The sequence below is a fragment of the Flavobacterium piscis genome (assembly GCF_031457575.1).
In the GTDB taxonomy this organism is placed as follows: domain Bacteria; phylum Bacteroidota; class Bacteroidia; order Flavobacteriales; family Flavobacteriaceae; genus Flavobacterium; species Flavobacterium piscis_A.
This window is the reverse complement of the sequence record NZ_JAVDWQ010000010.1, coordinates 1-57671: the sequence shown is the minus strand read 5'-3', so window position 1 is coordinate 57671 and position 57671 is coordinate 1. Positions and strand designations below refer to the sequence as shown.

The 57671-nt window shown below is 34.8% G+C and carries 41 protein-coding genes and 2 pseudogenes (1 of these 43 running past the window's edge); 26 read left to right on the top strand and 17 right to left on the bottom strand.

Going from position 1 to position 57671, the window contains the following annotated elements; genetic code table 11:
* The 6 genes from J2W48_RS14725 to J2W48_RS14700 all read right to left on the bottom strand — a co-directional run.
* Nucleotides 1-1033: the 5' portion of a type III polyketide synthase gene (locus J2W48_RS14725; protein ID WP_310282401.1), read on the bottom strand. The gene continues 20 nt to the left of window position 1, outside the view; 1033 of the gene's 1053 nt are visible here — the first part of the coding sequence; it begins with the start codon at nt 1031-1033; the stop codon falls past the left edge of the window.
* On the bottom strand, nt 1033-1743 hold the full coding sequence (locus J2W48_RS14720; protein WP_310282400.1) for a methyltransferase domain-containing protein: 711 nt from the start codon (nt 1741-1743) through the stop codon (nt 1033-1035). Before J2W48_RS14720 ends, J2W48_RS14725 begins: the two co-directional genes overlap by 1 nt.
* The gene (locus J2W48_RS14715; protein WP_310282399.1) at nt 1744-2868 is read right to left on the bottom strand and encodes an NAD(P)/FAD-dependent oxidoreductase; all 1125 of its coding nucleotides are present in this window, start codon (nt 2866-2868) and stop codon (nt 1744-1746) included.
* Nucleotides 2869-3217: 349 nt separating this feature from the next.
* Nucleotides 3218-3550, bottom strand: a complete 333-nt coding sequence (locus tag J2W48_RS14710; protein WP_310282398.1) for a hypothetical protein — start codon at nt 3548-3550, stop codon at nt 3218-3220.
* A 237-nt stretch (nt 3551-3787) separates the two neighbouring features.
* Nucleotides 3788-4039: a DUF7218 family protein gene (locus tag J2W48_RS14705; RefSeq protein WP_310282397.1), complete on the bottom strand. Its 252-nt coding sequence runs from the start codon at nt 4037-4039 to the stop codon at nt 3788-3790.
* Nucleotides 4040-4205: 166 nt separating this feature from the next.
* Entirely contained in the window at nt 4206-4400 is a 195-nt protein-coding gene (locus J2W48_RS14700; RefSeq protein WP_310282396.1) for a hypothetical protein, read from the bottom strand.
* A gap of 466 nt (nt 4401-4866) precedes the next feature.
* Between J2W48_RS14700 and J2W48_RS14695 the strand changes: the two genes are divergently transcribed.
* Nucleotides 4867-5304 carry a hypothetical protein gene (locus J2W48_RS14695; RefSeq protein WP_310282395.1) on the top strand — a complete coding sequence of 146 codons (438 nt, stop codon included), beginning with the start codon at nt 4867-4869 and terminating at the stop codon, nt 5302-5304.
* Nucleotides 5305-5466: 162 nt separating this feature from the next.
* Nucleotides 5467-5645 (top strand): annotated as a pseudogene (locus J2W48_RS14690) (IS1595 family transposase); the annotation flags it as partial.
* 110 nt (nt 5646-5755) lie between these two features.
* Here J2W48_RS14690 and J2W48_RS14685 read toward each other — a convergent pair.
* The 4 genes from J2W48_RS14685 to J2W48_RS14670 form a co-directional block, all read right to left on the bottom strand.
* Nucleotides 5756-6706 (bottom strand): hypothetical protein, encoded by a 951-nt coding sequence (locus J2W48_RS14685; RefSeq protein WP_310282394.1) that lies wholly within the window; start codon nt 6704-6706, stop codon nt 5756-5758.
* Nucleotides 6707-6811: 105 nt separating this feature from the next.
* Complete coding sequence (locus J2W48_RS14680; protein WP_310282393.1) at nt 6812-7603, bottom strand: DUF2243 domain-containing protein; 792 nt, start codon at nt 7601-7603, stop codon at nt 6812-6814.
* Between the two features lie 54 nt (nt 7604-7657).
* Nucleotides 7658-8014 carry an SPW repeat domain-containing protein gene (locus J2W48_RS14675; protein WP_310282392.1) on the bottom strand — a complete coding sequence of 119 codons (357 nt, stop codon included), beginning with the start codon at nt 8012-8014 and terminating at the stop codon, nt 7658-7660.
* Nucleotides 8015-8097: 83 nt separating this feature from the next.
* On the bottom strand, nt 8098-8472 hold the full coding sequence (locus J2W48_RS14670) for a response regulator (RefSeq protein ID WP_310282391.1): 375 nt from the start codon (nt 8470-8472) through the stop codon (nt 8098-8100).
* A gap of 798 nt (nt 8473-9270) precedes the next feature.
* Here J2W48_RS14670 and J2W48_RS14665 point away from each other — a divergent pair.
* Both J2W48_RS14665 and J2W48_RS14660 read left to right on the top strand, forming a co-directional pair.
* Nucleotides 9271-10410, top strand: coding sequence for a Gfo/Idh/MocA family protein (locus J2W48_RS14665; protein WP_310282390.1), 1140 nt, complete (start codon nt 9271-9273; stop codon nt 10408-10410).
* 165 nt (nt 10411-10575) lie between these two features.
* Nucleotides 10576-10815 carry a winged helix-turn-helix transcriptional regulator gene (locus tag J2W48_RS14660; RefSeq protein ID WP_310282389.1) on the top strand — a complete coding sequence of 80 codons (240 nt, stop codon included), beginning with the start codon at nt 10576-10578 and terminating at the stop codon, nt 10813-10815.
* Here the strand turns inward: J2W48_RS14660 and J2W48_RS14655 are convergent.
* On the bottom strand, nt 10741-11622 hold the full coding sequence (locus J2W48_RS14655) for a helix-turn-helix domain-containing protein (RefSeq protein ID WP_310282388.1): 882 nt from the start codon (nt 11620-11622) through the stop codon (nt 10741-10743). The two genes, J2W48_RS14660 and J2W48_RS14655, sit on opposite strands and share 75 nt — an antisense overlap.
* A 248-nt stretch (nt 11623-11870) precedes the next feature.
* Between J2W48_RS14655 and J2W48_RS14650 the strand changes: the two genes are divergently transcribed.
* The 4 genes from J2W48_RS14650 to J2W48_RS14640 all read left to right on the top strand — a co-directional run bounded on the left by J2W48_RS14650 (nt 11871) and on the right by J2W48_RS14640 (nt 19106).
* Entirely contained in the window at nt 11871-13517 is a 1647-nt protein-coding gene (locus J2W48_RS14650; protein ID WP_310282387.1) for an alpha-L-fucosidase, read from the top strand.
* Nucleotides 13518-13968: 451 nt separating this feature from the next.
* Nucleotides 13969-14055 (top strand): hypothetical protein, encoded by an 87-nt coding sequence (locus tag J2W48_RS23125; protein WP_409025181.1) that lies wholly within the window; start codon nt 13969-13971, stop codon nt 14053-14055.
* 432 nt (nt 14056-14487) lie between these two features.
* Nucleotides 14488-17487 carry a SusC/RagA family TonB-linked outer membrane protein gene (locus tag J2W48_RS14645; RefSeq protein WP_310282386.1) on the top strand — a complete coding sequence of 1000 codons (3000 nt, stop codon included), beginning with the start codon at nt 14488-14490 and terminating at the stop codon, nt 17485-17487.
* An 11-nt stretch (nt 17488-17498) separates the two neighbouring features.
* Nucleotides 17499-19106 carry a RagB/SusD family nutrient uptake outer membrane protein gene (locus J2W48_RS14640; RefSeq protein ID WP_310282385.1) on the top strand — a complete coding sequence of 536 codons (1608 nt, stop codon included), beginning with the start codon at nt 17499-17501 and terminating at the stop codon, nt 19104-19106.
* A 361-nt stretch (nt 19107-19467) separates the two neighbouring features.
* Here J2W48_RS14640 and J2W48_RS14635 read toward each other — a convergent pair whose 3' ends face one another.
* Nucleotides 19468-20310 carry an AraC family transcriptional regulator gene (locus J2W48_RS14635; protein WP_310282384.1) on the bottom strand — a complete coding sequence of 281 codons (843 nt, stop codon included), beginning with the start codon at nt 20308-20310 and terminating at the stop codon, nt 19468-19470.
* A gap of 138 nt (nt 20311-20448) precedes the next feature.
* On the opposite strand from J2W48_RS14635, the gene J2W48_RS14630 reads away from it, so the two are divergent.
* The 5 genes from J2W48_RS14630 (at nt 20449) to J2W48_RS14610 (ending at nt 27239) form a co-directional block, all read left to right on the top strand.
* The gene (locus J2W48_RS14630; protein WP_310282383.1) at nt 20449-21363 is read left to right on the top strand and encodes a dihydrodipicolinate synthase family protein; all 915 of its coding nucleotides are present in this window, start codon (nt 20449-20451) and stop codon (nt 21361-21363) included.
* A gap of 20 nt (nt 21364-21383) precedes the next feature.
* Complete coding sequence (locus tag J2W48_RS14625) at nt 21384-22952, top strand: aldehyde dehydrogenase (NADP(+)) (protein WP_310282382.1); 1569 nt, start codon at nt 21384-21386, stop codon at nt 22950-22952.
* Between the two features lie 3 nt (nt 22953-22955).
* Nucleotides 22956-23966: a 4-hydroxyproline epimerase gene (locus J2W48_RS14620; RefSeq protein ID WP_310282381.1), complete on the top strand. Its 1011-nt coding sequence runs from the start codon at nt 22956-22958 to the stop codon at nt 23964-23966.
* Nucleotides 23967-24245: 279 nt separating this feature from the next.
* Nucleotides 24246-25481, top strand: a complete 1236-nt coding sequence (locus J2W48_RS14615; protein WP_310282380.1) for an NAD(P)/FAD-dependent oxidoreductase — start codon at nt 24246-24248, stop codon at nt 25479-25481.
* Between the two features lie 342 nt (nt 25482-25823).
* The gene (locus J2W48_RS14610; protein ID WP_310282379.1) at nt 25824-27239 is read left to right on the top strand and encodes an APC family permease; all 1416 of its coding nucleotides are present in this window, start codon (nt 25824-25826) and stop codon (nt 27237-27239) included.
* 79 nt (nt 27240-27318) lie between these two features.
* On the opposite strand, the gene J2W48_RS14605 is transcribed toward J2W48_RS14610, so the two are convergent.
* The 3 genes from J2W48_RS14605 to J2W48_RS14595 all read right to left on the bottom strand — a co-directional run bounded on the left by J2W48_RS14605 (nt 27319) and on the right by J2W48_RS14595 (nt 28147).
* Entirely contained in the window at nt 27319-27501 is a 183-nt protein-coding gene (locus J2W48_RS14605) for a ribosomal L7Ae/L30e/S12e/Gadd45 family protein (RefSeq protein ID WP_310282378.1), read from the bottom strand.
* 50 nt (nt 27502-27551) lie between these two features.
* Entirely contained in the window at nt 27552-27860 is a 309-nt protein-coding gene (locus J2W48_RS14600) for a Fic family protein (RefSeq protein WP_310282377.1), read from the bottom strand.
* Between the two features lie 77 nt (nt 27861-27937).
* On the bottom strand, nt 27938-28147 hold the full coding sequence (locus J2W48_RS14595; protein WP_310282376.1) for a hypothetical protein: 210 nt from the start codon (nt 28145-28147) through the stop codon (nt 27938-27940).
* A 139-nt stretch (nt 28148-28286) separates the two neighbouring features.
* Here J2W48_RS14595 and J2W48_RS14590 point away from each other — a divergent pair, with 139 nt between their 5' ends.
* From J2W48_RS14590 to J2W48_RS14545, 10 genes are all read left to right on the top strand, one after another.
* Nucleotides 28287-30539: a S9 family peptidase gene (locus J2W48_RS14590; RefSeq protein ID WP_310282375.1), complete on the top strand. Its 2253-nt coding sequence runs from the start codon at nt 28287-28289 to the stop codon at nt 30537-30539.
* Between the two features lie 62 nt (nt 30540-30601).
* Nucleotides 30602-33661, top strand: a complete 3060-nt coding sequence (locus J2W48_RS14585) for a beta-L-arabinofuranosidase domain-containing protein (protein WP_310282374.1) — start codon at nt 30602-30604, stop codon at nt 33659-33661.
* 152 nt (nt 33662-33813) lie between these two features.
* The gene (locus J2W48_RS14580) at nt 33814-35505 is read left to right on the top strand and encodes a DUF885 family protein (RefSeq protein WP_310282373.1); all 1692 of its coding nucleotides are present in this window, start codon (nt 33814-33816) and stop codon (nt 35503-35505) included.
* Between the two features lie 103 nt (nt 35506-35608).
* On the top strand, nt 35609-36124 hold the full coding sequence (locus J2W48_RS14575) for a hypothetical protein (protein WP_310282372.1): 516 nt from the start codon (nt 35609-35611) through the stop codon (nt 36122-36124).
* Between the two features lie 15 nt (nt 36125-36139).
* Complete coding sequence (locus tag J2W48_RS14570) at nt 36140-38830, top strand: DUF5695 domain-containing protein (protein WP_310282371.1); 2691 nt, start codon at nt 36140-36142, stop codon at nt 38828-38830.
* Nucleotides 38831-38837: 7 nt separating this feature from the next.
* On the top strand, nt 38838-40937 hold the full coding sequence (locus tag J2W48_RS14565) for a beta-galactosidase (protein WP_310282370.1): 2100 nt from the start codon (nt 38838-38840) through the stop codon (nt 40935-40937).
* Between the two features lie 227 nt (nt 40938-41164).
* Nucleotides 41165-43297: a family 43 glycosylhydrolase gene (locus J2W48_RS14560; RefSeq protein WP_310282369.1), complete on the top strand. Its 2133-nt coding sequence runs from the start codon at nt 41165-41167 to the stop codon at nt 43295-43297.
* Nucleotides 43298-43345: 48 nt separating this feature from the next.
* Nucleotides 43346-44557 carry a M24 family metallopeptidase gene (locus J2W48_RS14555; protein WP_310282368.1) on the top strand — a complete coding sequence of 404 codons (1212 nt, stop codon included), beginning with the start codon at nt 43346-43348 and terminating at the stop codon, nt 44555-44557.
* A 24-nt stretch (nt 44558-44581) separates the two neighbouring features.
* On the top strand, nt 44582-46792 hold the full coding sequence (locus J2W48_RS14550; protein ID WP_310282367.1) for an alpha-galactosidase: 2211 nt from the start codon (nt 44582-44584) through the stop codon (nt 46790-46792).
* Nucleotides 46793-46992: 200 nt separating this feature from the next.
* Entirely contained in the window at nt 46993-49227 is a 2235-nt protein-coding gene (locus tag J2W48_RS14545) for a DUF6055 domain-containing protein (protein WP_310282366.1), read from the top strand.
* 330 nt (nt 49228-49557) lie between these two features.
* Here J2W48_RS14545 and J2W48_RS14540 read toward each other — a convergent pair whose 3' ends face one another.
* Both J2W48_RS14540 and J2W48_RS14535 read right to left on the bottom strand, forming a co-directional pair.
* On the bottom strand, nt 49558-49824 hold the full coding sequence (locus J2W48_RS14540; protein ID WP_310282365.1) for a helix-turn-helix domain-containing protein: 267 nt from the start codon (nt 49822-49824) through the stop codon (nt 49558-49560).
* Nucleotides 49825-50322: 498 nt separating this feature from the next.
* On the bottom strand, nt 50323-51873 hold the full coding sequence (locus tag J2W48_RS14535) for a helix-turn-helix domain-containing protein (protein WP_310282364.1): 1551 nt from the start codon (nt 51871-51873) through the stop codon (nt 50323-50325).
* Between the two features lie 983 nt (nt 51874-52856).
* On the opposite strand from J2W48_RS14535, the gene J2W48_RS14530 reads away from it, so the two are divergent.
* The 3 genes and pseudogenes from J2W48_RS14530 to J2W48_RS14520 all read left to right on the top strand — a co-directional run.
* Complete coding sequence (locus J2W48_RS14530; RefSeq protein WP_310282363.1) at nt 52857-54608, top strand: ATP-binding protein; 1752 nt, start codon at nt 52857-52859, stop codon at nt 54606-54608.
* Nucleotides 54609-54698: 90 nt separating this feature from the next.
* Complete coding sequence (locus J2W48_RS14525) at nt 54699-55343, top strand: response regulator (RefSeq protein ID WP_310282362.1); 645 nt, start codon at nt 54699-54701, stop codon at nt 55341-55343.
* A gap of 189 nt (nt 55344-55532) precedes the next feature.
* Nucleotides 55533-57671: pseudogene (locus tag J2W48_RS14520) on the top strand (DUF11 domain-containing protein); the annotation flags it as partial.

Below are 57671 nucleotides of genomic sequence, written 5' to 3'. Positions count from 1 at the left end.
GTTGTGCCGAAAATCCAGGACCAAAACTTAACATAAGTCCTTTCTCTCCGGATTTCGGATTATTGTTCATAATGCGTTCTAAAACATATAAAACTGTTGCGCTTGACATATTACCATACTGTTTGAGTACTTCTTTGGTATCCTCAATGTTTTTGCCTAATCCTGAGAATAAAGCTTCAACAGTTGTGACAATTTTTTTACCGCCGGGATGAAATATCATATGGTCCACATCCTTAATTTCTAAATTGTTTTTCTTTAAAAAAGGATGGATAATGTCGCCAAAATGTTCTGAAATTGTATTCGGAACTTCAATATCCAAAACCATTTGCAATCCGTTGTTTGTCACTTTGAACCCCATCATATGTTCTGCATTATAAAAATGATACATTTGTTCATCGATGATTTCAGGGCCATTATCTTCTTCATACGATGATAAAAGGCAGCAGGCGACACCATCACCAAAAATGGCTGCACTTACAATATTTGGCATCGAAAAATCATTAAGCTGAAAAGTGGCTGTGGGCGATTCTACCGCTATTACCGCAGCACGTTTTCCGGGATTGGCCTTAAGAAAATTTTTCGCATATATAATGCCTGATATTCCTGCAGCACATCCCATTTCGGTTACGGGCAGACGTACTATGTCCTGCCTTAGTTTCATTTTATTGATAAGATAAGCGTCTAATGAAGGAATCATGATCCCTGTACAGCTTACTGTAATAATATAATCCAGTGTCTGCGGTTCCCAGTTTGCTTTGTTGAGTGCTTTTTCGAGAACCTGTTCTCCTAAAATAATAACTTCACGGCAGTAAATATCATTTTTTTCTTCAAAAGAGGTTGCGGTAAAAACCTCACTGGGATCCATTATAGAGTACCGTTTGTCTACGGCTGCGCTTTCAAATATCTTTTTTACTTTTTTTATAAAACGCTCTTCATGTCCAGACAGCCAGCCATCCAGAAAAGGAAGTATCGCTTCTGTTGTGCGGGAATACCGGGGTAGCTGCTTTGCAACTGTTGTTATTTTTACACTCATTATTTAGCAATTATCCATTGGTAGCGAAATGCCCATTTCCAGTTAATTATATAATTTTTTAAATCTAATTTTTTGGAGAATTCCTCCAGTTCCTTTCTTTTAAAACCTCTTAAAATGGATACTTGTCCATCTTCCCGCGACATTTTGTTCAGATTAAAAACAAAGCAGATCAATTCAAAAAGGCGGTACGACAGCTTACTGCGATGCAGGTCATTTATTACAATGCCAATTGTTGCATTTTTATTAAAAATACTAATTATATTCGTGATCTGCTCATTGGTAAAGTGATGCAGGGTTAGCGTACATAAAACAATGTCGTATTGAAGGGTTTTAAATTCCTCACTAAAAATATCAACACATATATATTCAATAACAGGAAAACTGACAGACAATGATTTGGCGTAATCTATAGTAAAAGCATTAGCATCGATACCTATGAGTTTAAAATTCATATTATTCTCAGAACCGTAATTCGCCAGCATTCTCAGCATATCGCCATTGCCGCAGCCTATATCAGCTATTGTTATTGGTTCTGAAGTATTGATTTTCTTTAATAATTCTTTTGTTCCATTAAGAGTAAGTTTGTTACCGCCAAGTAATCTGTTAATGCGGGCAATTTGATCCAGTGCAGATTGCAATTCCTCACCGGTAAGTGTAAAATCATCCATTATCTCGGTTTCCTGAGTTCTGTATTGCGTGTTTATTGCCATTTAATTGATTACTATTGGTTTGCCGTGCGTTTGTTTAATGATTAATGAAAGCACGTCAGGAAATGATACTGCTATCGAAACAAGAATATTTGTTATTTTTTTTTGCATCAGGATTTTTGCCAGAATGCGGCCCATAAGCAATCTTCTCCCAAAATGTGACTGCCATTTTTTTTGATATTTTTTTTCTAAAAGATCTCGCGAAATGATTCCGCTTTGGAAATCCAATACTAACTCTGATGCTATTTTAGAACTGTGCAATGCCATTGCCATACCATTGCCGCATAAAGGATGAATAAGACCTGCGGTATCTCCAATCATGATGATATGATTTTCGACAGGTTGTTTTTTGTCAAATGATATTTGACTTATGGTGATTGGTTTTTCAAAAAGCAGATTACTATTTTCAAAAATCGATTTAAGCTGCTTGTTTTTATACAAGACATTCTGTTGATAATCTTCTATATTTTTATACTGCTTAAAAGTTGCGTAGTCCGCCAGATAACAAATATTGATATTATTATCTTCTACTTTTGAAACGCCGCAATAGCCGCCATTAAAGTTGTGTAAGGCTACAAGATCATCAGGAAAATCACCGGAGTAATGCCCTTTAACAGCGAGCCACGATGATTTTTTGTGAATAAATTCTCTTGATAAGACCTGATCGATATTGGAGCGTTTACCATATGCACCCAATACAATTTTACTGGATAATACCTGATTTGGAGTTGTAACCTGAAATAAATCTTTTTGGAACGTTATATCGGTAACGTTTTCCAAAATTATTCTGCATCCATTTGCAAGGGCTTTTTCATATAAAAAATGATCCAGTTTATACCTGCTGATACTGAAGCCGCCTAATGGAAGTTTTGCTTTTGCGCTTTTTCCTTTTTGCGTTGTAAACTCAAATTGAGAAACAGGTACAGGATTTAATTTTGAGACATCTGCACCCAGCCATAATAGGTAGGGTAAAATTTCATTAGAAATATATTCGCCGCAAACTTTATGTCTTGGGTAGGAAGATTTCTCTATAAGAGTTACCTGCATTCCTTTTCTGGATAAATGAATTGCACTTGCCAGACCTGCAAGTCCGCCTCCAATGATAAGTACGTCGGTATTTATTTCCATATACACAAGTTAGCTATAAAAAAACAAAATTGATAAGAAGGCTGTAATTTTTCTTTTTAAACTCATTTTTTAAAAAAATTAAAGTTAAATTCTAAACGCTCAATCTCGTTATATTATTTCTATTTTATATTATAATATTTCTTCTAACATCAAGAGCCAAAATTCAATTGAAATTACAGGAAAATATTAAAATTGAAAAGAAAACCGCTGAAGTATTCCAGCGGTTCTAATAGGAAGATTTATATCTTTTCAAGAATCTAAAGGATCTTGTTCATTAATATTTGAATTGATGCCTTCCTCTAAATAAGATTCATGAATCTCAATCATTTTCTTCTCCAAAATTGTCATTTTACAGATCAGATTTGTCTTTTTGGTCAAAATCGAGGTCTGAATCTTCGTCATCATTAGCGCTTTTTAAATCTTCATCAAGATCCTGGGCAATATCTGCATTTTTTTGAAAAAAAGGATCTTTAAGATCGTTATCATCCTGACTTTCCTCTTCCGAAGAATTTTTAACAGGTAAACCGGTATCACTGTTATTAGAGTGATTAACGTTGTCAGAGCTATCATGCTGGTTAATTGCAGGATCTTCATTTTCTATGGTTTCAGAATTAATTATCTGACTTTCTGATTGAGAATGACGATTATCTCGTCCATAATTCCCGTTGGGTTCTATTGCCATAATAAATAGTTTTAAATTAATTTATTGTTGTCTGCTAATTTTATAGTTAGGGTTTTTTATTATTTAGTGAAGAAGTAATTGAGGGCAAAGCTGCTTAAGGACTTATAATTTGACAAATCTAAAGTCTGTGAAAAACAAAAAAATATAAGATTTTTATTTGTAATTATCTTTTTTATCAGTTAATTAAAGAAAGTTAAGCCTTAATGAATTAGCTTTATAAATCTATTTGATAAGTGATTAATTGCTCCGTAATGCTTCCATCAATTCTTTCTTCGTCATCTTGGATCTTCCTTTAATACTGGCTTTTTTAGCCTCTGCATAAAGATCTTCTTTTGTTCGTTCCGAATATTCTTTACTTGAGCCGCCTCTTTTTTCGGCTCCCTTACTATTGGAAATTCGCGCTGATTTTTGTTTGCTATACCCTTTATCGCGCAATGCTTCATATTGGTCCTTATCTTTAATTTGGGGACCTGGATTTTTTCCTGGCATAATAATATAATTTATAGTTTATAACTTGTCTTTCTAATCGAACATTAGAAAGTTTGAAAGTGAAATTAAAGAAGATTCTCGTTGTTACGATTTAAATTCTCGTTTTCTAAATCATCATCATTGGGTTCGTCTTTGTTTGCAGTAACTTATCTAAAGTTCGTCTGTTCTAGATCATTATCGGAATCAACTTCGTTAGAATCACGATAAAAGCTATTTTCCAAACTTCTGTTTTATTTTCCTCGTCCGGAATATTTTCGTTTTGTGAAGGCTGTGGATGAAATCCTTCGCTATCCGTACACTCGCTGTCCTTTTTTGGAATAAAAATCACGATTTTCCTGATCGAAATTTTCGTTATTATCATTTGTCATAATTTTAAAATTTAGAATTAATAATTATTTTTTGAAGGTGTTGATTTATTTTTTATCCTTTTCATAGAGAATTGATTTTTGCTTCAATTTTTTTATGGACTGTCTTTTTATAACGCTCTTAATTATTTCATGATTTTTTAGAATTATAAAATTTTAATATAAACAAGGCAGTTAGGTAAAGCTAACGTCTTTGTTAAAGAAAAAATTACAGTATTTTAAGTGGTAATTATATTTTTATCAGTTTAATGATTGATATCAAAGATTATAATTAGTCTCTGCAATTAAATCTCAATTTTAAATTTGGTTTTACTTAAAAAACGCTTGCTATAAGTTGCTATGGTTATTTTATAATTTTATTAGAAAATAGTAGAAAGCAATATGCTTTATCTTTTATTAATTTTCGAATTATACACGTTTCAAAAATATCGGTTCTTTCTAATAATTTTAAAACTAATCATTATGAAAATACCTAAGGAAATAGTTAACGGCTTTTTTATTTTTCTGGCAATTGCAGTTTTTTTTCTGCTAATGGAAGTTCTAAATCTTTCCCACTTATTTTACCTGCGTATATTAAATGTTTTATTTATTCTTTACGGTGTAAACAGAACGTTGAAAATGAATCTTGCGGAAGGTAAAAATAGTTTCGTTCCAAATGCTGTATCAGCTATGGTAACTTCTTTTACGGGCGTTGTTTTAAGTATTATAGCGCTATTAATTTACAGCTATGCAAAAGGCGGAGATGGATACGTGAAGTCTCTATCGCAGGCTTTTATGTTTGGAGGGGAACCTTCGGTACCGGCATATGCGCTTAGTCTGTTTTTTGAGGGATCTGCATCCTGCATTATTGTAACGCTCTTATTAATGCTGTATTGGAATAATAAGTACAAAGCTGATTAATGGTTTGATGAACTTATGTTTACTTTTTAAATTTGCAACTGTGTCTAAAGGTTTTTTTGAGGTTCAAAGGTTTAGGAGGTGCAAAACGACAAAGATTTTTCAGGAACAATATTGACAATTGCAGATATTCAGAAGTGTTATTATATAGGTGTTTCATACTGAATGATAATTCATTTTAAGCAGGAAAGAGATAAGATTGGTGTTGAGTGTAAATGCGGAAGCAAAGGACATTTTGGATAAAAAGCAGATGGAGTTATGAATGTAAGAGATGCAGAAGCAGAATCTTATTGCGCAGTGGTACCATTTTGCAAAGTTCTAATTTATCGTTTTTAATTTGGTATTTCCTGCTCCAAAGCATCTGGAGCAATAATGTCCGGATCTGATATGTTTGAAATATGAAATTGTTTGTCAAGGGTATATTTTTATTATTAAGCGTTGTTTTATAATGTAATCACTTGTCAATTTGTGCTTTAGCAGCAATAAGCCTGAACAACGGTTCATATTTTTTTATTTGAAATTCAAGATTTTTGCTGACTTCGACTGGTCCAATACTTCCTTGAAGACAGTATAATTTACGTTTCAGGACGAACATAAACTGCAGCATTCGTATTTTCATTTTATCATCAGCAGAGTCAATGGTTTCTTCAACTTCGACCATCATCCCGGGCCTGCCGTCAATTGTCAAAGCTGTGGTTCGAATAATTTTAGATTTGGGAGGTATCATTTCTGAAATTGAATTTTGGTCAAGAATAATGTCATATTCCTGAGGTAAATCATATACAACAATTAGGAATTTCTCATTGCCTGTTCCATAATAGCTGGTAAATTGTTGAATTGTTTCGGGCATTTCGGCTTCCTCAGCCAGCCAGCTTTTAGGCAGGGATAGTTTTAGGGAGGCTTGTTCTGCCTTATGATGACCTTTTGTGTTGAAAGTTTTAATATGACCGTCAGTGATTTCCTGATGAGGAGCGTCATGGTAGGCAAAAGACAAGATTCCTTTTAATAGCAATGTATCGATAATTAAATGCGGCCTGTCTTTGACTGTTACGAGGAAATCGAGTGCATATTTTTCTTTTTCAATTGGATTTTTGAATTGTTCTTTGAGCAGAGAATCAAGATCGTTTTGTAATTTATTGAACTCTGAATTCTCTAGCTCATCTTCCAAAAAGAGTTCTATATTTCGCTCTGCCCGCCCGAACAAAACTTTTGAGCTCTTTTCTGCTGCTGCAATATTTGGTTGAAGTGCGGGAAATTGGGAGGCAATCATTTGAAGTGCATAACTTTGACCTTTCAGGAAGGCGTATGTTTCAATGGCGAGACTAACTTTCGGAGTGTATTTCTGTACTTGCGGATAGAATATGGCAGGAAATACGCAATATATAAACAATACCAGTTTTTTCATTTTGTATCTATATGGATGATTCAAAAAGGCATTCTTTTAAGACCTTTGAAATTTAAATTATGATTGTCTATTGAAATTAATCCATAGTTGGAGGGCAAAATAGGCCTATTTAATTTCAACGTTATATCCGGAACTAAGGTATTCCTTACGGATGATTAGCCATCCGAAAAGCAGCAGCAGAATCCCGAAAAAAAGAAATCCGTAATTCCACAACTCTTTGTTAGTTGTGAGTTCTCTAACATTATGCATTTCAAGAGTCTGATGGTTAATAATTCCTTCCACTAAATTAAAAACTCCCCAACCAGCCAACATTCCTCCGGTAAGAAGATATCCGGAGGTATTGGTATTAATTTTTCGGAGCACTTTCCAAAGCACGTAAATTCCAACTATTGTGGAGAGTAAAGTAAAAAGATGAAAAATACCATCCCAAAACATATTCACGCTTTTTTGTAATACCGTATCGGGTGGAAATTTATTGGAAAGCATTTCATGCCATTGCAAAATCTGGTGCAGAACAATTCCGTCTGCAAATCCTCCAATACCAATTCCTACGACTATTGCTGCAGTAACAAGGGGTACAGAGGTAATTTTAGAAGCAGCTATATCTGAATTGGAATCTAAATTATAATTTCTGACGGAGAGATAAATTAAAGCTACAATTATAAGAGTCAAAACAATGAAGGCGGAGAACATTATAAAAATATTGGTAAAAAAACTGTCACTTATAGCCTGCTGCAGTTCTTTGTTGCAATTGATACAGCAATATCCATTAGAAGTGAATAGCAACAGACCGATAAACAATATTTTATTGAGGCGATTAGTAATCTTATAATTAAAGGGATTCATTACCAAAACGGATAGTTCTGCCAGGATTAAAAAAGATTTCTTTTTTTTCATAAGGTTCTTTTTATTTGCCACAGATTAAGATACTTTTTTAATCTGTGACATGTTTTAAAGACTTGGCTTTGGTTTTGAACTGGTCAATAAACCTGCTCCAATTTCAAATAGGCCTACTATTAAATGGGGGAGATAAACGCGATCTGAAAAGCCTAATAGCCACGGTGAAGCGGCAAGAATAATTCCGGACAGTACATCCAGAAGTAAATGGACTTTCATCGGAATTATTTTAAAAAGGCCTAACTCATAATTGGTTATCATACTATAAATAAGCAAACCTGCGCCAAGAATAAAAAAAATGAGTCCCTCAGGACTTCTGCGAGCCAAATGAAAAGTGAATGGGGCAACCAAAAGGAAGATTCCAACAATATAGTCCAGATAAGCATGGGTTTTAGGGGTAATTAATTTCATGGTTTTAATTTTAGTGTGAATGCCATGTTCAATTTTCTTTTCTAATTTTCTTACTTCTAAGAAGAAATAGACTCACTTAACTATTAAATGAGTGTATTTCTTATCAAATTTTTAAGTTCGTTGAAAGTATTGGGTTTAATAAGGTAATCTTTTGCACCTAATACTTTTTCGTAATTTTTGGAAAGAAGAGAAGAAGTTGACAGCATAATTACCGGAATATTTTTAGTGATTTCCCTTTTTTTAATTTCGGTTAATAATTCGGGACCAGACATGAGAGGCATATTGACGTCCATAAAAATGAGGTCAGGTTTTATCTCTTTGTTTATTAGTAATCTTAAAGCATCCAACGGATTATTCACAGCAGTGTAAGAAGCATTTGAAACTGTTTTTAATGCTTGTTCAAAAAATTCGCAGTCATCATAATCATCGTCAATTTGTAGAATATTTTTATACTTCATAAATAAGTCATTTAATGGATTAAATAATTGTTTGTATGTTTTGAAGCTTAAATCCTTTTGTCGATAAAAATAGGTTGTTTATCGATTAATATTTTGACATATTGATTAATTGTAATTTTTTTCTTTCTAAATAGCGATTTATTTTTCAAAAATAGAATTGTCAATAAAAATTAATTTATATAATTTATGATTTTTTTTATATAATTCCCATGTTAAAAATGAAATTAATATGACTGACTTAAAAGTATGCTATAAAATAAATCGGAATGATTCTAACAATTAAGTTTCATAATTATGTAAAAATAAATTGTAAATATATAAAAATCACTATGTTATTAGTTTTAAGTTTGACAATTACGTACTAATAGAGAATTTATGAAAATTTATCTAAAAGAAGATTTAAGAAGAAACACATTCAACATCGTTCGATTATTATTTACATAAATTATTTATTAACCAACTAAGAAATATGTTATGGTCTGAGAGCATTCGCAAAGGTAATTCCCAAAATTATCAGTACTATATCTTCTCCAAATTTAAACTTTTTCTTAAGGACCATGCTGTTGTTACGGATGAACAGGTTAAAAGGCTGGAAAGTTTTGAGCTTATTGATAGAAATGAGCTTATTGATAGAAATGCCAGAGGTAAAAAATGTGGCGTGATAGAAGTCCTTCTTACTCATTCATAATTCTTTTAAATTTTTTTGCCAGTATATTATTAAAAAATATAGATAATTTATTTTGAGTTTATGTAAACTAATTTGCTGTTATTTTTTAGCTGACTAAGAAATTAAACGATATGAAAAAATATAAAATAGGAATAATAGGCTATGGTGGATTTGGAAGATTTCTTCATCATTGGTGGTCCAAATTGGAAAATGTTGAAGTTGTAGCAATTGCAGATTCCGGTAAGCATCCACAAAATAACATTGAGAACTGCAAAACTTATCATAATTGGAATGACTTAATTAATGACTCAGAAATAGATATTATAAGTGTCGTTACACCGCCAAACCTGCATGCGGAAATGGCGTGTGCGGCAATGAAAGCCGGAAAGCATGTACTGCTCGAAAAGCCGGCAGCAATCAGCGAAAAAAGCGCCCGGCAAATTTTAAATACGCAAAAGGAAACCGGAATGATTATCACAGTTGATCATATGATACGCTACAATCCAATCATTCAAAAGTTCATGCAGTTGGGACAGAGTGGCGCGCTTGGCAAGTTGAGGCATGTGGTTGTAAACAATTATGCACAAGATGCGGCTTTGCCTTTCGATCACTGGTTTTGGAAAGAAGAGATGTCGGGCGGAATTCTTGTAGAGCACGGAGTACATTTTTTTGATATTGTTAATGCCTTAAGCGGTCAGAAATATACAGAAGTGTATGGAGTTTCCAATCAACGTAATGATTCACAGCGCGATAGGGTTTCCGCTATGGTTCTGTATAATGAAGGACTCATTGCCAGTTATTATCACGCTTTTTCAGGTCCGGGTTTTTTTGAGCAGACTACCATAAATTTAGCTTACGATCTTGCCAGGGTTGAAATCGAAGGCTGGATGCCATTAAAGGGAACTGTAAAAGCTTTGGTGAATGAAGCTGGCAAGGAACAGTTAAAAGACATTCCCGGCTGGACTATAACCAGAACTGAGGCACTTGATAATGTTAGGGACGTTTCCCGACCTGAGGGGTGGGGTGCCTCTGATCCGTCGATCGTATCTCCTAAAGAATTGACATACTGTGGAGGTATAGCGTATGATGTTGATGAAATGGTATTAGGGACCTTTGAACTTCCTCAAACTAAAGGTGAAGTATACGGTACATGTGTGCAATCAATTCTAAGTGACATGATTCAAAAGATAGAAAATAGAGACCACAAATTAACTATAACTATTGAGGATGCTTTTGAAGCATTGATGATTGCTATATTATCATCAAAGTAACATCAAAGTACCAATGATTTACTACAAGATACTAAATATAAACAACGAAGTGTAAACCCTTATTTTCCTTAAACCATAGGGATTAGCAGCAAATGCAATAGCAGCCGCTGTATTCCTTGGTGCCGCTTCTACAATGTTAATGGTATAAAAAGAGCATTAAACATTTTGAGCATTAAATGGACAATGATGATTTTGTATCAGATTAACACCAGAACGATTAGATATGGAGAACTTAAAAGAGCTTTAGGAGGTATATTTAGTAAAAAAATGCTGATACAGGAATTAAATTCTCTGGTTGAGTGTGTATTGAAAATGTATACACATAGAAAATTACATGGAAAGTTTACTATTCTGATGGCGATATTCTCCCGGAGTCAGGCTCACTATTTGTTTGAATATTTTTGAAAAGTGAGGCAGGTTCGAAAATCCGGTATCTAAAGCGATTTCCAAAAAAGTTTTATCACTGGTTGCAATGAGGTATTGTGCTCTTTCTATTTTTTTTTCATGGATATATTTCATGGGTCTTTGTCCTGTATGAGTCAGAAATTGTTTGGAAAAATAATCCTGATTCTGATTGACTCTTCGGGCTAATTGAGACACTGTAATATTTTTGTCCAAATGGAGCTGCACATAACTCATCGTATCTAATATTTTAGGAGATGTAACCTGTGGCTTGTGTGTACTAAAGTCTTTAGTGCTTAAAAATCTCGAAATTAATTGAAGAAGGATACCCTGATTTTCAAACTTAAGATGCGTTTTCATTGTATCATTCAGCGAGCGGTATTCTTTATAAAAAGCTTCTTTTTCATATACTTTCGGATTGTCTGATCTATTGATTCCTCTTCCAGGATTATTTTGCAGCATTTTTTTTATGAGGACTACATCAAGTTCTGTAGTAGCTAATCGTATTATTTTTCTATTATTATTGAACAAAGAAACTCCGTCAGGAGATTCTTCGAAAAACTGAATAAAATATTGACTCAAATAGACTTCACAGCTCAGATTGCAAATCGTAAAACTGGGAACAAGATACAGATAACCTGGCTCTAATGCCCAACGGTTTGAACTGTCAGAAATAAAACCATTTCCTTCATCTATATAATAAATTCGATAATAGGGACTAATCACACTATTATAATTCCAATCATGATTGAGTTTTACATAATCAATATGTAATAATGAAAAAGAATATTTAAAAGTATTGTTGGACATAATGAGATTATAATTATAAAATAACCGCTTTTGAATAATAAAAGGTCGTTTTTGGATAAAAAATATATATAATGAGTTAGTTATATTTGTTATTAATTGTTTTGAAATAAACAACAAAAAAAACTAATAACTAAATTTATATATTAAATATATGCCATAATATTAAATTACAAGCTTGTTTTAATGAGAAACAAAACAAAATTACATCGATAAAGTCGGAAATATATAAATTATTATATAATCATAAAATGATGAACAGACGAAATGCTTTAAAATTGGGTACTACAGCCCTGGCCGGACTCTACCTGTCACCTTTATTAGGACAAAACAATATTTTTAACAATTCTGTATCCAAAGGACCCTTCGAGCCTACCTGGGATTCGCTTGAAAAATACCAGGTCCCTGATTGGTTTCGTGATGCTAAATTTGGCATGTGGGCGCATTGGGGACCTCAATGCGAACCTGAGGCTGGTGATTGGTATGCAAGAGGAATGTATCAGGAAGATTCCTGGCAATATAAATATCATGTTGAAAAATACGGTCATCCTTCAAAATTTGGTTTTAAAGATGTGATCAATGTTTGGAAAGCTGACAACTGGAATCCAGAAGAGTTGGTTAATTTATATAAAGATTCCGGAGCGAAATATTTTATGGCAATGGCTAATCACCATGATAATTTGGATTTGTATGATAGTAAATATCAGCCACATTGGAATTCGACAAAAATGGGTCCAAAAAAAGACATAATAGCCGGATGGGAAAAAGCCGCTCGCAAAGCAGGTCTTCCTTTTGCCGTTAGTGTTCACGCAGCCCATGCCTGGAGTTGGTTTGAAACTGCCCAGCGTTCTGACAAAAATGGTCCTTTAGCTGGAGTTCCTTATGATGGGAAATTGACAAAAGCCGATGGAAAAGGAACTTGGTGGGAAGGTTTAGATCCTCAGGAATTATACGCCCAAAATCATCCATTAAGTGAAAGAAGTTCTGATAATGGTGCGATACACAGCCAATGGAACTGGGGAAATGGAGCAGCAAAACCATCCGAAGCCTATGTGGAAAATTTTCATGATAGAACCATTGATTTGATTGACAAATACAATCCTGATATGATTTATTTTGATGATACGGCATTACCGCTTTGGCCAATAAGCGATGCAGGTTTGCGTATTGCAGCACATATATATAATAAAAGTCTTCAAAAAAATAAAACTGTTCAAGCCGTAATAACCGGTAAAATTTTAGACGATCAGCAAAAAAAAGCTATGGTTTGGGATATCGAAAAAGGACAAGGAAATGCTATCGAACCTTTGCCCTGGCAAACAGATACGTGTCTTGGAAACTGGCATTATGACCGTGGGGTTTACGAAAAAAAACGCTACAAATCAGCTAAAACAGTTATCCATACCCTGATAGATGCAGTAAGTAAAAATGGGAATTTAATGCTTAATATTCCGGTAAGAGGAGATGGAAGTATCGATGAATTAGAACGACAAATTGTAAAAGAAATTGGCGTTTGGATGAAACTAAACAACAAAAGTATTTATGGTACGCGTCCCTGGAAAATATTTGGCGAAGGCCCTCAACTAGGGAGCGCCGGAGCCCTAACCGCTCAGGGTTTTAACGAAGGAAAAGGAAAACCCTTTACATCAGAAGATATTCGTTTTGTTCAAAAAGATAAAACACTTTATGCTACTGTAATGGCTTGGCCAGAAAACGGTACTGCAATTATTAAAAACTTAGGAAAATCTAGTCCACACCGTATAGAGGAAATAAGACAGATTAGATTAGTGAGTACGGGACAAAAACTGAAATTCAAACAGAATTCAAATGCTCTTGAAGTATATTTTCCAAATCACAAACCAGAAGCTTCTTATGCTAATGCTTTGGAAATAATTTAAATAAAAACGGCTGACTTCTGAATTTTGTAAGGAAATGACTTTCGGCATATTAGAACTCGATCTAAAATAATTTAAAAATGAAGCAAATAACGATTCTATTTGTCTTATTTATTCCGTCGTTTTGTATTGGACAAGTAGTTAGATCAGGTAGTTATAACTCTCGATAGAGGAGAACTGCATTTAAGTCCTCTAACCGAAAATACCGTAAGAGTTCAGTATGGTTTGGATATGAAAAGTCAAATACTGAATTAGTTTTTACTTCAAAAGTCAAGGTGCCTGATTTTAAGGTTTCGGAGTCCAACTCACTCATTGAAATTGCTATGTCAAAAATGACTGTTTTAGTAGATAAAAGCAGCGGAACGTTGTCTTATCGCAACCATGAGGGCAAAGTATTCCGTAGCGAAAAAACCAAATAGTCGCATTTTTAAACCAAGTGTAATACAAGGAGTATATGTTTGGGACAGCTTTTCTTGTTGCTCCTGTGGTTTCGGAAGGTGTGGAGTGGGATGTTTACTTACCGGAAAATCAATCAGGATAGTTTAATTTTTGGACAGGGAAACAGTATAATGGAGGACAAACGGTAAAAACAGATGCATCACTTTCAACCATTCCTCTGTATGTAAATCCGGATCTATAATTCCAATGATCAGATTTAGTATAAGAGCCCCCGATTTTCCCATCCCATGTTGTTAGCAGCAGATAATTTATTGACATGTATATACTTAAATGTACCAACAAAATTTAATTGATTTAAGTCCTGATTTACTATCAAATTAGCATTTTTTTAATTACCTATACAACAGTTTTAGAGTAAATTAGGTTGTTTTTTTGTAGTCGGCACATCAAAATATAGAATCATCAAAAAACGGATAATATAGTATTAGCATGTGGTAATATTAGCATTTTCGTTAACTCTAATTTAACATAATTTTACAAGTGTCAATAATACACTAACCAATATTGTTAAATTATGAAACCAACCACCCAAGCTTTTAAAAGTACTGCAGCATCCTGTTACAGAGGTAAGATGCTCTATACGATTTTATTTTTGTTTGTTGTTTTTAGTGTTTTTTCGCAGGAGAAAATCAGCGGTAAAATTACAGATGCAAATAATGTCCCGCTTCCCGGGGTATCAGTTTTAGAAAAAAACACGACCAATGGAGTTGCAAGTGATTTCGATGGAAACTTTGAAATAGTTACTAAAGGAAATAACGCGATATTAGTTTTTTCCTATTTAGGTTTAAAAACTAAAGAACTTAAAACTGATGGTAAAAAGGTTTTCAGTATAATTTTAGAATCAGATGTAAATGAATTAACCGAAGTTGTTTTAATTGGGTATGGCACCCAAAAAAGAGGAGAAGTAACCAGTGCTGTTGCCACGGTAAAAGCAAAAGATTTTACGCAGGGTGCTGTCCGTGATGCTTCGGAGTTAATAAAAGGAAAGGTTGCCGGTTTGAATATCTCAAATGGGTCTGGAGATCCCGGGGCAGGACCGTCAGTTTCTTTACGTGGAATCTCGTCTTTGCAAGGAGGAACAGCTCCTCTTGTTTTGATTAATGGAATTCCAGGGAGTTTAAACAGTGTGGCACCAGAAGAAATAGCATCGATCGATGTTCTTAAAGATGCATCAGCGGCAGCTATTTACGGAACCAGAGGAGCAAATGGGGTTATTTTAATTACAACAAAAACTGTCGATAAAGATATTGAGACAACGATGACTTTTACTCAATATACGGCATTATCAAATTTTAGCAGAAAAGCCGATTTTCTTGACGCAGGACAAATGCGGAAATTGCTTGCTGATGGTGTAAAAATGCCTTTTCAGGATGATGGTTATGATACCAATTGGTTAGACCAAATTTCCAGAACTGGTGTAACCCTAAATAATAATTTAGGTTTAAAAGGCGGAAATGCAAAGTCTAATTATGTTGCAAACGTAAATTATATTACACAAGAAGGAACTTTTAATAAGTCATATAATGATGAATTTAGGGTATCCTTTGATGGGAATCACTCGATGTTCGATAATTTATTAAAAATCAATTTGAATTTATTGAGCGGCAGGCAAAAAATGGGTGCTTTAGGTGATGGAAATTCTTTTAACAGTAACATTTACAGACAAGCATTAATAAGAAATCCTACAGATACCCCAAAGAATCCTGATGGAACCTGGAAAGAGACAGACAGATTTCAATATTCAAATCCAATAGCGATGATTGAGGAAGCGGACGGGATTATTAAAAATGACTGGACTCGATTAAGTTCCACAATTACTTTGAATCTTTTGCCTGGATGGGAAAACAAACTTTTATTGGCAACGCAAAGAAATACTAGTTTTAGTGGATATTCTGAAAGTAAGCAGAATTATTCTAATACAAAATTAGGCAGAAATGGATTTGCTTCTAAAGGCTCAGGTGAAAGTCAAACTGACAATTTAGAATTTACTTCGAGATATACGAAAACAGTAGGAAAACATAATTTTAGCATTTTAGGAGGTTATAGTTATCAGTATAATGAAAATGAGGGTGGATGGGCAAACAACTTTGATTTTCCGACAGATGCTTACTCGTATTACAATTTAGGAGCAGGTAAAGCACTAAAAGACGGACTTGCCGGAATGGGCAGTTTTAAAAACGACAATAAATTAGTGGGTTTCTTTGGAAGAGCCAGTTACGGTTATGATAACAAATATCACTTATTAGCCAGTATTAGAAGAGAGGGATCTTCAAAATTTGGAACGAACTATAAATGGGGAACATTCCCTTCAGTATCTGCAGGATGGACTATCAGTAATGAATCATTTTTAAAAGATGTTGCTGTTATCAATAATTTGAAATTTCGTGCAGGTTATGGGGAAACGGGCGTAATTCCGGGAAACTCCTACATGTCTCAGACATTATATAGATATGATGGATATTTTTATAATGACGGAGAATGGGTTCAGGGATTAGAGCCGGCAAGTAATCCAAACCCGGATTTACGTTGGGAGAAAACACAAGAGCTAAACTTAGGAGTTGATTTTGCATTTTTCAACAGTAGAATTAGCGGCACCGTAGATATTTACAACAAAAAAACAAAAGATATGTTGTGGAACTACAGCGTTCCAACTCCGCCATACTTATATCCAAGTATAACGGCCAATGTTGGAGAGATGGAAAACAAAGGAATTGAAGTTCTCTTAACTATTATACCGGTCAGAACCAAAGATTTTGAATGGACTTCTACCATGACATTTTCTCACAACAAAAATAAACTAACAAGCTTATCTAATGATTTATATGAAATTGAAGGAAACTTTATCAATGTTGGTGATGCCGGAGATCCTATTTCATTTTCAACACATCGATTAGAAGTAGGACAACCAATAGGTAATTTCTGGGGATTAAAATCTGTTGATATTACAGATGATGGTAAATGGATCATCGAAACTAAAGACGGAACAAGAAAAACCTTAACTCCGGATTTATATAATGATGAAAACAAACAATATCTGGGAAACGGTATTCCGGCTTATTACACGGGATGGACGAATACGTTTAAATACAAAAACTTTGATTTAGGAATTATTCTTAACGGAGCTTATGATTTTCAAATCCTGAATTTTCAGCGTATGTTTTATGAAAACCCAACAATCAACTACAATATGCTGACTTCTGCCCATGATAGAGTTTACGGAAAAACAGAGCTTAATTATTCTCAAACTTATGTAAGTTATTATATCGAAGATGGGGATTACGTTAAATTGGATAATGTTACTTTAGGATACAATCTGGACCTTAAAGGTTTAAAATTTATCAATTCGGCAAGAGTATATGCGTCAGGGTCAAACCTGGCAACTATTACAGGTTATAAAGGGATAGATCCTGAGATAATTAGAAATAATAATGAAATCTTGTCATCAGGAAATGACGGGCGTGACAAATATCCTTCAAGCCGCACATTTACGCTAGGAATTAACCTAACCTTTTAATTAGCAGTATTATGAAAAATTCAAACAAAAAATATAAAATAGTACTATTGTCTATATTCCTTTCATGTGCTGCATGTACTGATTTAGATGAAACCTTATACAGTGATATTTCGGCAGAAAAAACACAATTAACAGCAGAGGATTTAACCAATATTATTGGCCCCGCCTTTAGTAAATTCAGAGATGTTTACTGGGGATGGAATGGACTTTTTGATCTTTATGAAGAGTCTTCAGATTTAATTGTAACACCTTTTAGAAACGGAATTGGCTGGGGAGATTTATATATCACCATGCATCAGCACACCTGGGGGCCAACCTTAGGGCATATTGATGGTTTATGGTTTAATGCTTATGCAGGTATAAACAGTGCTAACAGAGCTATTTATCAAATTGAAAACTTAGAAGGAATCGAAGATAAAGAAATCTATATCAATGAGCTAAGGGCTTTGAGAGCCATATATTATTATCTTTTATATGATAATTTTAGAAGAGTTCCGTTAGTTACTACTTATGACCTCCCTAAAGGTTTTTTACCAGTTCAAAATACAGACAAAGAAGTATATGATTTTATAGAAAAAGAACTTCTTGAAACCATGCCAGCTTTAAGTGATTTGAATAATCAGGCAACTTATGGAAGAATTACAAAGTGGACCGCAAAAATGACACTTGCCAAACTTTATTTAAACTCTGAAGTATATACAGGAACTGAAAAATGGTCTCAGGCACTAACTCAGGTAAATGATATTATTGGAAGCGGTAAATTTAGTTTAGCAAGTAACTATTCTGATCCGTTTTTAATAAAAAATGAAGTATCTGTTGAAGAGATATTTTCGATTCCGTTTGATGATAAATTTGCCCGAGGATCTTATTATCCTTATAAAACTTTGTACGGCCCAAGTCAGGCAACATTTGATTTAGCAGGAGCTACATGGGGTGGAAGTGGAGGAATTCCTCAGTTTATTGATACTTATGATACCGATGATGAACGTCTTAAAGATTCTTGGTTAGGAGGTTTGCAATATACTAAATCCGGAGAACCTTTAATGCTGGAAGATAAGGTAACGCAATTAAATTATATCAATTATATGTCTAACGTAAATGGTACCGAATACAATGAAGGATATCGTTTTGTGAAATATGAAATTGGCGCAGGAACCGTTGGTGGTACTGCTAATGATGTACCTTTTTACAGATATTCTGATGCTTTGATGATAAAAGCAGAATGTTTGCTGAGAACAGGAAACCCGGGAGAAGCCGCAGCGATAGTTACAGAAATAAGACAACGCGCATTTAGAAGAACAGATCCTGCAAAAGCAACTGTTTCAGGAGCTAAGTTATTAGGAGGCAGCGTTTACAAATATGGAGAATATTCCAACGGAACAATTACAAAATTAGAAGGTGGAAGCGATATTCAATACGGTGGTTTCCTTGATGAATTAGCATGGGAATTTGTCGGTGAGCATCATCGAAAACAAGATTTGATCAGATTTGGTGTATATACTAAAAAATCATGGTTTTCCCATAAACCCAACGGCGAATTTAGAATTGTATTTCCAATACCTCAAAGTCAAATGGACTCCAACCATAATTTAACTCAAAATGATGGATATATTAATTAAGATTATCTTGATCAATAAGCGTTTTTTAAATAAGTTTTTTTAATAAAAAACATAAAAGTTTTACAAGTTGGTTGCTTGTAATTATTAGTGTGTGAAAAGCTGTTCCTATTCAGGAATGGCTTTTCATTTGAAAGTTATATCATTATGAAAGATAAAATGGGAATCATAAAAATTTGTTTTTGTCTGATCGTTTTTCAAACCGCAATTTATGGTCAGACAAGAAGTAAAACTGTCAATTCCGCCATAAAAATGAATTATCGGTTGCTTTTCAGGATCCGGAATCGCATTATCTTGAAGTGGTTTTAAATTTTGACCAGCTTCCGTCTTCACAAAATCTGCTGAATCTGCGTGCTAAAAAAAACTAAAATTGGGCACGATAATGCGAAGGCGAAATACCTTTTAATTCTTTAAACTTCCTGTTGAAATTGGCAATATCCTGAAATCCGCAAAGTTCAGAAATCGAGGCTATCGACAGGTCTTTTTTATGGTGCAGCAATTTGCAGGCATTTTCAATTCTGATTTCAATCAAAAACTGAAAAAAAGTCTTATTAGTACGTTTTTTAAAGTAGCGGCAAAAAGCGTTTTTACTCATATTGGCTTTCTCAGCCACTTCGTCAAGGGTAATATTCTGATGGTAATATTGGATTGCATATTCAAAAACGGCGCTCATTCGTCTTCCTTCATCATCCGTATATTTCTTTTTGTACACAAAAGAAGAAAGAGGTGTTTTCTCCGAAGATATAATGATGTTTATAATCTTTAAAAAAGAAGCAATTCGCTGTATTTTATTCTGCTTTTTGAGTTTGCTGAAATGGTGTATAATCTTTTTTTGATTCGATAATATTTTCATTCCATATTCAGATTCCTTAAAAAAATCATCTACAGTACTCATGTCATTTAGACTGAAAAAATCTTTTCCAAACGAGGTTTTGGTAAAAAACAACGTCAGCATTATGGATTCCGGACTAGCTTCAACATTACTTCTGAAAACGTGGGGCACATTTTCTCCAATCACTAAAATATCTTCTTCTTTATAATCGTTTATAGAATCTCCAACTATTAAAGTTCCGGAACCTTTTGCAATATAACTGATCTGAATCTCTTCATGCTGATGCAATTGATCATAAAAAACACGCTCAATATCTTCCTGATAAATAAGGGCCTCTCTTTCGGTTTTGGGTATTTTAAATGGCAAGATTTTCAACGGAATATTTTTTTAGTTATGTAAATATTAACAAAAAAATCAGATTATCCAATAGATAGGGTAATATAGTATTGATAACGGCTAATAATAACAAAGACACCCCTTTTTATAAGTTTTATTTTTGATAAAAATTATGATATGAAGATAAACTGGGAAGGCGTAATGCCAGCTGTAACAACAAAGTTTACAGAAGAAGGTCAATTAGACCTCGTAATGTTCGAAAAGAATATTAAAGCACAAATTGATGCTGGTGTTAATGGAATTATACTGGGAGGAACCCTTGGAGAAGCAAGTACATTGACCAAAGACGAAAAAGAAGTTTTAATAAATACGACATTACAAATAGTTGAAGGTAAAATTCCGGTTATCGTAAATATTGCCGAGCAGACTACCAGCGAAGCAATTGCTTTGGCAAAACGTGCCCAGGAATTAGGCGTAAATGGTTTGATGTTATTGCCTCCGATGAGGTACAAAGCCACAGATTATGAAACGGTTGTCTATTTTAAAGAAATTGCAAAAAGTACTTCGTTGCCTATTATGATTTACAACAATCCTGTTGATTATAAAATTGAGGTAACACTTGACATGTTTGAAGAGCTTTTAAAATTAGAGAACATTCAGGCAGTAAAAGAATCGACCAGGGATATTAGTAATGTAACAAGAATCAGAAATCGTTTTGGCGATCGGTTAAAAGTGCTTTGTGGAGTTGATACTCTGGCTCTGGAAAGTTTGGTGGCTGGTGCCGATGGATGGGTTGCAGGTTTGGTAGTGGCATATCCTGAAGAAACGGTTGCGATTTATAAATTGGTAAAAGCAGGAAAAATTGAAGAAGCTTTAGTAATTTACAGATGGTTTATGCCGTTGTTAGAGTTAGATATTTCGCCGCAATTGGTACAGAATATTAAATTAGCTGAAGTTGCTACCGGACTGGGAACAGAAAACGTAAGAGCACCCAGACTGCCGTTGCAGGGAACAGAGAGAGAACGTGTTTTGTCAATCATTGGTCATGCCATGAAGAACAGACCGGTTTTGCCTGCTTACAAAAACATATAATTTAAGAATCAAAGAAAGCTATGACAACAGGAAAAAATTATATTGGAGATCTGCTTTCCGCAAAAGGTAAAACGACATATAAAACAATAAATCCCGAATTAAATTTGGAGAATGAAACTGTTTTTTATGAGGCTTCCGAAGATGAAATTTCTCAGGCCGTAGCGTTGGCAGATGAAGCTTTTAAAATATACGGAACAATCGAAGACGTAAAAAAAGCGGAGTTTTTAGAGGCTATTGCTGAAGAAATAGAAGCTCTGGGCGAAGATCTATTAGCTGCTTATATTCAGGAATCAGGTCTTCCTGCCGGAAGGGCAAATGGAGAACGTGCCAGAACAACCGGACAATTAAGAGCATTTGCAGCAATGTTAAGAGAAGGCTCCTGGGTAGAAGCCATCATTAATAAAACAGAAGGAAAACCAGATATCCGAAGAATACAAATTCCAATTGGCCCTGTAGTAGTTTTTGGGGCAAGTAATTTTCCACTGGCTTTTTCTACTGCCGGTGGTGATACTGCAAGCGCGTTGGCAGCCGGTTGTCCTGTGGTTGTAAAATCGCATCCGCTTCATGCAGGAACAGGAGAACTGGTTGCTTCGGCAATAATTAAAGCGGCAAAAAGAACAGGCATGCCCAATGGCGTTTTTTCTAATATTAACAGTAGTGGTATAGCAGTTGGGACAGCTTTAGTCGAACATCCTTTAATTAAAGCGGTAGGATTTACAGGAAGTAGTAAAGGAGGTATGGCACTTTGTAAAATTGCTGCCAACAGACCAGTTCCGATTCCTGTTTATGCAGAGATGGGAAGTATAAATCCGGTGGTAGTCTTACCGTCTGCTTTAAAAACCGACAATGAAATTTGGGCTAAAAATTATGCTGCTTCAATTGTGGCAGGAACAGGTCAGTTTTGTACGAACCCGGGACTTATTCTAGGAATAAACAGCAAAGAATTAGATGCATTTATTGCTAATTTAGTTTTAGAGTTAGATAATTTAGAACCAACCTGTATGCTGCATCCTAATATTAAAACCCAATATGAAAATCTGAAATCAGAAGTTCTTGGACAAGAGGGATATACGCAGCAAACAAGTTTAAATAAAGAGGTAAAACCCAATTATGCATTGCAAAATGTAATAACTGTTGATGGTAATACCTTCTTAAAAAATAAAACATTTCACAAGGAAGTTTTTGGGCCATTCTCGGTTGTTGTTAAGTGTGATGATATTCAACAGCTGAATAAAATTATTCATGATTTAGAAGGACAGCTCACAGGTACAATTTTAAATTCTGATTTAGAAGAATTGGAAACATTTAAAGAAGTAATCGAAAATCTTAAAAATAAAGTGGGACGATTAGTGTATAATAACGTTCCGACAGGAGTTGAGGTTTGTTCCGGAATGACACATGGGGGGCCTTTTCCTGCCAGTTCCGACAGTAAATTTACCTCAGTAGGATTAACAGCCGTAAAAAGATGGGTTCGTCCTGTCACTTTTCAGGATTGGCCCGATCAATTATTGCCAGGCGGGTTACAGGATAAAAATCCTTTAAATATTAACAGAACCGTAAATGATATACTAACAAAGAATCCTATTTAGTTTATGCCTAGAAAAACATTTTTTTGTGTAGATGCACATACTTGTGGGAATCCGGTAAGAGTGGTTGCCGGGGGAGGTCCAAATTTGGTTGGAAACAACATGAGCGAAAAGCGGCAGCACTTTTTAAAAGAATACGACTGGATTCGTAAAGGACTTATGTTTGAACCACGGGGCCACGACATGATGAGCGGAAGTATATTGTATCCGCCCAGCAATCCGGAAAATGATTTTGGAATTTTATTTATCGAGACTTCAGGATGTCTGCCAATGTGTGGTCACGGAACCATCGGAACCATTACTATTGCGATCGAAGAAGGCTTGGTTATTCCGAAAATTCCGGGAAAAATAAAAATGGAAGCACCTGCAGGGCTGGTTCAGATTGAATACCAGCAAACAGGTAAAAAAGTAGATTGGGTACGTCTGACAAATGTAAAATCGTATTTAGCTGCAGAAGGCCTGACTGTTAATTGTCCCGAATTAGGTGAGATTGTTTTTGATGTGGCGTATGGCGGAAATTATTACGCCATTGTAGATCCGCAGCAGCATTTTTCAGGTATTCAGGACTTTACGGCAGGAAAAATTGTTCAGTACAGTCAGGAAGTCCGCAAACGCATCAACGAAAAATATCCAAATCTTTTTATTCATCCGGAAAATGATACCATTCGCGATGTGAGTCATATGTTATGGACAGGAGATCCAATCGATCCAACATCTTCAGGCAGAAATGCTGTTTTTTATGGCGATAAAGCCATTGATCGTTCTCCATGCGGAACCGGAACTTCAGCCAGAATTGCACAACTTCATGCTAAAGGAAAACTAAAAAAAGGAGAAGATTATATTCATGAAAGCTTTATCGGAAGTAAGTTTATCGGCAAAGTTGAAGAAGAAACTTCGATAGGGAATATAAATGCCATTGTGCCAAGCATTCAGGGCTGGGCAAAAGTGTACGGTTATAATAATATCATTATTGATGAAGATGATGATCCGTACGCATTTGGTTTTCAGGTGATTTAAAAAAAAATAAGGATAACCCGTTGTGTGATTTTTCAACACATAGAATCATAGCTCCTGCATGCAGAAACAGGCGTTTCACTTATTTCACATAGACTGTGATAGAAACATGTTTCTTTTTACATTCTTTTTATAAGTTAAACCTATGTATCTCGCCTGCACTGAGCGTAGTAGAAGTGTGTTAAATATATTTTTTTGAATCACGCCAACGATTTGATAATAAAAAATATTGGTTTACAGAATAGTTCTTCCTGCCAATAAATTTTTAAATTTATAATGCTAATGAAAAAAATAAGTATAATTGGAGGAGGGATAATAGGTTTGTGTTCAGCCTATTATTTAGCCAAAGTAGGTTATGAAGTAGTTGTTTTTGATAAATCGGATATGAGTGATGGCTGTTCTTATGGAAATGCAGGCATGATTGTTCCTTCACATATTATTCCGCTCGCGCAGCCGGGAATGATTGCGCAAGGGATAAAATGGATGTTCGATAGCCAGAGCCCGTTTTATGTGAAACCCAGATTGAACATGGATTTAATGAAATGGGGGTTACAATTCTATAAATACGCTAGTTTAAAACATGTGGAGAAAGCTATGCCGGCACTTTGTGATTTATCGCTTTTGAGTAAGGAACTGTATCAGGATTTTGCCAAAGAAAGCAACTCTTTTTTCTATGAAGAAAAAGGACTTTTGATGCTTTACAAAACAGATAAAGCCGCCGAAGAAATTCATCATGAAGGAAAACTGGCTGAAGAAATAGGATTAGAAGTCGATTTCCTTTCAAAAGAAGAAGTTTCAAAATTAGAAAAAGGCACTGCAACAAATGTAATCGGAGGCGTTCATTATAAAAGTGATGCACATATTTACCCACAAAAATTCATGCAGTTTATAAAAGAAGAACTGAAGAAATTGAATGTGACAATTCATTCTCAAACAACTGTAAATGATTTTGTTTTGAAGAACAATACACTTGCAGAAATTATAACTGACAAAGGAAGCTTTACCACCGATGAGGTGGTTTTGGCAACCGGATCCTGGAGTCCGCAGATTGCTAAAAAACTCAATATCAACATTTCTATTTTACCTGGAAAGGGATACAGTTTTACTTTAAAAGATCAAAACCACAAACCTTCGATTCCAACTATTTTATGCGAAGGGAAAGTGGCAGTAACTCCTATGAATAATGATATACGCTTTGGCGGAACGATGGAAATTACCCATACCAATGACACCAAAATAAATCAGAACAGGGTTCAGGGAATTTTGAATTCAATCAATGATTTTTATCCGGATTTAAAAATTGAAATGCCAAAAGAAGAAGAAACATGGTTTGGATTCCGGCCTTGTACACCTTCGGGAATGCCAATAATTGCCAGAGACAAAAAGATTAAAAATCTAACCATAGTTACCGGGCATGCGATGATGGGATTAAGTCTGGCACCGGCAACAGGTAAAATCGTTTCGGAGATTATTTCCGGAAAACGAACTTCTGTAGATACAGAAATGTTTCAATTATAAAATTCAGCTCCATTTTTGATTTAAAAAATGGAGCTGAATTTTTTTAATAAAGCTATTACCTTTAGATTATTTTTCAATACACCTGGACTCCGCTCAATGCAGGCTAGAAGCATAGATTTTGTAAGTTCAAAAATAAGCGTTTCACTCATTTAAAATACATTATAGCTGCCTGTGTGAAAGAATGTATTTCTTTTTTTAAAGCCTGCACTGAGCGTAGAAGTGTGTTAAACAAAATTTTTATGAATTATGCCCACCAGATTACACTCAAATTCTAAATACAAACCAATATTTAGAATTTTAAATATATTTTTGAAATCATAACCAAAATTAACCAACCAAAAAATGAAAGATAATAATCAGGAAGAATTTAAAAAAGAACTCGGACTTCTGGACGGGACCATGCTTGTGGTAGGTTCGATGATCGGATCAGGAATATTTATTGTCAGTGCCGATATTGCCAGACAAGTTGGTTCAACAGGATGGCTCATTTTAATCTGGCTGATTTCGGGATTAATTACCATGATTGCAGCAGTGAGTTACGGAGAATTAAGTGCCATGTTTCCTAATGCCGGGGGGCAGTATGTTTACCTAAAAGAAGCCTATAATAAACTAATAGCGTTTTTGTACGGCTGGAGTTTTTTTGCAGTTATCCAAACCGGAACAATTGCCGCGGTAGGAGTGGCATTTTCGAAATTTGCAGCTTATTTAGTCCCGGCCGTGAGTGATGAAAATATCCTTTATCAAATAGGCAGTTTTAAACTGAATGTAGCGCAGATTGTTTCTATTGTGACCATTATTTTTCTAACCTATTTGAATACTTGCGGGGTAAAAAACAGTAAAATTTTACAAACGATTCTTACTATTATCAAAATCTTGTCAATTTCAGGATTAATCATTTTCGGATTTACATTAGCGGCCAAAGCTTCAATCTGGAATGCCAACTGGACAGATGCCTGGACACCTCATTCTTTTATTGCAGAAACAGGTTCCTGGCTGCCAATTGGAGGAACCGCTTTGATTTCCGGAATTTCAGCCGCTATGGTTGGAGCTTTATTTTCCAGCGATTCGTGGACAGGAGTTACTTTTATCGCGGGCGAAATTAAAAATCCTAAACGTAATGTTGGGTTAAGTATGCTCTTAGGAACAGTTATCGTTACTATAATTTATGTTCTCACCAATTTAATGTATGTAGCTGTTATTCCGTTAAGCGAAATCGCAACAGCCAAATCAGACAGGGTAGCGGTAGTGGCTTCCCAATATATTTTTGGAGATATAGGCACATTAATCATTGCCTTGATGATTATGATTTCGACATTTGCCTGCAATAACGGATTAATTATGGCCGGGGCCAGGGTTTATTATACAATGGCAAATGATGGATTGTTTTTTAAAAAAGCTGCCAGACTTAATAAAGCGAGTGTTCCTGCCTGGGCACTTTGGGCACAATGTATCTGGGCTTCTGTATTATGTCTTACAGGTAAATATGGAGATTTGTTAGACTTTGTAATTATCATAGTCCTTATTTTTTATATCCTGACCATTTGCGGGATTATCATTCTTCGCAAAAAAATGCCCGATGCAGTTCGCCCTTACAAAGCCTTTGGATACCCTTTTTTACCATTATTGTATATCATAATTGCTTCGGCTATTTGTGTTTCATTGCTTTTTACAAAATTCTCTACTTGTGGCTGGGGAGTTTTAATTATGTTAATGGGAATTCCGATTTACTATTTGATAAAAGAAAAGAGTACTAATTAATTGCTATAGGAGTTTTAAAAAAAAATAAAAGCCATCAGTAACGAAATTGATGGCTTTTATTTTTGTGTCTGGTCCTCAATTATCCATTTATTCTGCCTAATAAATAATTTGCCATTCCTTTTGCAAAATATTCAATTAAAGCGACATCACTTTTATCATGCTCACATTTAACAATTGTTGAAATATATTCAATTTGTTGCTCTTGAGTAGTTATTTCCGGAAAAATTGGAGGGCAGTTATTTGACATTAATACAGCACCCATAAGTATTCGGCACACTCTGCCATTACCATCGGCAAAAGGATGTATTTCATTTAAAAATTATTATGAAAATAAACGATTCCTGTCAATAAATGTTTATCATAATTTGAATTATCAATATCTTTCAATTTCGAATTAAACAAATTCAGATAACTTGTCATTATAAATTCTAAATTGTAATGAGGGGCATATTCCTTATTTTCAAAGAAAGGTTCTCGAGATCCTATAGTGGGAACATTTCTGTAATTACCGACCAACTCAGGTTTAAAATCAGTTTCCCATGATAATGGTGAACTCATTAAAGAACCATGTATGTTTTTTATTGTTTCTTCAGTAAGCTCAAAATGTTCTAAGTTTTCCAAAAGATTTTTTAAAACTGATTGATGTTCTGAAATACCTAATAAAGAATCTAAGTTAACACCTCGCACACTTTCATTGTTTAAAATCGAATTGTGTCACCATATTGAAGCTTAGAATCTTCAACTCTTGCAGAATAAAAAGAATAATCATTAACTAATGAATCCTTAAATTCTACTGACCAGTTATCTCTTGGAAATTTCTCCTGGAATTTTAAAAGTGCTGAATTGAAGTTTAATAAATAGTCTGGAAGCTTCACCGTATACAGCATTATATCATAACTAAGTCCCATAAATTTACATCTTTACTCTTTAGCAATATTCTCCTTTAGAATCATTATTCTAATTTAGATGGGTAATATAATCTTAGTATGAGTTAATATTAGCCCACAGACACCAGAAAATTATATATATTTTTATTAATATTTAAATATGAGAACAACTGTAATAAAAATAAGTGTGGTTTTAACACTTTCGTGGTGTTTAACAAGTTATACCCAGGGTACTTTGAAAGAGTATAAGAAGGCAAATGCCGTAGATTCCTTATTTAAGAACAAGGTAATAAATACTCCTAAAGAATTTCATTGGATTGGGAATGATTATGTTTGGTATAGTAACAACATTCCAAAAGGAAAAGAATTTCTTATGGTCGATTCAAAACAGCAAAAACAATCATCCGCTTTTGATCATGATCGATTGGCAGAATCGCTGTCAAAAATTTCAGGAAAAGAAGTCAGTTCCATAGATCTTCCGATTGATAATTTAGAATTTGATAAAACCTTGTCAACATTAGTTTTTACAACAGATACACTCAAAATATCCTGTAATTTAAATACATACGAATTAACTAAAATCAAAGGGGGGTATAAAAATCCCTTGAAAAAAGAGGATTATTGGGGAGGGAATTTTGATGAATTAGGAAATAAGCCTGTAGGCTCTCCGGATTCTTTGCATACTGCATTTATAAAAAACTATAATTTATACATAAAAGATAAAAAGACAAAAGGTGAAACACAATTAAGCTACGATGGCTCAAAAGGATTTTATTACTCATCATATATGAAATGGTCTCCGGACAGCCGTGGGATAATGGCGTATAAAGTAAGACCGGGCGAAGAGCATAAAATATACTTTGTAGAATCAAGCCCAAAAGATCAGTTTCAGCCAAAATTGCAAACCAGGGACTATTTAAAACCCGGTGATCAATTACCCTTTAAAAGTCCGCAATTGTTTGTTGTGGCTTCCAAAAAGCAAATTCCTGTTGCTACAGATTTATTTCTGGAACAATATGATCTTTCAGCAATTGAATGGAAAGACGACAGCAGCAGTTTTACTTTTGAATACAATCAAAGAGGGCATCAGGTGTATCGTGTTTTAGAAGTAAATGCTGTTACCGGAAAAGTGAAGGTTTTGATAGAAGAAACCAGTCCGGCTTTTGTAGAATACAGCGGCAAAAGATACCGGTATGATCTCAAAAAAAGCAACGAAATAATTTGGGCTTCGGAACGTGACGGATGGAACCATTTGTATTTATATGATGCCATTACCGGAAAAGTAAAAAATCAGATTACAAAAGGAAAGTGGCCAATCAGAGAGGTACTAAAAGTAGATGAAGAGAAAAAGCAAATTTATTTTACGGCCAGCGGATTAGACAGCGATCAGGATCCGTATTTGCTGCATTTTTGCCGAATTGATTTTAACGGAAAAAACTTTATCAGATTAACGACTGAAAATGGCAATCATAAAGTAACTTTTTCACCGGATTATAAATTCTATGTCGATCAATATTCGCGGGTAGATGCAGCACCAATTACAGTTCTGAAAAGTATTGATGCACAAAAAACAATTGTAGAAATGCAGAAAGCTGATATTTCGGCATTACAAAAAACAGGATGGACGGCTCCGGAAGTTTTTACAGCCAAAGGGAGAGACGGTAAAACAGATATTTGGGGAGTTATTGTGCGCCCGACTACTTTTGATCCGAATCGTAAATATCCAATTATTGAATATATTTATGCAGGCCCGCAGGATTCATTTGTACCCAAAAACTTCCAGCCTTATTACTGGGCAATGTCGTCTTTGGCAGAATTAGGATTTATTGTAGTTCAGATTGACGGAATGGGAACTTCAAATCGTTCAAAAGCTTTTCATGATGTTTGCTGGAAAAATTTAAAAGATGCCGGTTTCCCCGATCGAAAACTTTGGATAAAAGCCGCTGCAGCCAAATATCCACACATGAATATTGATAAAGTTGGAATTCACGGCACATCAGCAGGAGGCCAAAATGCCGGAGCAGCTTTGGTTTTTAATTCAGATTTTTATGATGTTGCCGTAGCATCCTGTGGCTGTCACGATAACCGTATGGATAAAATGTGGTGGAACGAACAATGGATGGGATACCCGATTGGACCTGAATATGAAGCGTGTTCGAATACCGCCAATGCTGCACAATTAAAAGGAAATCTGATGTTGATTCTGGGAGAATTAGACGATAATGTAGATCCGGCTTCCACCATGCAATTTGCAAATGCCCTGATTAAAGCCAATAAAAATTTCGAATTAGTTACAGTTCCCGGTCTGGGACATTCTGCCGGAGGAGATTATGGCGAACGCAAACGCAGGGATTATTTTGTACAGCATTTATTAGGAGTTATACCGCCAGCCTGGGATGAAATTTATAATTAGAAAACTCTTGAAAGAAGCAAAAAATAGAGGTTTTGTAAATCGTAAAGAATAAAAATTTAAGGATGAAAAAGTATCAGTTATTTATTTGTGTACTACTAAGTTTTTGGGCATCGTGTACAACAACCTTGCGTGCGCAAAACGGTGATCAGATTTTAGACGGAATTGGCGAAACAGGATTAATTGCCCGCTATGTATTTGATGGTGATGCAAAAGATTGGTCCCGAAATAATTTACACGGAAAAATTGAAGATTCGAAAGCCAAATTCGTAAATGACGAACAGTTTGGCAGAGTACTTTCTTTACCGGCAGAGAGTAAAGCTTTTGTTGCAATTCCGGGCGATGCTATAACAGGAGAAGAATCACTAAGTATTACAGGTTGGATTTACTTGCGATCTGCACAAAAAGGGCAGCGATTTTTTGATTTTGGAAAAAACACCAATTCACATTTGTTTTTTGCGCCAGTTGGAACAGAGAACGAAGAGGGAATTCAGACAGAAATCACTACCGAAGCAGGAGGGAAGTATAAAACAAAATCAGCTGTTTTAGAAACAGGTAAATGGAATCATGTAGCAATGATTATAAATATTCCTTCTAAATCGATCAGCATTTATGTGAATGGTGTACTGGCAAGCGAAACTAAGAATGTAGAACTGGACTTAGCAAAATTATTCGATTATATTTCAGGCGAAAAAAACAGGCTTTACATAGGAAAATCGCTGACAGGTGAAAATCCTTATTTAAACGCCAAATTGCATGATTTCAGAATTTATCGAATTCCTTTAAATGACAAGGAAATTAGCAAAATTTATAACAATGCTTTAAAAGAGGGCCAGGAAGAAGAGGAATCAGGTGAAGAACAAACAGCAGATTTACCAAAGTTTTCTAAAACGACTCCTCAGCTTTATAATCAATTCCTGACCAGTGTATCAGATGTGAATGTACAAACCGTTGTAGGGTCACTTCCACGATTGCCGGGTTATGTAAAAGGTGTTTATCGCGATGGAATTGAAGGACCTGAGGTTCGCATAATCTGGCCTTCGCCGAAAGATAATAGTGAAGTACTTAAAAGTGGTCAATACACAGTAACCGGAAGTGTTCCCGGAACAGATTTAAAGCCAATAGCTATTGTGATTGTAAAAGAAGCGAAAGAAACTGCAACACCAAAACGTAAGCTGGAAGTTTTTAAACTGGATCAGGTTTCATTGAATTCTGATCTTCACGGACACCACACCCAGTTTATTGAAAATCGTGATAAGTTCCTGACAACCCTTGCCACGACAGATCCGGATTCTTTTCTGTATATGTTTCGGAATGCCTTTGGACAGGAACAGCCAAAAGAAGCTGAACCACTTGGTGTATGGGATACGCAGGAAACCAAATTACGTGGTCACGCGACAGGACATTACTTAACTGCAATTGCTCAGGCCTATGCAAGTACAGGGTTTGATAAAACGCTTCAGGCAAATTTTGCTCAAAAAATGGAGTATATGGTCAATATACTGTATCAATTAGCACAGCTATCCGGAAAACCAAAAGTAACCGGAGGGGAAAATGTGTCAGATCCAACAGCTGTACCACCCGGAGCAGGCAGATCAGGTTATGATTCAGATTTGAGTCCCGAAGGTATTCGTACCGATTACTGGAATTGGGGAAAAGGATTTATAAGTGCCTATCCGCCGGATCAATTTATTATGTTAGAAAACGGCGCAACTTACGGAGGGCAAAAGACTCAAATTTGGGCACCTTATTATACGTTGCATAAAATTCTTGCCGGATTAATGGATGTTTACGAAGTAAGCAGAAATGAAAAAGCACTTGAAACAGCAAAAGGTATGGGCGATTGGGTATACGCCCGCATGAAAAAATTGCCAACCGAGACGCTTATCAGTATGTGGAACCGATATATTGCCGGAGAATTTGGCGGAATGAATGAAGCTATGGCAAGATTGTACAGAATTACAAAAGATCCGCATTATTTAGAAGTAGCACAATTATTCGACAATATCAAAGTGTTTTATGGCGATGCGCAACATTCACACGGACTGGCTAAAAATGTGGATACGTTTAGAGGATTGCATGCCAATCAGCATATTCCACAAATTATGGGAGCGCTCGAAATGTACCGTGATTCAAATACCCCGGATTATTACCGCGTAGCTGATAATTTTTGGTATAAAACCGTAAATGATTATATGTACAGTATTGGTGGAGTTGCAGGTGCAAGAAATCCGGCTAATGCAGAATGTTTCATCAGTCAGCCGGCAACAATTTATGAAAATGGTTTTTCATCCGGTGGTCAAAATGAAACCTGTGCGACTTATAACATGCTTAAATTAACCGGAGATCTGTTTCTTTATGAGCAGCGTGGGGAGTTAATGGATTATTATGAGCGTGGTCTTTACAATCATATTCTTTCTTCGGTAGCCGAAAATAGTTCTGCTAATACCTACCATGTGCCACTCAGACCGGGTTCTGTAAAACAGTTTGGCAATGCACACATGACAGGTTTTACCTGTTGTAACGGGACGGCTATTGAGAGCAATACAAAATTTCAGAATTCAATTTATTTTAAAAGTGCTGATAATAGTGCGCTTTATGTGAATCTGTACGTGGCTTCAATCTTAAATTGGACAGAAAAAAAGGTAACAATTGAACAAACGACTAATTTTCCTAACGAAGATTTTACCCAATTAACGATTAAAGGCAATGGTAAATTCGATCTTAAAGTACGTGTGCCACATTGGGCAACCAAAGGATTTTTTGTGAAGATAAATGGCAAGCCCGAAAAAGTGAAAGCCCAGCCGGGAAGCTATCTTACTTTGAACAGAAAATGGAAAGATGGCGATGTAGTTGAGTTGCGGATGCCATTTCAATTTCACTTAGAACCTGTTATGGATCAGCAGAATATCGCCAGTTTATTTTACGGGCCTGTATTGCTGGCAGCGCAGGAACCGGAACCACGGAAAGAGTGGCGCAAAGTAACTTTAGACGTTAAAGATATCAGCAAATCAATAGCCGGAGATCCTAAGAAATTGCAGTTTAGTATCGACGGAATTGTTTACAAACCTTTTTATGAAACCTATGGTCGTCATTCTGTTTATCTGGATGTTATATTGAAATAAGATTAAAAAAGTTTGCCACGAATTTCACGAATTATCACAAATTTTTATAGGAATTCAAAATTAATTTAGACAATGATTCGTGATAATTCGTGCAATTCGTGGCGAAAAATTAAACGCAAAAGCCGGGCATTAAAAATCATCAAACCAATAGCATGAAAAAATCAATTCTAAGCCTTATTTTATTTCTATTCATGGCAGCTCACTCCTTTGCCAATGAGCTTATAGATGTAATTAATACGTTTCAGGCAGATAAATCTGCGCTGCAAAATTTTTATTCCAACAAAGAGTCGGAAGAATATTATGTGCGTTTTTCTAAGTTTTATGACGATTGGTCGAAAACAGTACAAAATATTGATTTTAAAAATTTATCAAAAGACGGAAAAGTAGATTATCTATTGCTGAAAAATTTGATAAATAAAGAAAATTATTTTTTACAAATAGAATACAAAGGCTATAAAGAAGTGGCTTCGGTTTTAGATTTTTCAAATGATATTAATCTTTTTATCAAGGAAAGAAGAAGAGGAAAACGACCTGTTTCCAATCAACTGGCAAAAGTTTTTGATGTTGCAGGAAATAGCATTGATAAAAAAACGGAGTTATTAAAAACCAAACCTTTTAAAGATTGGTTTGCTGCAGATAAAGCCGCTAAATCCGTTGCTTCTCTTGGGCGATCATTGAAAGAAGCTTATGAATTTTATTATAGCTATGATCCTGATTTTACCTGGTGGATGGAAAATCCGTATAAAAAATTATCAGATAAACTTAAAATGTATGAGGATTTTTTAAGAGCAAACTATTCCAAAACAAGTATAAAAGATGATGGAAGCGGCATAATTGGAAAACCAATTGGAAGAGATGCTGTAATCAAAAGTTTAGCGTATGAATATATTCCGTATTCCCCGGAAGAACTAATAGCCGCAGCACAAAATCAATTTGAATGGTGTAAAAAAGAAATGATTAAAGCGGCTACAGAATTAGGTTACGGAAAAGACTGGAAAAAAGCACTCGAACATGTTAAAGATACTTATGTACCTGCAGGCGAGCAGCCACAGGCGATTACCAATTTGTATAATCAATCTGTAAAATTTATCGAAGACAGAGACTTAATTACATTGCCGGATTTGACAAAAGAAACCTGGCAGATGATTATGATGACACCGGAGCGCCAAAAAGTAAATCCGTTTTTTACCGGAGGCTGGGAAATCAGTATATCCTATCCAACAGAAGATATGGATCAGAAAGACAAGCTGATGAGTATGCGCGGTAACAATCCCAACTTCTCTTTTGCCACCGTACAACACGAATTGCTTCCGGGACATAATCTGCAGTTTTTTATGAACAGCCGTTACAAATCGTATCGCGCTCCTTTTGATACTCCGTTTTGGATGGAAGGCTGGGCTTTGTATTGGGAAATTAATCTTTGGAACAAACAATTTCCACAAACGCCGGAACAAAAATTAGGCATGTTATTTTGGAGAATCCACCGTTGTGCCCGAATCATTTTTTCATTAAAATATCATTTAGGCGAACTGACTCCACAGCAATGCATTAATTTATTAGTGAATGAAGTAGGCCATGAATATGCAAATGCAGAAGCTGAGGTCAGACGTTCGTTTGCCAGCGGGGATGCGCCCCTATATCAGGTAGCCTATATGACAGGAGGTTTGCAATTTTATGCTTTAAGAAATGAATTGCTGGCCAAAGGCTGGACAGAAAAACAGTTTCACGACCGGGTTCTAAAAGAGAATATCATGCCGGTAGAAATGCTCAGGATTTTATTAGAAGATTTGCCTGTTTCTGAAGATTATAAAACGAATTGGAAGTTTTCAACTGATTTTAAATAAACAATAGCAGTTTTAAAAGTAGAAAATTATCTGGTAAGATTGGTTTGAAAAAATTGAATTAGATGAATTGAATTATTAATACGGATTACAAAAACAGGAATTATTGGGGACGATACGTTATTTTTTGAGAGATGCTTTAGGAATTGCTGCAAGTATAAATAAATTTTCACGACAATCGGATATTTTTAATATAGTAAGTTATTCCCAAACAGAAAATGTTGTTAGTACTATAAAAACAATTAAAAGAGATTCCAGGCCAGATGTAGCAGGTTTGGTTTTAGAACTTTATAATAAAGAGTTTGGTATACATCCTGTAAAAATTACCGGGCTGCCAAAATATTTGGATGTAGCTGCAACAATTACCGAAGATGGAAAGTTTCTTACGATTTCCGTGATTAATGCTACAGACAAAGATTACACTTTAAATCTGGATTTTTTAGAAGGAAAAATAGTATCAGAGGGGAAAAAATTTATCATTACAGGATCTGATGATTTGATTTATAAAGACCAAAATTCTGAGAATATAAGTATTCAGGAAGAAGTAGTAAATATTTCAGGCCATAGTTTTGTAGTTCCTAAAGAAAGTGCCAGCATTTATAAGTTCGGCACTAAATATTAAAATAAAAAATAAAAAATGAGAAATTTAAAATTAATTGCATTTTTAGGACTATGCTTAATAAGCTCGGGAAATAGTAAAGCTCAGGACTATTGGACTAAACTAAATAGTAAAAAATCAACCCTTGAAATCGACAAAGGATTTATTAATTTAAGTACAAAATTTTTTGAATTAAAATTATTAAAATCCTCTCAAACAGTAGCGGCTTTGTCTCCTCTTAGCGATAAAACTTTCGATTTTACGCCCGGAGAACGACTTTCTATTCGTGATAAAGACGGTTTATATCAATTGGGAGATATCAATCTTCGGATTAAAGCAGCAGATGGAAGCTGGAAAAGTTATTCCACAGCTGCCAGGAGAGCTTCTGTTACGGCTTTGAATGTTTCAGGAAATGTTTTGGCGGCAGCTGATCTTTCGAATACATTCCCAGCCGATATTCCTCTAACGATAAAACGTTTTTATGAAGAAAAAGAAGGGAATTTAATTCTGCGTTTTGAAATTACAAATAAATCCAACACCGCTCAGGAAATTGGAGCATTAGGTATTCCGATGGTTTTTAATAACATTTTAGAAGGAAAAACATTAGATGAAACGCATCTTCACAACGTTTTTTTTGATCCCTATATTGGTAAAGATGCCGGTTATCTTGAAGTGAAACGATTGAGCGGTCACGGGCCGGCATTGTTATTACTGCCAGAGCAGAATATGCCTTTTGAAGCGTATCGTCCCTTATTGGATGATGAAACGCCAAGAAGTATTGTTTTTGAAGGTTTCCACGAATGGATGCCATTAAGTAAAGCCTATGCAGATCAGGAATGGAAAACTGCCGAACAATGGAATACACCAACTTCATTAGTACTTCAACCGGGAGAAGCTAAAAGTTTTGCATTGAAGTTTGTACTAGTTGACCAAATCGAAAACATTCAAGCTAGTTTACTTCAGAACGAGCGTCCTGTGGCAGTGGGAGTTCCGGGTTACGTTTTGCCTCAGGATGTTGATGGACAGCTTTTTCTAAAATATAAAAAAGCAGTAAAATCTTTTAAAATTGAACCAGAAGGGGCTTTAGTAATAGAGGAAAAATCAAAAAATAAAAACGGCTATTTTCAATATGCAGTACACGGAAAAAAATGGGGAAGAGCCAGATTAACAGTAGTGTATGAAGACGGATTAGAGCAAACGATCAATTATAAAGTAATAAAATCTGAAACGAATGTAGTAGCTGATTTTGGAAATTTTTTGACAACAGCACAATGGTTTGATGAGAAAAATGACCCTTTTCACAGAAACCCTTCGGTAATCTCCTATGATTATGAAACCAAAAAACAAGTAAGTCAGGACAGTCGTGTCTGGATTGCCGGTTTAAGTGATGAAGGCGGAGCAGGAGGCTGGCTTGGGGCAATTATGAAACAGTTGATTGATCCGAAAAAAGAAGAAATAGAAAAGTTAGAGCAGTTTATTGATAAAACTTTGTGGGGAGGTATTCAGTATAATACCGCAGATACACTTAAATACGGAGTTAAAAAAAGTGTTTTTTATTACGAACCTACTTTAATGCCTGAAGGAACGTACAGCAAAGATGTAAATTATAAAACCTGGGCAGCATGGGACAAAAAAGGGGCTGATGATCCGGGAAGATCCTATAATTATCCGCACGTTGCTGCGGCGCATTGGACTATGTATCGTTTAGCCCGTTATCATGAAGGTTTGGTTACCAATCACGCCTGGGATTGGTACTTAAAAAATGCTTACGAAACCAGTATTGCAATGACAAGATTAGCGCCTTATTATGCGCAGTTTGGACAAATGGAAGGAACGGTTTTTTTATTGATTTTAAAAGATTTAAAAACGGAAGGATATACAGAAATGGCCAATAATCTGGAAGCTAAAATGAAACTTAGAGCCGATCATTGGAGAACGCTTAATTATCCTTTTGGAAGTGAAATGCCATGGGATTCTACGGGTCAGGAAGAAGTGTATATGTGGTCTGATTATTTTGGATACACAGATAAGGCAAAGATTACACTGGATGCTATTTTAGCCTATATGCCTACGATGCCGCACTGGGCATATAACGGAAATGCCCGCAGGTATTGGGATTTTTTATACGGAGGAAAATTATCCAGAGTAGAGCGTCAGATCCATCATTATGGTTCGGCTTTAAATGCGATTCCGGTTTTGGAGCAATTCAGAAAAACACCTGATGATTTTCATTTGCTAAAAGTAGGTTACGGTGGATTGTTAGGCGGAATTTCAAATATTACAGAAGACGGTTTTGGATCCGCTGCTTTTCACTCGTATCCTGAAACTTTAAGAATTGATTATTTATCAGGAGATTACGGTTCCGGTTTCTTTGGTTACGCTGTCAATACAGCTACATTTATTACTAATGAAAAAGACTATGGCTGGGTTGCTTTTGGAGGTAACTTAAAAGAAAAAGGAGATGAGGTTGAAGTAGAAATTACAACAGCAGCCAAATCCAAAATATTCATTGCACCAAAAAAAATATGGCTGACACTAGATGCAGGAACATTTAAAAAAGTAAATTACAATACTAAAACGGGTGCTGTTACAATTACTTTGGATGGTAAAACAGTTTATACGCCTAATGCTTATTTAAGAGTAGATCAGGATGTGAAATTGCCTTATGAAAAAGTTAGAGGCGCCTATAAAATCACTTTGAAAAATAAAGCTGTTCAAATTAAATTATAAGTATGAAATGAAGCAGAAATCAAATAAATACTCTTTAATAATAATATTTTCTTTATTTGGAATATTTGCCAGTCTAAATTCCAATGCCCAGAATTTTGAGAAATTTTTTCCGAAAAAAGACCTTACCACAGTAGGCGTATATTATTATCCGGAACATTGGAATGAAAGTCAATGGGATCGTGATTTGAAAAAAATTGCTGAAATGGGTTTTGAGTTTACCCATTTTGGCGAATTTGCGTGGGTACAATTAGAACCGCAGGAAGGTGTTTATGATTTTAAATGGATGGATAAAGCCATAACTATTGCGGCAAAATATAATTTAAAAATTATCATGTGTACATCAACAGCGACACCTCCTGTATGGCTGGTTCGCAAGCATCCTGATATACTCGCTACTTATGAAGATGGTACCAAAACGGATCACGGTTCGAGACAGCACGCATCATTTTCAAGTAATTACTACCGAAGCTATTCTTTAAAAATGATTGAACAATTAGCAAAAAGATATGGTAATAATAAAAGCATTATTGGCTGGCAGGTAGATAATGAACCTTCGCGTTTTCTGGATTATGGATCGGATGCGCAACAACGCTATCGCAATTGGTTAAAGGAAAAATATGTAACTATTGACGCCCTAAATGAGTCCTGGGGAAACAATTTCTGGAGCGGGACTTACAGCAATTTTGATCAGATTAATATTCCGTTACATAAAGAATGGGGAATGAACCTCCACTCCCAATTAGATCATTACAGATTTGCTGACGAGGAAACAGCAACTTTTCTCGATAGCCAGGCACTTACCATTCGCAAATACATAACCAAAGACCAATGGATTACGTCTAATTACAGATCCAACTATAATGAAAGTTTTGTTGGAATGAGCAAAGAATTGGATTTTGACTGTTATACACGCTATTTAGTATATGGTGGAAGTCTGGGAATAGGCTCAAAAGGATATCGTTTAGGTGATTATACCAGTATTGGTATGTCGAATGACTTTTTTCGTCCGTTAAAAGGCATGTATGGGTGTATGGAACTGCAGCCGGGACAAGTAAACTGGGGAAGTATTAATCCGCAGCCATTACCCGGAAGTGTACGTATGTGGTTGTGGCATGTTTTTGCCGGAGGGAGCAAATTTGCTTGTACGTATCGTTTTCGTGCTCCTTTATATGGTTATGAGCAATTTCATTATGGTATTGTAGGTACAGACGGTGTAACACCAACCGTTGGTGGTATAGAATTTGCCCAGTTTATAAAGGAAATTAATGCATTACGAAAAATTTATGATGCTAAAGCAGGATTACCGGATTACCATTTAAAACGTAAAACCGGAATTCTTTTTAATGCAGATAATGTGATGGGCATTGAGTTAAACAAGCAAACAAAAGAATGGAATACGATTGGGCATTTCTTAAAATATTATAAAGCGACAAAATCTTTTGGGGCGCCGGTTGATTTTGTTCGGGATACCACTAATTTCTCCAGATATCCTTTTTTGATCGTGCCTGCTTATCAGATGATTGACCAAAAAATGATCGATAAATTAACTTCGTATGCCAAAAGCGGAGGGAATTTAGTGTTGAGTTGCCGATCAGGAATTCAAAATCGTCAGGGCCATCTTTGGGAGGCTAAGTTTTATGAACCCATGTGGAATTTAATCGGTTCTCAAATAGAATCATATGATTTGTTAATGCCACAATCTCCGGGTATAATAAAATTTAATAATCAGGAATTTAGTTGGACGAGTTGGGGAGATTTACTAAAACCAAATAAAGAAACTGAGGTTTGGGGAACCTATGACGGCGATTTTTACTCAGGAACACCTGCTATTATTTCACATCATTTAGGAAAAGGAACAGTAACCTACATTGGCGTAGATTCCAAAAATGGAGACCTCGAAAAACAAGTCTTAAGGAAATTATATCAAAAACAAAATACTCCTATAGAAGATTATCCTGAAGGAGTTATGGTTGAGTATCGCGACGGATTTGGTATCGCAGTCAATTATTCGGATAAAGTCTACAACATCAATTTACCAAAAAACGCCAAAATCATTATTGGAACTACAGCTATAAAAACTGCTGATGTACTGGTTTGGAAGTATTAATAAAAACCAATCGGATATAATTCGCAAAATATATTATTGAACAGATAGAAACATAGATTTAAAATTAAAGCTAAAGATTTTTTTAGAAAAACATGTTTTTTTACATAGAACTATGTGTATTTAGATAAGTGAAACGCCTATTCCTCAGCGTAAGCCAAAGCTATGATTCTATGTTACAGGTAAAGTAAATAAGGATTCAAATTAATTTATAAGATACAATGCTGAAAATGAAACTATTTTACAGTCTTATTATACTCGTTTTTACCGGAACTGTTTTCGCCCAAAAGGATGTTAGTGTAAATTCCCCCGGAGCAAACAATCCTATTTTACCGGGCTGGTTTGCTGATCCTACCATTAAAAAGTTTGGAGACATTTATTATATCTACGCCACTACTGATAATGAAATGCTGGCATCCGGAGCGCCTACTGTCTGGTATAGTAAAGACTTTAAAAACTGGTATAACTATATTATGGAAATCCCTTCATTTTCAACAAAATCGATTACCAATTTTTGGGCTCCCGATATAATTGAAGGCGACGATAGAAAATATTATCTGTACTTTGGAAATTGCGAAACAGGCTGTAATATTTATGGTTATGTTTCAGATTCACCAGTTGGACCCTGGAAAAAACTAAGTGACGACGACACTCCGGTAATTTCAAATGGATATCCAAGAAAAAACTTTCCATCACTCGATGCACAGTTTTTTAAAGATTCCGATGGGAAAATATACGGATATTGGGGAACGTGGGTACATTACAATGGAGGTTATGCCGTAGGAGAGTTAAATAAAAATACCATGAGCGGAATGACACATTCCACAAATATACCATTAGCACAAACGCCCGCTCCATTTGAAGCAGCTTATATGATGAAAAAAGGCTCAAAATATATCCTGATGTATTCCGGAGCGTCTTGCCATGATGAAACATACAATGTCCGCTATTCGTATTCAGATTCGCCTTACGGACCTTTTACTCCCGGGAAAAACAACCCTATTTTGAGTACAAATGAAAATAAAACGGTTCATGGTCCGGGACATCATTCTGTTTTACAAGAGAAAGACGATTATTACATTGTATATCACAAACACGATTACCCGATGACCAGAGGCGGGCTTGCCAGACAAGTTTGTATCGATAAAATGATTTTTGAGAATGATTCGACAATTCAAACCGTTATACCTTCAAATAAAGGAATAGAGTTGTTAAAATCTGAAGTTCCGGAGGATATTGCTTTTAAGAGAAAAACATCGGCTTCTTCTTTTTATCATTTAAAATCTACTCAGTACGATTATGAGTATAAACCTTCTTACGCTACAGATGATAATAATGCCACCATGTGGAAAGCGGCCAATAATATTTCTCCGCAACATCTAATTGTCGATTTGGGTTCAGAAAAAAAGATCAAAAGGGTAATAACCCAATTTGAATTTGCCAGTTATTATTACCAATATAAAATAGAATATTCTTTGAATGGAACTAAATGGCATCAGTATGCCGACAGATCTAAAAATCGTACAGCCGGAAGTCCGATGATTGATGATAATGAGGTTACGGCACGTTATATAAAACTAACCGTTTTAGCGACCGAAAAAACAGGGCTTTATGCCGCAGTTTGGAACATAAAAGTATATAGTTCACTATTTGATCTTCCATTAAACTTAAAAAACAGAGAATCCAATACTGCTCCTGCGGTAAAAAGTACTAAGAAACTACTTGTTGATTTAGATGCAGGCAAAATTTTTAATAATTCAGATTTAAATACCATTTCTAACAAAGGTTCTATTGGAGGAACGTTTACAAAAAATGGAGAAGTATCTTTAGAAAAATCAGAGGGAATTAAGGCTTTTAATTTTACAAATGGCGCTTTTATATTAGATAAACCGGTACCAAAATCCTTAGCATGGAATGGTTCTTATACCGTAGCAGCCTGGGTTAAAAATCCTGAAATAGCAAACGAAGGAGAAATTTTGGCATCGTGGTGTGACAGGCATGAATTTGGTCTGGCAAATTCATACAATGCGTTGGCTTACAACAGCGGAAATTACGGTGCAGGCGTACATTTAGACGGCCATTTTGATATGAAATTTACTAAAACTCCGGAAGCGAATAAATGGCATTATATTGTTCTGACTTTTGATGGTGTTGTAGAGAAAGTGTATGTAGATGGTATTTTAGATAATTTACAAAGGATGCTGTTATCATCAGCCATAGATAAAGCTAAAATTATAATTGGTGCATCTGATATTGGAGAAAATTTCTCCGGTTTTATAGCTTCATTACGTATATATGATTATGCGCTGAATCAGGAAGAGTTACTTCAACTGATGAAACAGACAAAACCTAAAATACAATAAAGTAAGATTGATTAATTTCGCTGTTTAACGAAAAAAGTAAAACAAAAAATGACAATAGGTATAGGCGACTCTACTGCAGCAATTGAATTAGAAAAAATAGAAAACAGGACTCAGGATGTACAACCAATTCAATTAGAAGAATATTTGCAACGCACACAAAAGGCGACGCAATTAATGAGAGAGCTTTCTGTTAAAGCTTTATATCTTAATGCCGGAACGAACCTGTATTATTTTACAGGAACGCTTTGGAATGCTTCAGAAAGAATGGTTGGCGCATTACTTTTTGAAGATGGTTCGTTAGAATATATTGCTCCAAAATTTGAAGAAGGAACTTTTAAAAAATACATGAAAGTTCAGTCCACCATTAATTGTTGGGAAGAACATGAATCTCCATATATTTTATTCGGAAAATTATTGAAGGATAAAAATCTGGCTAATGGAACAGTCGCTATTGATGAATCTTCGTCTTATTTTTTAGTTGACGGAATTTCAAAAGCAAATGGCGGCTATGATTTTATAACAGCACAAAATATTACATCAGCTTGCCGAATGCAAAAATCTAAAAATGAGATTGCGATAATTCAAAAAGCAAAAGATATTACAATGGAGGTGCAACGGGTGGCTGCTAAAATCTTAAGACCGGGAATTACAGTGAGCGAAGTCGTAGATTTTATCAATAAAGCGCATATAAAAGCAGGAATACCTTCAGGCTCTTATTTCTGTATTGTTTTGTTTGCAGATGATACGCAATATCCTCATGGTGTTTCTGTTCCGCAGCCTTTAAAAGAAAATGAAGCTGTTATCGTGGATACAGGTTGTAGATTAGAAGGATATCTTTCTGATATTACAAGATCGTATGTTTATGGAGTTCCTTCAGAAGAATACAAAACCATTTGGAATTTAGAAAAAAAGGTTCAGTTTGCTGCTTTTGAAGCTGCCAAAATTAGTTCTTCATGTGGATCAGTTGATGATGCAGCCCGAAAAACTTTAGCAGATGCCGGGCTTAGTCCGGATTATGATTTACCCGGATTACCGCACAGAGTGGGGCACGGTACCGGACTTGATATTCACGAATATCCATATTTGGTCCGCGGAAGCGAAATAAAACTATTGGAAGGTATGGTGGTAAGTAATGAACCCATGATTTGTATTCCGGGAAAATTCGGAATCAGACATGAAGATCATTTTTATATGACCGAAAGCGGAGCAAAATGGTTTACTACGCCAATGCATAGTGTTGATAATCCTTTTGGGTATTAATTGTTATTATTAAAAGAATAAAAAATGAAACGATTATTACTTTTACTGCTAACCATTTTATACTCTGGTGTTCAGGCGCAAGAAAGCGTCATGATTACTATTGAAACCGAAAGTTCTGCTTTGGTTTTGAAAGTAGGAAAAAACAAAAAGTTGTATCAAACGTATTTTGGGACAAAGTTGAATAACAGTTCAGAATATGAATTGATTTCGAAAGAAAACACTAAGAAGTTTGCGGTAAATGATGGCAATCCTTTAATTGATCTTCGTCATCTTGCTTATCCCACTTTTGGGACTGATAATTTATTTGAGCCTGCTATTCGAATAACGCACAATGACGGAAATCCTTCGTTAGAATTAGAATATCAAAGTCATTCCTCTCAAAAAACAGATGCTAATTCTACAGAGATCATTATCAAACTAAAAGATCCTCAATATCCTGTTTTTGTCAATCTTCATTACAAAATATTTTATAAAGAAGATGTAATTGAGTCGTGGACAGAAATTCAGCATCAGGAAAAAAAAGCAGTAACACTGTATAACTACGCTTCATCGGCTTTGCATCTGGATGCAGATAAATATTGGCTGACTCAATTCTACAGCGATGTTGTCGAGGAGATGAGAATGGAGGAAAGTCAGCTCACAAGAGGAAGTAAAGTAATCGATTCAAAATTGGGCGTACGAACCAATATGTTTGCAGCGCCAGGTTTTTTTCTTTCTTTAAATTCAAAATCGGGTGAAAATACCGGAGAAGTCATTGCAGGTTCAATAGCCTGGTCAGGAAACTTTAAGTACACATTTGATCTTGACAATAATAACGAACTGAGAATTATTTCAGGAATCAATGAATTTGCTTCTGAATACAATTTAGAACCCGGAAAAACATTTAAAACGCCTGCTTTTATTTATACTTTTTCAAATCGCGGAAAAGGGCAGGCCAGCAGAAATTTACACGCCTGGACCAGAAAATATGGACTTAAGGACGGAGAAAAACCCCGTCTGACTTTATTAAACAATTGGGAAACCACATTTTTTGACTTTGACCAGGCCAAATTAGCTAAGATGTTTGAGGATGCCAAAACCTTGGGCGTTGATATGTTTTTGCTTGATGATGGCTGGTTTGGAAATAAATATCCAAGAAGTGGTTCTGTATCGGGCTTAGGAGATTGGCAGGCTACTAAAGCAAAACTTCCGGATGGTATTGGTTTTTTGATGGAACAAGCTAAAAAGAAAGACGTAAAATTTGGTATTTGGATTGAACCGGAAATGGTCAATGAAAAAAGCGAACTGTATGAAAAACATCCGGATTGGGTGTTAAGTTTACCCAATCGTGAAAAGAGCATATATCGTACACAACTGGTTTTGGATTTATGCAACCCAAAAGTACAGGATTTTGTGTTTAAGGTTGTAGATGATATTATGCAAACCCAATCTGGTGTGGCCTTTTTTAAATGGGACTGTAATCGGATGATGACAAGTGCTTATTCTGCTTATTTAAAGAATCAGCAATCACATTTGTTTATAGAATATACAAAGGGTTTGTATAAAGTTCTCGACAAAATAAAGAGCAAATATCCCAATCTTCCCATGATGCTTTGTGCCGGTGGCGGAGGAAGGGTTGACTACGGATTACTGAATTATTTTACCGAGTTTTGGGCAAGTGACAACACTGATCCTTTTGACCGGGTATTTATTCAATGGGGATATTCTAATTTTTATCCTGCGTTGGCAACTTGTAACCACGTGACTTCTATGGGGAATCAATCCATTAAATTCAAAACTGATGTGGCTATGATGGGTAAATTAGGTTTTGATATTAATGTTGGCGAACTAAAGCAAAACGAATTACAATTTTGTCAGGAAGCAGTTTCAAATTACAAACGATTGAGTCCTGTTATTTGTCAGGGAGATTTGTATCGATTGATTTCGCCTTATGAGGAGAGCAGGGCAGTATTGATGTATGTTAATGAAAATAAAACACAGTCGGTAGTTTTTTCATATACCCTCCACCCGCTAACAGATCCTAATTACAGTCGGGTAAGATTAGAAGGGCTCGATCCTTCAAAAAGATATGAAGTTAAAGAAATTAATATCATGCCAGATGCCAGGAATACTTTTGAAGAATCCGGAGCTGTTTTTTCCGGAGATTTCCTGATGAAAATTGGATTGAAAGTTTCTTCTTCTAAACAAGAAAACAGTGTTGTCTTAGAACTTACAGATGTCGAATTTAAGGATTAATTTTTAGTACTATTTTTAAGTAATAATTTTTTTGGATATTTAGGTTGTTGTTGGGTTAAGTTATTGTTTAATAAATAGATATAAATAATAATCTAGGTAAAATAGTATTAAATACAGTTAATATTATCTTATAAAAAGTATAATTTAGTATATATATTTACAAAGAACATAAGTTCTTAACCTACTAAATTAGAATAAATATGAAAAAACTTTTCTTACAAACCCTTCTTTTTCTTTGCAGTTATTTTGCAATGGGTCAGAAAACCCTTTTTACTCCTACAGAATGGAGCAACCCCAACAATGAGTATTACAATAACATATCGAGTTCAAGAAGATATGAGTCGACTAATTTTGTTCTTTACTGGGGCGATAAGGTAGGCGCCAATCCGGCAGCATACCCGGATGCGTCATTACGTTTTGTACCTAAATCGGTTGCTGATACGCTTGAAACCAGTTTTAAGCGTTATATAACCGATTTAAAGTTTATTAACAATGCATCTACAACAAATTTCGGTAAATACAAAATCATTATTATGATGTTGAATACCTGGAATTCTTCAGATGGCCGCTTGCAGGGGTTTGCTCATGCGAGTTCGTTTAGTAATACAATTGGTGCCATGTTTGTTCATCCTGATGCAACCAGGGATGGTGGTGCATTGTCTCATGAGTTTGCCCACACGCTCCAGATGATGATGCGTATTCAGGAAAACCCGGGCAATGGAACTGCTTTTGCAGGTTATGACTGGGCGGGTCCGTTTTTTGAAGGGCACGCTAATTTCATGCGGGCCCAGGCCTATTCTAAATGGGCAGAGATTGATGGGACCCTAACCAGATGGATACAAACCAGAAACTTTATGTGGTCATCTAACCGTCATCATTACACAAATTTTCATCTGATGTATTATGTTCAGGAAAAAGAAGGTTTTGATTTCACCAGAAGAATGTGGGCCGAATCAAAAAATCAGGAACATCCTCTTGAAACTATTAAAAGATTAAAAGGTTTTACACAGGATCAGCTTGACGATTATCTTTGGGGTTATGCGCAACGACAACCGGCATTCGATTATCCTATTCAATGGAATTCGCAAATAAATACAACCAGTAATTTCGGAAAGAAAATTAGAGAAGTATATACCTCCATTAAGAACTATATGCCTCGATATACAAGCAGGCAATATACGCTTCTTACTAAAGTAGCCGGTACAACAGACCAGTTTTACACCAATAATGATTGGGCTCCGCAGGATTATGGAATGAACATAATTCCGTTATACCCAACATGTACCGGTACACAAAAGAAAGTTACGATTAAATTTAAAGGACATACAGAAGTGAATCCGACACAGGCAGGATGGCGATATGGTTTTGTTACCACAAAAGCCGATGGTACCGTATCTCGTTACAGTCCAATGTATAAGACTGATGGAGAAGCGTCATTTACCTTAAATACATCAACAGAATCCGGTATTTTCCTGGTCGTATTTTCAGCTCCAAAAGTGCACGTAAATTATAATATGGATGAAGGATATCCGAAACAAAGAAGATATCCTTATGAACTAAAAATTGCGAATGCCAATCCTGAAGGATTTCAGCCAGCAGCCGATTTTAGAAAGTTTCTTAAAACAAATGGACATTTACATACTAATGGTGGAGGATGGGTATCAAATAATGCAAGTGTTGCATCAACGGTATATGTTGGTCCCTATGCAGTTGTCAGAGGTGGCACTATTTCAGGAAATGCCCGTATAGATGAATACGCAATGGTAGATGGAGGAACTATAAATGGTAATGCAATTGTAAGAGGAAATGCATGTGTTTACAATGCAAACTTATCAAATAGTGCCATTGTTGAGGGTAATGCCTGGATGGAAGGCGGTTCAGTTAGTAGTACTGCCAACATTAAAGGGAATGCGATGTTGTTTGCAGGAAACTTTGGTGGTTCGGTTGTCGTAGGTGGTGATGCGGAAATTGGAAGCTGTTCTACGGCAGGCGTTTACCTCCAGTTTCCTTATTGGAGAAATGGCAGGGCAGAATGTGATGGTAAAGGCGCCAGTGATGCTTCTAATGTTGATATAAATCCTGCATTCACAAACTTTTCTGCTGCAACAATGGCTTTTAGTACAACACCAACCTGTAATACTACATCAAGTGCTAAGAAGGCAATTCCTGATTCTGAGTCTGAGGCAGATTTGAGTATATACCCAAATCCGGCAGGTGAAAACCTGACAATTTCATTTATGCAAACTGAAAAAGAAAAAGTAACCATCACATTGTTTGATATTAACGGGCGTAAAATAAATGTTATAACAGACAAGACTTATGAGGTGGGGCGAATTAATATTGCATACAATTGCAATCATTTAATTTCAGGTGTGTATTTGTTGCGTATTCAAACTGGAAATACCATCGTAAATAAAACATTTATTAAACAGTAATCATTATTAAAAATTGCCCTGTCAATATAATAATTGGCAGGGCTTTTTTATTTTAAGGGTTTTTACGCCGGATGATACATGGATAGAAAATAATTGGGAAAGTAATCAATTGATTTTGATTTCAAAGGAGAGATCTATGGTTTCTCTTTCAATCCCATTTCAACAGTTACAAACAGATCCTAAATTACAGATTCAACTCCTTTTAAAATAACATCTTCAAAAGGGATTGTATAAAAATTGTTGTAGAGTGAGAATCATTGATTTACTTTTTCCAACCCGATCCTTATTCCTAACCTTATAATAATTTTTAACATTTAGAATATTAAATTATTAATTTAAATTTTGCTCTCTGAATATATTGGGTGTGATTCCAACCTCTTTTTTAAACAAACTGGAAAAGTACGTAGCATTTTCAAATCCCAGAGAAACAGAAATTTCGGTAATATTCATTTTTCCCTCTTTCAATAAGTTTTTTGCTTCTGAAATTAAATAAAGATGAATAAGTTCCAAGGCTGTCTTTGCTCGTTTTCTACGTATATGTTTTCCAACTCCGATGAGAATTCTTTTTACTATTTTGTTCTTAAAATTATTACACAAAAGTATATTGCAGAACAAGTCAAAACGATAACAAAAGATACAAAATTGGTAGGTTTATTTTTTTGCTAAACGATTTCTAATCCGGCTTTTTAGAACATTTTGATTTGTTGTTGTCTAAATTAACCGAGCGAGTACGAATAAAGGGCAAAAGCCCAAGCAAGCCTGGAATAATAAATAGTCAAAGTGCTCGTTAGGGGAATAATCGTTCTTTCAAGGGTTTTGATGGAAAACAAAAAAGTTAAAGGAATAAAACGTCATATCGTGATTGATAAAAATGGATTTTTATTAGCCAGTTATAGTAACAGTAGCCAATGTTCACGACAGCAAAGCCGTGATCTGAAAGGATGGTCAAATTATCTGCTGTAAAACTATTATTGAATAAAATTTAAACAGGCTCTACAGGTATACAATGAATAAATAAAAACACCAATTTGATCTTTTCAAATTGGTGTTTTTATTTATTGAGATATGAGCTTACTCCTGAATGGATGTGCTGGATTATTTTTTTTCTTCTCTTTCTTTTTGGAGGTAAGTAATAAAGGCTAAGGGTGAAGCACCAGTTATTTTTTTAAATGTGGTTGTAAATCTGCTATGGGATAAAAAACCAGATTGATCAGCAAGATAACTTATTTTATATTTCAAATAGTCGCTGTCATTCCTCAAACGATCAACAATGAAATTAATTCTTAATTCACTGATATAGCTGGCAAAATCTTTTTTATTATGTTTTTTAATAACGTATGATAAATAGCGATGGTTTATGCCAAGTTCTCCGGCCATAGAATTTAAAGATATATCCTTATTGAGATACATCTTAGATTTCTCAAATTTTTGGATACTTTCTAAAATGCTTTTTTCTGTTTCCACAGACATATAATCTTTTGCAGTATCTTTTTTTAGAGTTGCCTCAATTTCAGAAAAAGTCTCAGTTTCCTTTTTATTTATAAATTTTTTAAATTTTTTATAATCCTGTTTTCGTCTGTAAATATATAATCCTAATGTAAGTATAACAATAAAAATACAGCTTCCAATAATAATAAAAGTACTCTTTTGGTATTTTGATTGGGTATCTATTTGCTTTTTTCGGAGTGTTTTAATTAAGTCATTTGCAATGATTTTTCGGTTGTATTCTTCACTTTTGTGCAATTTCTGATACAATTCATTGTAAGAGATGTACTTCTTACTATTTTCGGTCTTCTTATAATAATCAAGTAAAGAGCTGTACACTTCGTCTTTTAATGCAAAGAAATTAGAAGCATCCGCTATTTGCTCGGCTTTTTGGTAGTTGAGTGCTGCACTTTTATAATCTCCACTTGATGTATATACGTTTCCGAACCCATTATAGATAAAACCTTTTAATGGACTATTTGATGATTTTGACTGATCAAGTTCTTTATTTGACTTTTCATAAAAGTATAAAGCCGAATCAATTTTATGTAATAAAAGATAGTTTTTCGCTATTAGTTCCCCATTTACAGCTAACTGAAAATACCTGTCAATATTAGGACCAGCTTTTTCAAACAATTGATTTCCTTTTTTAAGGCTGGCTATAGCTTTCGAATAATTAGCGTCAATCATTTCATAGTATGCTATTTCCTGAGACAGGTTTCCCTGAAATTTATACATTTCATTTTTATCCTCAATTTTTCTACTCACGGCAACTGCTTTTTGCAAATAAATTTTACCTATGCTCGGAATTTCATTCTCACGATAAAGTGTAGATAAAAAACCATTTATTCTTGCCTGGAAAGTATAATCTTTATCCAGTATAGCCAAACTGTCTGCATGTACCAGAGCAGAAGCAGCTTCTTTTCGGATTCCATATTGACGTAAAAGAGTTGCTTTAAGCATATATGCTTTTATTCTTTCTGAATTATTTTTTGAAATCTTGTAAAGATAATCAGTATTGGCTAATGCTTTTTTTGGGTTTGAACTTAACAATACCTGAGATGTCTCAGAAAAAATACTGTCGTATTTAGATGCCTGGGCATGGCATTGAAAATGAGAAAAAACAATTATGAATAAGAAGGGGATAAATTTGTAATGCATATAACTATGATAAATTGAAACAACCAGAGACTTTCTAGAATGCTTTCTTTATTTTTTAAATAGCAAGTCTCTATTTTGGCTAAAATTCTGCAAATGTAATTATTTACTTTAAAGTATATTTATTTATTTATGAAATAAATTATATAAATCCCTGCGTAGGTATTAAATGTCTTATGAATTACTAATATTAGATTTAATTTTTGGTAAATAACATTATTTGATATTAAAAAAAAACTAAAAATTTAATGCTTATTAGAAAATATTTGAAAAGAATATATTAAGTAATTTAAAAGTTTAACTGATTGATTTTTAGTGTTTTGAAATACAAACATTTTACCGTTTGCGTAATAGGTAAAGTCTTTTGATATTTTTTTTAAAATAGATTCACCAGTTTTGCAGCTGTTTAGCATCAGAAAAAATAGTAGTTTTTTTCATGCAAAAAAAAATAGCTTAAAAATACTGTTTTGTTAACTTCTTGTTTGAAAATGAGGTTTCTTTAAATTTTTTACAAATTGAAATTTATATAATTGTTAATAATTTTTGAATATCATGATTTTAAGCAGTTTTAGGAAGTATTTTTTTTATTAATACTTTAAAAATAAGTTATATTATGCTTTTTTTAGCAAACTTGAAATAGTAAAAAGAATTCATTTTGTAGAATAAGTTCTACAAGTGACTTTATAATATTCTACGTATTATATAATATGCATAAACTAGTTTTGTACATGTTTAAAAATAAAATATCCCAAAATGAATTATAATATGTGAATTGTTCAAGACAATCTATTCATTTAAAAGACCTTCCCCAAATCTCTTTGAATATTAGTTGTCGTTAAGTTAGTGTTGATGTTTTAATCTAAAACTGGTTTTATTTTTAAAACGTTAATTTTTTTGCTATTTAATAATAACCTAATTAAAACAATTATTTGAGTTTTTATTTTCTTTAACTCATTATTTTTTGTGTCATTTTAAAAATATAAATTTTGATTAGAAAATTTTTAACGAATAATACATTTAGTTTATTAAAGCTAAAATTCAAGCAGAGAAAAATAATTCATTACACTTTATTGGCAAGTGTTATTTTTTTACAAGTAATTGTGGTTGTCATCTGGTATAATGAAACAGCAAATGAATCTAATATAACAAAGACTTTAAATTCTTTAAATTCTTTGAATAGAATATCAAATTTTACGAGTAAAATAAATAACTCATTTATCGATTCTCAAAGGAGTTTTAATGCTTATACAAGTAATAAAAATCAAGCTTCTCTGGAAAAACATATTGTTTCTTTAAAGGAAATAAGGCATTTAATTGATAGTTTGAATTTAGTTACTGTTAAGGATAAGGAATTTATGAAGATACTAGCAGAAAAACATCAATTAGGATCTGAGATTTCAGCCTTAAAATCCGATATTGATTCTATTATTATGATGCAACTTGACCTTAATAAAAATAGTACTCCAAAAGTTTTTAAACTCAACAAATTTGAGTATAAAAATATTTTGAATAGTATTGATATAGAGTCTTATATAAAAACTGACAGTGTATCGCGAAAAGGATTGTTTTCAAGGATAGGGGATGCATTAGCAGGAACAATCAATGTGCAAAAGGAGCAGTTAAATATAACTGTTACTATGAAGTATATGAATAAGATAGTTTCAGGAAGTATTGAAGATCAGATAGTCAATTTATTTACAGTTACTAATAAGTATTATGAAAATCAATTTATAAATTTAAAAAACTCTTTTGCAAGTTTAGATGAGCAAAATTCAAAATTGATTGAGCTTAATAATAAATTACAAACTTTACTGCCTGAAATAATACTTAATTATAACAAATCCTTAAATATTCTTCAAAAAGATACTCAAAAACAATTACAAAGCCAATATGAGACTAATAAGAAAGTAAAGAATTATACAATAGTAATGTTAATAGTATTGATGTTTATTATATCCATTATACTTTTAAGTTTTACAAGAATGGCTTTTGAATATGAAAAAAGATTAACTACCGCTCAAACTCAGATTCGACAAAGCTTAAATTTTAAAAACAGGATCATGGGGATGATAAGCCATGAAATTAGATCTCCGTTAAGTATAATTTCCATTTACAGTAAAATGATTGGCTCGTCTGTAAAAGATACGGAGATAAAAGAAACCTTTGAATCGATTCAATTTACAACAAATTCACTGCTTCTTTTGGCAAATCAAATCTTAGAGTATTCTAAAGATGAAAATCAATCACCTAAATTAAAAAACAGAAATTTTTATTTAAAAAACGAAATAAATCAGATTATTTCTTCCATGAGTTCATTAGTGGAGACCAAAGGAAATAAAATAGAAGTTACTACTAATTTAGTTGAAGACTATGAAGTTTATTCAGATGCTACGAAAATTCATCAACTCTTTTATAATATAATTGGTAACGCCAATAAATTTACAAGCCACGGCCTCATTTCGATTGCTATTGATTCTGAAGATATTACAGGCAAAGAACTGAACTTAAAAGTAGCAATTCAGGATAATGGAATTGGAATTTCAGAAAATGATTTAAAAAATATATTCGAATCCTATTATCAGGGAACGGTTTCCGGAAAAGTTGATAATCTGGGTGTTGGTTTAGGGTTGAATTTATGTAAAGAAATTGTTGAATTATTTGGCGGGGAAATTAGTATTCAGAGTGACGAAGGGAATGGAACGAAGGTAGTATTTAATTTGATCCTGAAATTAGGTTAGAATATAAAATTGTGGTGAAAATTGGCTTTTGTTGTGCAATTTTAAAAAAAATAAGAAAGGTAAATAACAGATAAATTTTTATAAATATAGATGACATCATCAAATAGCTATAGTTTTTTAATTGCTGATGACCATAGTGTCGTCAGGCAGGGAGTTTCTTTAATTATTAAAGAGCTTTTTTTAAATGCTGCGATTCACAAGGCTGGAAATTTTAAAGAGATTTTTAATGTACTGAAAGAGGTAAAAGTTGATTTATTGATTTTAGATGTAAATTTTCCAGAGGGAAATAGTATTAGTATTTTATCAGAAATTAAAACAATTCAGCCAGACATTAAAATACTGATATTTTCAGTTCATGACGAGAATATTTATGCAATGCGATATTTGAACGCCGGAGCATCAGGATACCTGAGTAAAGAAATTTCTGAGGATGAAATAAAATATGCGATCAATACTATAATTTCATCAGGAAGATATATTACCCAGAATATTAAAGACAGGATTTTAGATTTTTATATTTCAAAAAAGCCAGTTAATCCATTAGACCTTTTATCCAATAGAGAAATTGAGGTAGCCCAACTGTTAATTAAAGGCTATGGCAACCTCGAAATATTAGAATTGTTAAACATTAAAAAAACGACAGTGAGCACTTATAAAAACAGAATTTTTGAAAAATTAGAAATTGACAATTTAGCCGATTTAATAAAATTTTTCCAGCTGTATTATGATGGGTAAGTAAAAAAATGCAGGTAAATTCCTAATTTACTATTCACACCTTTTTAATCAAATTTGGCGATGTGATAAAAACATAGGCAATTTTTACTTAATAGGTTTACAATGATATCCTTGAATTTAATCATTACAATATTCAGAGACCGTGGAAATCTTTGATTACTTTTTTATAGAATTTTAATTATTAATTATATGGTGGATTTTACTTTAAAAATTTTAACGACAACCAGAAAATGGACTTTGAATATATTTCTGGTCTGCTTTTTATTGGTATTATGTGCTAATAAAAGCTTTGCGCAAGCAGGAAAAGATGGCGCATTAACAGTAACAGTTGCAAATACTGTATTAAACAGATATACAAGAGTGACTGCCGATGTATTAGCTGGATCTAATACTGTAACAGTGACTAATATAGCTGAATTAAACCGGGATGCAATTTCATATTTGCCAGCCGGTTATGTAACAAATGCTGCAGGATTTGTTTCCAATGCTTTGGCAACCGGTGATTTAATCATGTTGTATCAGGCACAAGGAGCAACTATTAATTCTGATAATACAATTGATTACGGTGCTGTAACAAATTACAATGGGGCAGGTTCTTATGAATTGGCATATGTAAGCAGCGTTGCCGGTAATGTTATTACATTGAGTTGTAATACCCGCTTATCTTATTATGCAGCCCGATATGTTCAGGTTATAAGAATTCCACAGTATACCACATTAACAGTTACCAACCCAGGAACTGTTGTTGCCACTCCATGGGGGGCACCTACTTTCGGTGGAGCGGATGAGTCGGCTGTAGAGCGAAGAAAAGGTGGAGTTGTTGGAATTCTTGCGGACAATATTGTCAATAATGGCTCAATAAATGCAAATGATGCTGGTTTTAGAGGTGGTACGAGAGAGAATACAACTTCTCCTCAAGGAGCCACTTTCTATACCGACTTTAGAACTACAAATGCTGCCTTGTCTGCTGAAAAAGGAGAAGGTATTGCTGGTTACAGAGAAGATTATGATACCTCATTTGGAGGCAGATATGGTAGAGGCGCAGCAGCTAATGCGGGCGGTGGCGGTAATGCACATAATTCTGGCGGTGGAGGAGGAGCCAATGGAGGGGATCCTTTAAATTGGTTTAGAGGAGCCGGTGTAATGAATGATTTTGGTACCTGTGGTACTCCGGGTGCCTGGGCTTTAGATCCAAATTATATTGCTAATGGAAATTCATTAACCAATTCTTCCGGTGGAGGTAGTGGAGGATATACGTATTCTGCATCAAATTTAGATGCTTGTACTGTGGGACCATCCTATCCGGCAGGTTTTATCTCAGCAGGTGTTCCCGCAGCAGCTGTTTCTAATACTTTATGGGGAGGAGATTTTAGAGATGCAGTAGGAGGATTAGGAGGAAGACCATTAACATCAACCGGCATGCAAAGCCAGATTTTCTTTGGTGGTGGTGGTGGTGCCGGGGACGGAAATGACAATGCCAGTGCAGATGGTGGAGATGGTGGAGGAATAGTTTTCTTAATCGTTGCAAATGATATAACAGGTAGCGGTACCATACAAGCTAATGGACAAAATGGATTTAATACAATCGGAGGACATAATGATGCTCCCGGTGGTGGTGGTGGTGGTGGAACAGTTTTAATAGAGGCATCAACACTGGCAAATACCATAAATGCAAATGGAGGAAGTGGAGGTAATCAGTTAATTACTACAACCGAAGCCGAAGGTCCGGGTGGAGGTGGAGGTGGGGGTGTAATCTCTATTAGAGCTACTACAGATTCATCTGCTAAAACAATTCTTGGGGGTATAAATGGCCAAACTGACTCCTCTTCAGTTACAGAGTTTAAAGCTAATGGTGCTACTAGTGGTAATAGTGGTTCTATTTTGGCGATCACTGTTACCCTGAACTCGTCTGTTTGTCAGACAGATTTGCAAGTCGATAAAATAGTTGACAATGCTACCCCTAATGTTGGAGACAATGTAACCTTTACGATCACTGCGACAAACAATGGTCTAAATAATGCAACGGGAGTTTCGGTAAACGATGTGCTTCCTGCGGGTTACACCTTTGTGAGCGCAACGCCGTCTGTGGGAACATGGACAGCACCAGACTGGACTATCGGCAGCCTTGCCAACGGTGCGAATGCAACGTTGAGCATCATAGCTACGGTAAACGCTTCAGGTTCTTATGAGAATACGGCAACGATAACAGGAAATGAGCCTGATCCGACGCCTTTAAACAATACCTCTACTACAGAGCCGGTACCGGTTGCCCAGTCAGACCTTCGTGTGGTTAAGACAGCAAGCAGCGCTACCCCTAATGTAGGCGAG

Coding starts and splice junctions, on each gene's coding strand:
- J2W48_RS14720 (WP_310282400.1), bottom strand. CDS start 1,743: ATGGCAATAAACACGCAATACAGAACTCAGGAAACCGAGATAATGGAT.
- J2W48_RS14715 (WP_310282399.1), bottom strand. CDS start 2,868: ATGGAAATAAATACCGACGTACTTATCATTGGAGGCGGACTTGCAGGT.
- J2W48_RS14710 (WP_310282398.1), bottom strand. CDS start 3,550: ATGGCAATAGAACCCAACGGGAATTATGGACGAGATAATCGTCATTCT.
- J2W48_RS14705 (WP_310282397.1), bottom strand. CDS start 4,039: ATGCCAGGAAAAAATCCAGGTCCCCAAATTAAAGATAAGGACCAATAT.
- J2W48_RS14700 (WP_310282396.1), bottom strand. CDS start 4,400: ATGATAATAACGAAAATTTCGATCAGGAAAATCGTGATTTTTATTCCA.
- J2W48_RS14695 (WP_310282395.1), top strand. CDS start 4,867: ATGAAAATACCTAAGGAAATAGTTAACGGCTTTTTTATTTTTCTGGCA.
- J2W48_RS14685 (WP_310282394.1), bottom strand. CDS start 6,706: ATGAAAAAACTGGTATTGTTTATATATTGCGTATTTCCTGCCATATTC.
- J2W48_RS14680 (WP_310282393.1), bottom strand. CDS start 7,603: ATGAAAAAAAAGAAATCTTTTTTAATCCTGGCAGAACTATCCGTTTTG.
- J2W48_RS14675 (WP_310282392.1), bottom strand. CDS start 8,014: ATGAAATTAATTACCCCTAAAACCCATGCTTATCTGGACTATATTGTT.
- J2W48_RS14670 (WP_310282391.1), bottom strand. CDS start 8,472: ATGAAGTATAAAAATATTCTACAAATTGACGATGATTATGATGACTGC.
- J2W48_RS14665 (WP_310282390.1), top strand. CDS start 9,271: ATGAAAAAATATAAAATAGGAATAATAGGCTATGGTGGATTTGGAAGA.
- J2W48_RS14655 (WP_310282388.1), bottom strand. CDS start 11,622: ATGTCCAACAATACTTTTAAATATTCTTTTTCATTATTACATATTGAT.
- J2W48_RS14650 (WP_310282387.1), top strand. CDS start 11,871: ATGATGAACAGACGAAATGCTTTAAAATTGGGTACTACAGCCCTGGCC.
- J2W48_RS23125 (WP_409025181.1), top strand. CDS start 13,969: ATGTTTGGGACAGCTTTTCTTGTTGCTCCTGTGGTTTCGGAAGGTGTG.
- J2W48_RS14645 (WP_310282386.1), top strand. CDS start 14,488: ATGAAACCAACCACCCAAGCTTTTAAAAGTACTGCAGCATCCTGTTAC.
- J2W48_RS14640 (WP_310282385.1), top strand. CDS start 17,499: ATGAAAAATTCAAACAAAAAATATAAAATAGTACTATTGTCTATATTC.
- J2W48_RS14630 (WP_310282383.1), top strand. CDS start 20,449: ATGAAGATAAACTGGGAAGGCGTAATGCCAGCTGTAACAACAAAGTTT.
- J2W48_RS14625 (WP_310282382.1), top strand. CDS start 21,384: ATGACAACAGGAAAAAATTATATTGGAGATCTGCTTTCCGCAAAAGGT.
- J2W48_RS14620 (WP_310282381.1), top strand. CDS start 22,956: ATGCCTAGAAAAACATTTTTTTGTGTAGATGCACATACTTGTGGGAAT.
- J2W48_RS14615 (WP_310282380.1), top strand. CDS start 24,246: ATGAAAAAAATAAGTATAATTGGAGGAGGGATAATAGGTTTGTGTTCA.
- J2W48_RS14610 (WP_310282379.1), top strand. CDS start 25,824: ATGAAAGATAATAATCAGGAAGAATTTAAAAAAGAACTCGGACTTCTG.
- J2W48_RS14605 (WP_310282378.1), bottom strand. CDS start 27,501: ATGGGTGCTGTATTAATGTCAAATAACTGCCCTCCAATTTTTCCGGAA.
- J2W48_RS14595 (WP_310282376.1), bottom strand. CDS start 28,147: ATGGGACTTAGTTATGATATAATGCTGTATACGGTGAAGCTTCCAGAC.
- J2W48_RS14590 (WP_310282375.1), top strand. CDS start 28,287: ATGAGAACAACTGTAATAAAAATAAGTGTGGTTTTAACACTTTCGTGG.
- J2W48_RS14585 (WP_310282374.1), top strand. CDS start 30,602: ATGAAAAAGTATCAGTTATTTATTTGTGTACTACTAAGTTTTTGGGCA.
- J2W48_RS14580 (WP_310282373.1), top strand. CDS start 33,814: ATGAAAAAATCAATTCTAAGCCTTATTTTATTTCTATTCATGGCAGCT.
- J2W48_RS14570 (WP_310282371.1), top strand. CDS start 36,140: ATGAGAAATTTAAAATTAATTGCATTTTTAGGACTATGCTTAATAAGC.
- J2W48_RS14565 (WP_310282370.1), top strand. CDS start 38,838: ATGAAGCAGAAATCAAATAAATACTCTTTAATAATAATATTTTCTTTA.
- J2W48_RS14560 (WP_310282369.1), top strand. CDS start 41,165: ATGAAACTATTTTACAGTCTTATTATACTCGTTTTTACCGGAACTGTT.
- J2W48_RS14555 (WP_310282368.1), top strand. CDS start 43,346: ATGACAATAGGTATAGGCGACTCTACTGCAGCAATTGAATTAGAAAAA.
- J2W48_RS14550 (WP_310282367.1), top strand. CDS start 44,582: ATGAAACGATTATTACTTTTACTGCTAACCATTTTATACTCTGGTGTT.
- J2W48_RS14545 (WP_310282366.1), top strand. CDS start 46,993: ATGAAAAAACTTTTCTTACAAACCCTTCTTTTTCTTTGCAGTTATTTT.
- J2W48_RS14535 (WP_310282364.1), bottom strand. CDS start 51,873: ATGCATTACAAATTTATCCCCTTCTTATTCATAATTGTTTTTTCTCAT.
- J2W48_RS14525 (WP_310282362.1), top strand. CDS start 54,699: ATGACATCATCAAATAGCTATAGTTTTTTAATTGCTGATGACCATAGT.